General features: G+C 42.2%; 61 protein-coding genes and 2 pseudogenes (2 of these 63 running past the window's edge). 19 read left to right on the top strand and 44 right to left on the bottom strand.

Annotated elements, in window-relative coordinates:
* Positions 1–1374: the 5' portion of a PAS domain-containing sensor histidine kinase gene (locus ABLT31_RS07360; protein ID WP_367750193.1), read on the bottom strand. Its footprint begins 63 nt before the window's first position; 1374 of the gene's 1437 nt are visible here — the first part of the coding sequence; the start codon lies at positions 1372–1374; its stop codon lies beyond the left edge, outside the window.
* Between the two features lie 328 nt (positions 1375–1702).
* On the opposite strand from ABLT31_RS07360, the gene ABLT31_RS07355 reads away from it, so the two are divergent.
* Positions 1703–2569 (top strand): ATP-dependent DNA ligase, encoded by an 867-nt coding sequence (locus tag ABLT31_RS07355; protein ID WP_367750191.1) that lies wholly within the window; start codon positions 1703–1705, stop codon positions 2567–2569.
* Positions 2570–2845: 276 nt separating this feature from the next.
* Here ABLT31_RS07355 and ABLT31_RS07350 read toward each other — a convergent pair whose 3' ends face one another.
* The 3 genes from ABLT31_RS07350 to ABLT31_RS07340 all read right to left on the bottom strand — a co-directional run bounded on the left by ABLT31_RS07350 (position 2846) and on the right by ABLT31_RS07340 (position 5120).
* Positions 2846–3061, bottom strand: a complete 216-nt coding sequence (locus ABLT31_RS07350; RefSeq protein WP_367750189.1) for a hypothetical protein — start codon at positions 3059–3061, stop codon at positions 2846–2848.
* Positions 3062–3067: 6 nt separating this feature from the next.
* A complete protein-coding gene (locus ABLT31_RS07345; RefSeq protein ID WP_367750187.1) occupies positions 3068–3418 on the bottom strand; it encodes a hypothetical protein in 351 nt (116 codons plus the stop codon).
* An 805-nt stretch (positions 3419–4223) separates the two neighbouring features.
* Positions 4224–5120, bottom strand: a complete 897-nt coding sequence (locus ABLT31_RS07340; RefSeq protein WP_367750185.1) for a carboxypeptidase-like regulatory domain-containing protein — start codon at positions 5118–5120, stop codon at positions 4224–4226.
* A gap of 76 nt (positions 5121–5196) precedes the next feature.
* Between ABLT31_RS07340 and ABLT31_RS07335 the strand changes: the two genes are divergently transcribed.
* The 3 genes and pseudogenes from ABLT31_RS07335 to ABLT31_RS07325 form a co-directional block, all read left to right on the top strand.
* Positions 5197–5334, top strand: coding sequence for a hypothetical protein (locus ABLT31_RS07335; protein ID WP_367750183.1), 138 nt, complete (start codon positions 5197–5199; stop codon positions 5332–5334).
* Positions 5335–5523: 189 nt separating this feature from the next.
* A complete protein-coding gene (locus ABLT31_RS07330; protein ID WP_367750181.1) occupies positions 5524–5778 on the top strand; it encodes a hypothetical protein in 255 nt (84 codons plus the stop codon).
* Between the two features lie 709 nt (positions 5779–6487).
* Positions 6488–6640: pseudogene (locus ABLT31_RS07325) on the top strand (aminopeptidase); the annotation flags it as partial.
* Positions 6641–6853: 213 nt separating this feature from the next.
* On the opposite strand, the gene ABLT31_RS07320 reads toward ABLT31_RS07325, so the two are convergent.
* From ABLT31_RS07320 to ABLT31_RS07290, 7 genes are all read right to left on the bottom strand, one after another.
* On the bottom strand, positions 6854–7102 hold the full coding sequence (locus ABLT31_RS07320) for a DUF2512 family protein (RefSeq protein ID WP_367750255.1): 249 nt from the start codon (positions 7100–7102) through the stop codon (positions 6854–6856).
* Between the two features lie 277 nt (positions 7103–7379).
* Positions 7380–8024, bottom strand: coding sequence for a CAP domain-containing protein (locus ABLT31_RS07315; protein WP_367750179.1), 645 nt, complete (start codon positions 8022–8024; stop codon positions 7380–7382).
* A gap of 185 nt (positions 8025–8209) precedes the next feature.
* On the bottom strand, positions 8210–9046 hold the full coding sequence (locus ABLT31_RS07310) for an MBL fold metallo-hydrolase (protein ID WP_367750177.1): 837 nt from the start codon (positions 9044–9046) through the stop codon (positions 8210–8212).
* Between the two features lie 106 nt (positions 9047–9152).
* Positions 9153–9488 (bottom strand): hypothetical protein, encoded by a 336-nt coding sequence (locus ABLT31_RS07305; protein ID WP_367750175.1) that lies wholly within the window; start codon positions 9486–9488, stop codon positions 9153–9155.
* Positions 9489–9593: 105 nt separating this feature from the next.
* Positions 9594–9911, bottom strand: a complete 318-nt coding sequence (locus tag ABLT31_RS07300) for a hypothetical protein (RefSeq protein WP_367750173.1) — start codon at positions 9909–9911, stop codon at positions 9594–9596.
* A 256-nt stretch (positions 9912–10167) separates the two neighbouring features.
* Positions 10168–10557, bottom strand: a complete 390-nt coding sequence (locus ABLT31_RS07295; RefSeq protein ID WP_367750172.1) for a MaoC/PaaZ C-terminal domain-containing protein — start codon at positions 10555–10557, stop codon at positions 10168–10170.
* Between the two features lie 14 nt (positions 10558–10571).
* Complete coding sequence (locus ABLT31_RS07290) at positions 10572–10973, bottom strand: FAS1-like dehydratase domain-containing protein (RefSeq protein WP_367750170.1); 402 nt, start codon at positions 10971–10973, stop codon at positions 10572–10574.
* A 187-nt stretch (positions 10974–11160) separates the two neighbouring features.
* Between ABLT31_RS07290 and ABLT31_RS07285 the strand changes: the two genes are divergently transcribed.
* Together ABLT31_RS07285 and recQ are read left to right on the top strand one after the other, a co-directional pair.
* Entirely contained in the window at positions 11161–11430 is a 270-nt protein-coding gene (locus tag ABLT31_RS07285; RefSeq protein ID WP_367750168.1) for a hypothetical protein, read from the top strand.
* A 75-nt stretch (positions 11431–11505) separates the two neighbouring features.
* Positions 11506–13650, top strand: coding sequence for a DNA helicase RecQ (gene recQ / locus ABLT31_RS07280; protein WP_367750166.1), 2145 nt, complete (start codon positions 11506–11508; stop codon positions 13648–13650).
* Between the two features lie 45 nt (positions 13651–13695).
* Here the strand turns inward: recQ and ABLT31_RS07275 are convergent, their stop codons facing one another.
* On the bottom strand, positions 13696–14340 hold the full coding sequence (locus ABLT31_RS07275; protein ID WP_367750164.1) for a YpjP family protein: 645 nt from the start codon (positions 14338–14340) through the stop codon (positions 13696–13698).
* A gap of 162 nt (positions 14341–14502) precedes the next feature.
* Entirely contained in the window at positions 14503–15624 is a 1122-nt protein-coding gene (locus tag ABLT31_RS07270; protein ID WP_367750162.1) for a conserved virulence factor C family protein, read from the bottom strand.
* Positions 15625–15841: 217 nt separating this feature from the next.
* Here ABLT31_RS07270 and ABLT31_RS07265 point away from each other — a divergent pair.
* Positions 15842–17180, top strand: a pseudogene (locus ABLT31_RS07265) (sodium-dependent transporter).
* Between the two features lie 182 nt (positions 17181–17362).
* Here ABLT31_RS07265 and ABLT31_RS07260 read toward each other — a convergent pair.
* Positions 17363–18340 (bottom strand): MBL fold metallo-hydrolase, encoded by a 978-nt coding sequence (locus ABLT31_RS07260; RefSeq protein WP_367750160.1) that lies wholly within the window; start codon positions 18338–18340, stop codon positions 17363–17365.
* 199 nt (positions 18341–18539) lie between these two features.
* Between ABLT31_RS07260 and ABLT31_RS07255 the strand changes: the two genes are divergently transcribed.
* Complete coding sequence (locus tag ABLT31_RS07255; RefSeq protein ID WP_367750158.1) at positions 18540–19820, top strand: ATP-binding protein; 1281 nt, start codon at positions 18540–18542, stop codon at positions 19818–19820.
* A gap of 73 nt (positions 19821–19893) precedes the next feature.
* Here the strand turns inward: ABLT31_RS07255 and ABLT31_RS07250 are convergent, their stop codons facing one another.
* The 5 genes from ABLT31_RS07250 to ABLT31_RS07230 all read right to left on the bottom strand — a co-directional run bounded on the left by ABLT31_RS07250 (position 19894) and on the right by ABLT31_RS07230 (position 26350).
* Positions 19894–20823 (bottom strand): DMT family transporter, encoded by a 930-nt coding sequence (locus ABLT31_RS07250; protein WP_367750156.1) that lies wholly within the window; start codon positions 20821–20823, stop codon positions 19894–19896.
* Entirely contained in the window at positions 20820–22880 is a 2061-nt protein-coding gene (locus ABLT31_RS07245; protein ID WP_367750154.1) for a molybdopterin-containing oxidoreductase family protein, read from the bottom strand. The genes ABLT31_RS07250 and ABLT31_RS07245 overlap by 4 nt, the downstream gene beginning before the upstream one ends.
* A gap of 33 nt (positions 22881–22913) precedes the next feature.
* Positions 22914–24050 (bottom strand): thiolase family protein, encoded by a 1137-nt coding sequence (locus ABLT31_RS07240; RefSeq protein ID WP_367750152.1) that lies wholly within the window; start codon positions 24048–24050, stop codon positions 22914–22916.
* Positions 24047–25573, bottom strand: a complete 1527-nt coding sequence (locus ABLT31_RS07235; protein WP_367750150.1) for an AMP-binding protein — start codon at positions 25571–25573, stop codon at positions 24047–24049. Before ABLT31_RS07235 ends, ABLT31_RS07240 begins: the two co-directional genes overlap by 4 nt.
* Positions 25574–25789: 216 nt before the next feature.
* Positions 25790–26350, bottom strand: a complete 561-nt coding sequence (locus tag ABLT31_RS07230) for a biotin transporter BioY (protein ID WP_367750148.1) — start codon at positions 26348–26350, stop codon at positions 25790–25792.
* Between the two features lie 173 nt (positions 26351–26523).
* Here ABLT31_RS07230 and ABLT31_RS07225 point away from each other — a divergent pair, with 173 nt between their 5' ends.
* Both ABLT31_RS07225 and ABLT31_RS07220 read left to right on the top strand, forming a co-directional pair.
* Positions 26524–26712 carry a hypothetical protein gene (locus ABLT31_RS07225; protein ID WP_367750146.1) on the top strand — a complete coding sequence of 63 codons (189 nt, stop codon included), beginning with the start codon at positions 26524–26526 and terminating at the stop codon, positions 26710–26712.
* Between the two features lie 222 nt (positions 26713–26934).
* Positions 26935–27111 carry a hypothetical protein gene (locus tag ABLT31_RS07220; RefSeq protein ID WP_367750144.1) on the top strand — a complete coding sequence of 59 codons (177 nt, stop codon included), beginning with the start codon at positions 26935–26937 and terminating at the stop codon, positions 27109–27111.
* 92 nt (positions 27112–27203) lie between these two features.
* Here ABLT31_RS07220 and ABLT31_RS07215 read toward each other — a convergent pair whose 3' ends face one another.
* From ABLT31_RS07215 to mreB, 14 genes are all read right to left on the bottom strand, one after another.
* Positions 27204–27389, bottom strand: coding sequence for a hypothetical protein (locus tag ABLT31_RS07215; RefSeq protein ID WP_367750142.1), 186 nt, complete (start codon positions 27387–27389; stop codon positions 27204–27206).
* Between the two features lie 32 nt (positions 27390–27421).
* Positions 27422–28036: a redoxin domain-containing protein gene (locus ABLT31_RS07210; RefSeq protein WP_367750140.1), complete on the bottom strand. Its 615-nt coding sequence runs from the start codon at positions 28034–28036 to the stop codon at positions 27422–27424.
* A 125-nt stretch (positions 28037–28161) separates the two neighbouring features.
* Complete coding sequence (locus ABLT31_RS07205) at positions 28162–28782, bottom strand: response regulator (RefSeq protein ID WP_367750138.1); 621 nt, start codon at positions 28780–28782, stop codon at positions 28162–28164.
* Positions 28783–28821: 39 nt separating this feature from the next.
* Positions 28822–30192 carry a sensor histidine kinase gene (locus tag ABLT31_RS07200; RefSeq protein ID WP_367750136.1) on the bottom strand — a complete coding sequence of 457 codons (1371 nt, stop codon included), beginning with the start codon at positions 30190–30192 and terminating at the stop codon, positions 28822–28824.
* Positions 30193–30296: 104 nt separating this feature from the next.
* Positions 30297–31373 carry a glycosyltransferase gene (locus ABLT31_RS07195; protein WP_367750134.1) on the bottom strand — a complete coding sequence of 359 codons (1077 nt, stop codon included), beginning with the start codon at positions 31371–31373 and terminating at the stop codon, positions 30297–30299.
* Positions 31374–31388: 15 nt separating this feature from the next.
* Positions 31389–32534, bottom strand: coding sequence for a glycosyltransferase family 4 protein (locus ABLT31_RS07190; protein WP_367750132.1), 1146 nt, complete (start codon positions 32532–32534; stop codon positions 31389–31391).
* A gap of 142 nt (positions 32535–32676) precedes the next feature.
* A complete protein-coding gene (pdaA, locus tag ABLT31_RS07185; RefSeq protein WP_462976474.1) occupies positions 32677–33381 on the bottom strand; it encodes a delta-lactam-biosynthetic de-N-acetylase in 705 nt (234 codons plus the stop codon).
* Between the two features lie 155 nt (positions 33382–33536).
* Positions 33537–34832, bottom strand: coding sequence for an aminotransferase class I/II-fold pyridoxal phosphate-dependent enzyme (locus tag ABLT31_RS07180; protein ID WP_367750128.1), 1296 nt, complete (start codon positions 34830–34832; stop codon positions 33537–33539).
* Between the two features lie 124 nt (positions 34833–34956).
* The gene (gene kynA / locus ABLT31_RS07175) at positions 34957–35811 is read right to left on the bottom strand and encodes a tryptophan 2,3-dioxygenase (protein ID WP_367750126.1); all 855 of its coding nucleotides are present in this window, start codon (positions 35809–35811) and stop codon (positions 34957–34959) included.
* A 103-nt stretch (positions 35812–35914) separates the two neighbouring features.
* On the bottom strand, positions 35915–36625 hold the full coding sequence (locus ABLT31_RS07170; RefSeq protein ID WP_367750124.1) for a sporulation protein: 711 nt from the start codon (positions 36623–36625) through the stop codon (positions 35915–35917).
* Positions 36626–36962: 337 nt separating this feature from the next.
* Positions 36963–38648, bottom strand: a complete 1686-nt coding sequence (locus tag ABLT31_RS07165; protein ID WP_367750122.1) for a formate--tetrahydrofolate ligase — start codon at positions 38646–38648, stop codon at positions 36963–36965.
* 162 nt (positions 38649–38810) lie between these two features.
* A complete protein-coding gene (locus ABLT31_RS07160; protein ID WP_367750120.1) occupies positions 38811–39275 on the bottom strand; it encodes a type II toxin-antitoxin system VapC family toxin in 465 nt (154 codons plus the stop codon).
* Positions 39272–39547: a hypothetical protein gene (locus ABLT31_RS07155; RefSeq protein WP_367750118.1), complete on the bottom strand. Its 276-nt coding sequence runs from the start codon at positions 39545–39547 to the stop codon at positions 39272–39274. Before ABLT31_RS07155 ends, ABLT31_RS07160 begins: the two co-directional genes overlap by 4 nt.
* Complete coding sequence (gene mreB / locus ABLT31_RS07150; protein ID WP_367750116.1) at positions 39519–40610, bottom strand: rod shape-determining protein; 1092 nt, start codon at positions 40608–40610, stop codon at positions 39519–39521. The genes ABLT31_RS07155 and mreB overlap by 29 nt, the downstream gene beginning before the upstream one ends.
* 185 nt (positions 40611–40795) lie before the next feature.
* Here mreB and ABLT31_RS07145 point away from each other — a divergent pair, with 185 nt between their 5' ends.
* A complete protein-coding gene (locus tag ABLT31_RS07145; protein ID WP_367750114.1) occupies positions 40796–41557 on the top strand; it encodes a cell wall hydrolase in 762 nt (253 codons plus the stop codon).
* A gap of 250 nt (positions 41558–41807) precedes the next feature.
* On the opposite strand, the gene ABLT31_RS07140 is transcribed toward ABLT31_RS07145, so the two are convergent.
* Both ABLT31_RS07140 and ABLT31_RS07135 read right to left on the bottom strand, forming a co-directional pair.
* Positions 41808–42803 carry a Gfo/Idh/MocA family protein gene (locus ABLT31_RS07140; protein ID WP_367750112.1) on the bottom strand — a complete coding sequence of 332 codons (996 nt, stop codon included), beginning with the start codon at positions 42801–42803 and terminating at the stop codon, positions 41808–41810.
* 210 nt (positions 42804–43013) lie between these two features.
* On the bottom strand, positions 43014–43310 hold the full coding sequence (locus tag ABLT31_RS07135; RefSeq protein WP_367750253.1) for a hemerythrin domain-containing protein: 297 nt from the start codon (positions 43308–43310) through the stop codon (positions 43014–43016).
* Positions 43311–43423: 113 nt separating this feature from the next.
* Between ABLT31_RS07135 and ABLT31_RS07130 the strand changes: the two genes are divergently transcribed.
* The 3 genes from ABLT31_RS07130 (at position 43424) to ABLT31_RS07120 (ending at position 44762) form a co-directional block, all read left to right on the top strand.
* Complete coding sequence (locus tag ABLT31_RS07130) at positions 43424–43666, top strand: hypothetical protein (RefSeq protein WP_367750110.1); 243 nt, start codon at positions 43424–43426, stop codon at positions 43664–43666.
* A 193-nt stretch (positions 43667–43859) separates the two neighbouring features.
* Complete coding sequence (locus tag ABLT31_RS07125) at positions 43860–44195, top strand: hypothetical protein (protein ID WP_367750108.1); 336 nt, start codon at positions 43860–43862, stop codon at positions 44193–44195.
* A gap of 102 nt (positions 44196–44297) precedes the next feature.
* On the top strand, positions 44298–44762 hold the full coding sequence (locus tag ABLT31_RS07120) for a DUF441 domain-containing protein (RefSeq protein WP_367750106.1): 465 nt from the start codon (positions 44298–44300) through the stop codon (positions 44760–44762).
* A 49-nt stretch (positions 44763–44811) separates the two neighbouring features.
* On the opposite strand, the gene ABLT31_RS07115 is transcribed toward ABLT31_RS07120, so the two are convergent.
* Positions 44812–45582 (bottom strand): GDYXXLXY domain-containing protein, encoded by a 771-nt coding sequence (locus ABLT31_RS07115; protein ID WP_367750104.1) that lies wholly within the window; start codon positions 45580–45582, stop codon positions 44812–44814.
* A gap of 2 nt (positions 45583–45584) precedes the next feature.
* Positions 45585–46781: a DUF2157 domain-containing protein gene (locus tag ABLT31_RS07110; RefSeq protein ID WP_367750102.1), complete on the bottom strand. Its 1197-nt coding sequence runs from the start codon at positions 46779–46781 to the stop codon at positions 45585–45587.
* Between the two features lie 168 nt (positions 46782–46949).
* Here ABLT31_RS07110 and ABLT31_RS07105 point away from each other — a divergent pair, with 168 nt between their 5' ends.
* The 4 genes from ABLT31_RS07105 to ABLT31_RS07090 all read left to right on the top strand — a co-directional run bounded on the left by ABLT31_RS07105 (position 46950) and on the right by ABLT31_RS07090 (position 48819).
* A complete protein-coding gene (locus ABLT31_RS07105) occupies positions 46950–47135 on the top strand; it encodes a hypothetical protein (protein ID WP_367750100.1) in 186 nt (61 codons plus the stop codon).
* 82 nt (positions 47136–47217) lie between these two features.
* Positions 47218–47364, top strand: coding sequence for a hypothetical protein (locus ABLT31_RS07100; RefSeq protein WP_367750098.1), 147 nt, complete (start codon positions 47218–47220; stop codon positions 47362–47364).
* A gap of 537 nt (positions 47365–47901) precedes the next feature.
* Positions 47902–48441: a DUF420 domain-containing protein gene (locus tag ABLT31_RS07095; RefSeq protein ID WP_367750096.1), complete on the top strand. Its 540-nt coding sequence runs from the start codon at positions 47902–47904 to the stop codon at positions 48439–48441.
* A 183-nt stretch (positions 48442–48624) separates the two neighbouring features.
* Positions 48625–48819 (top strand): iron-sulfur cluster biosynthesis family protein, encoded by a 195-nt coding sequence (locus ABLT31_RS07090; protein WP_367750251.1) that lies wholly within the window; start codon positions 48625–48627, stop codon positions 48817–48819.
* A 199-nt stretch (positions 48820–49018) separates the two neighbouring features.
* Here ABLT31_RS07090 and ABLT31_RS07085 read toward each other — a convergent pair whose 3' ends face one another.
* The 6 genes from ABLT31_RS07085 to solA all read right to left on the bottom strand — a co-directional run bounded on the left by ABLT31_RS07085 (position 49019) and on the right by solA (position 56150).
* Complete coding sequence (locus ABLT31_RS07085; RefSeq protein ID WP_367750094.1) at positions 49019–49483, bottom strand: HAD domain-containing protein; 465 nt, start codon at positions 49481–49483, stop codon at positions 49019–49021.
* A gap of 137 nt (positions 49484–49620) precedes the next feature.
* Positions 49621–50421: a formate dehydrogenase accessory sulfurtransferase FdhD gene (fdhD, locus tag ABLT31_RS07080; protein ID WP_367750092.1), complete on the bottom strand. Its 801-nt coding sequence runs from the start codon at positions 50419–50421 to the stop codon at positions 49621–49623.
* A 17-nt stretch (positions 50422–50438) separates the two neighbouring features.
* Positions 50439–52796, bottom strand: coding sequence for an FdhF/YdeP family oxidoreductase (locus ABLT31_RS07075; protein ID WP_367750090.1), 2358 nt, complete (start codon positions 52794–52796; stop codon positions 50439–50441).
* A 132-nt stretch (positions 52797–52928) separates the two neighbouring features.
* Entirely contained in the window at positions 52929–53291 is a 363-nt protein-coding gene (locus tag ABLT31_RS07070) for a Na-translocating system protein MpsC family protein (protein WP_367750088.1), read from the bottom strand.
* 90 nt (positions 53292–53381) lie between these two features.
* Positions 53382–54641 carry an L-lactate MFS transporter gene (locus ABLT31_RS07065; RefSeq protein ID WP_367750086.1) on the bottom strand — a complete coding sequence of 420 codons (1260 nt, stop codon included), beginning with the start codon at positions 54639–54641 and terminating at the stop codon, positions 53382–53384.
* A gap of 285 nt (positions 54642–54926) precedes the next feature.
* The gene (gene solA, locus ABLT31_RS07060; protein ID WP_367750084.1) at positions 54927–56150 is read right to left on the bottom strand and encodes an N-methyl-L-tryptophan oxidase; all 1224 of its coding nucleotides are present in this window, start codon (positions 56148–56150) and stop codon (positions 54927–54929) included.
* 295 nt (positions 56151–56445) lie between these two features.
* Between solA and ABLT31_RS07055 the strand changes: the two genes are divergently transcribed.
* Positions 56446–57351 (top strand): NlpC/P60 family protein, encoded by a 906-nt coding sequence (locus tag ABLT31_RS07055; RefSeq protein ID WP_367750082.1) that lies wholly within the window; start codon positions 56446–56448, stop codon positions 57349–57351.
* Positions 57352–57539: 188 nt separating this feature from the next.
* Here the strand turns inward: ABLT31_RS07055 and ABLT31_RS07050 are convergent, their stop codons facing one another.
* Positions 57540–57671, bottom strand: the end of a protein-coding gene (locus ABLT31_RS07050; protein WP_367750080.1) for an alpha/beta hydrolase. It continues 684 nt past the right edge of the window; the window shows 132 of its 816 coding nt (coding positions 685–816); its start codon lies beyond the right edge, outside the window — the gene reads right to left on this strand; its stop codon occupies positions 57540–57542.

Below are 57671 nucleotides of genomic sequence, written 5' to 3'. Positions count from 1 at the left end.
ACTTTCTATATGCATCGTTCCCTTATGATTTAGGATGATACGTTGGCTAACCATTAACCCTAATCCAGTTCCCGTTTCTTTTGTCGTATAGAATGGTTGCCCAATCTTCAATAATTGATCTTGAGGAATGCCCTCTCCCTGATCTATCACTCGAATACAGATTTTATCATCCATTTTCTTAGCTTGAATGAATATTTTTCCACCATGCGGCATGGATTCCATAGCATTTTTCAAAAGATTAATGAATACTTGCTTGATGCTACTGTTGCAAACCACGAGGGGTAACTCTGAGTCAAATTCCTTTTTAATTTCAACATCCAAAAGATTTGCTTGAGCTTCGAGCAACGTGATAATATCATTCAACATTTCAGTAATGGATCTCAGATTATATTGTTCTTGTGACGGTTTAGCCAGCACCAATAATTCTCCTACAATTTCATTGATTCGATCTATTTCTGATAACATGATTTCATGTCGTAGTCTCTTCACACCCAATGTATCTTCCGATTTGAACAGTTGAATGAAACCACGTAGACTAGTCAATGGATTCCTGATTTCATGGGCAATCCCAGCAGCTAATTCCCCGACTACAGAAAGTTTCTCTGATCGGCGGATTAATTCCTCCGTTTGCCTCCGTTCCGTTATATCGCGGCATATTCCGATAACATGCTGAATCTGCCCCGCATCATTTCGTATTTTTTTGGATAGGGCTTCTTGCCAAACATAATGCCCATTTTTATGACGGATACGATAAACAATTTTTCTGCTGTCTTGATTTTCCTGCTTAACCCAGTTATCTACATCCTCTGGATGCCAAAAGTCATAGGCATTTTTACCGAGAAACTCTTCCGGGTTATAACCAAGTTGATCATGGATAGAATGCGAAACATACGATACGATCCCCTCTGACGTAAGGCAGACAATCATATCTTGTGAGTTTTCAGATATGATTTGGTGAAGCTCTTGAATTTTCCTTAACTCTTCTTCCTTCGCTTTTTGTTCCGTTATATCTACTAATTGAGAAATGAAATATCCAATATTACCTTGGTGGTCTCTTTCTACTGTGACACTTAAAAGCCCCCATATCGTTTTCCCGGATTTATGAATATACCTTTTCTCCATTCGATAGCTATTGATTTCACCTTTTACCGCTTTGGTTCGAAACTCCATATTCAATTCTAAATCGTCTGGGTGGGTGATGGATTGGATGGTATGTTGGATTAATTCATTTTCGCTGTATCCTAGCATATTACATAAAGATGGATTCACTTTTATAAGTCGTCCTTCGGGTGTTACTAAAGCCATTCCAATAGGAGCATGATCAAATACCCTTGAAAATAGATACTGATCTTCCAATTCTGATTTGGTAAACATCGGTTCCTCCGCGTACACAAATATTTATTTTATTAGCCTATTATCACTGACTATTAATCATAACATAGTACTATTCTCATCTCTGTTTATTCTACAATCATTTGAATGGAAACAGAAAGCAAAAAGAACTTCCATCAGTACATCCTGAAGAAAAAGTGTTATTTGGTTAATTGAGTAAGATTAATAAATCCTACCTTGCTTAATTATCCTACAGTTCCACATTAAATAGAACAAAAATGGAATATCATAAAAGCCACTCTTAATAAAGTACTTGCAATTTACCACCAATCTCATATTTCACCTTACCCCCTGTAATGGTAAGCTATCTATGGTGATTAACATGCTAAATAGTCCAATAAAACCAATGCTTCTCCATAAATCAAATAACGTCCCAAATGGTGATTACCTCCATCAATTAAAATGGGACGGTTTCCGTTCTTTACTCCATTACGATAATGGACAAGTAAAACTATTCACCCGAAATCAGAATGAATGTACTCTCCAGTTCCCTGAAATGAAGAACATTGAGTTAAACGTTCAAAATGCCATCCTAGATGGGGAAATGATTGTCTTAGATGAATCCAACAAGCCTTGTTTCGAATCAGTCATGTCACGCTTTCAAGCATCCAATGAGTTATCCATTAAACGTGGGACTAAAACTCTACCAACTCATTTCGTGGCTTATGATATCCTCTTTCTAAATGATCAGGATATAACCAAATTAGCTTTGGAAGATCGTTTAAAACATTTATATAATGTTGTTCATTTCTCTAAAGAAATCTCAGCTTGTGAGTCATTTGAAGATGGAGAGGAACTTTTTCATTCTGTATCAAAGATGGGATTAGAAGGAATTGTGTCCAAGAGGAAGGGAAGCAAATACACACTAGATACCCGCTCTCATGATTGGGTTAAAGTAAAGAATTATCAATTTGAGGAAGTGGAAATAGCAGCCATAAGAAAAGACCAATTCGCTTGGTCTTTGACGAAGAATGGAAAGTATGTAGGAGTAACTGAATTTGTACCACCAGATGAAAAGAAGGCTTTTAATCAAATTTCTAAGCAAATTATTAGAAATGAAGATAAGAATTGGATCTATCTAGAGCCATTGATAAAATGCAAAGTTAAATTTCAATGTTGGACGAAATCAGGATTGATGAGGAGTCCTAGTTTTGTGGAGTTTGTATTAGATGCATGACCTACTCAATGTAAAAGAGTAGGTCTTATTTTTAAAATTTTTTCGGAGGATTTCAGCCATTAAAGCCGACATCCCTTTTACTCTACTTCCTATTGACCAAGTGATTTTTCAAACATCTCCTCTAATTCCGCTTCAATCTCCTCGGGTGTCATTTGATCTACAGGTTTGTATTCTCCTTTAGAATTGTAATCCGCTGGATTGTTTGATACTCCATCGTGTGGGACATATTCACCATTCGAGTTGTAATCTCTTGGATCTTTAGAAGGTGCTAGTGGATCAGACTCTAATTCCTCTCTTGAGTAAGGAACTGTTTGAAGAAGGAGTGTCTACTTTTTTATATGTTGAACTAGGTATCAATTCATCTTTACTTTTTTCAACTTGAGACGAATTGCTTGAATTTTGACCCAATTCGATGATGAATTCCGCCACTGCTTCTTCGTTTCCAGAAACAAGACCGGAAGGCATACCGCCTTTTCCTTCCTGTAAATTCATCCGGTTTTAATCTTCGGCAATCTCCATCGATAACATATAAATAATTGTTCTTGTCTTTCTCTTGGAGTGTCCGCGAGGAGCAACAACACAGAGATTCTTTAATTTACCATCCAACATAAGCTGAAGATGGTCTTCAATTTCTGTGTGAAAGGCTGGAGAGGGACGGTTAAAATACTTGGGGAAGTAACACTTTCCAAAATACTCTTTATTAGCCTCTGCAAGTTTTTTACGTAGTCCATGTGAACCAGTTAATTTATTTTTATATTTTATTAGTAACTCTGTTGCTACTTCTTTGGAGAAAGTTTTCTTTAGATAGTAAACAAGGAGTTTCTTTTGTTGTTTATCAATGGTTATCACCTCAATTAAAAAATCCGCTCTTATTGAGCGGACAAGAATTACATACTACGTTGTCTTCTTCTTTTAAATATCTCGTAGTAATGTTGGACTGTATAACCAATAAGAGTGATGAAATAAAGGACTCCAAATACTGCAAATGTAAACCAAATCCAAAACATTGTACTATCAAGATTACTTGCCATCATTACCTTTGATGTCCACATAACCACAGTTACCACCAGAAAATTTAAACCGATTTTTAGCGAGCTTTCACCAATTTCACGAAACACATCGTTATCGCTAATGCTTATCACTCCCCTTCTTTATTCGATATAAAATACTAGCCAAGCTCTGTAATTATGAAGAATATTTTAAAGGGTAAAAGTGTTCTTCGTTCATCTTCATTCCTCCCTAATTAAGATTTCGGTAATTACCCCCATTCAATCTTAATTACTTTTTCTGTAATTGTCACTTATGGGGATTGATCTAAGGATGAGAAGGAGCATAAAGGACTTTCCGAAAAAACCAAACTAGCAACGGAATTTGTGTAGTGATATAGCCGAATTATTTTTTAGGAAAAGCCGAATTTACATTTCCAATGGCACATGATTCTTTTCGGGTTTTAAAGAAAATTTGCAAAGGATTTCTTGGTTAATTTTGCATAAAATGTGCATAAAAAAGGGTCGCGACTTCTTCGCAACCCTTTTTCCTTGTTTAACTATAGAATCCCGATAGTTCAATAGCTACTCTGCATATATGATAAGGTATTTTAATACTAAATGGCTGTAAGAAAAAGCTTATCAAACTTCTATATATATTGAGTAGTTTATTGACCATATCGCTTAATGTATTCCGATATTATGGAAGGATTCGTTTTTGATACAGACACAATATCATACAAATCAATAATACCATCTCCATTTTGGTCAACAACACCAAATTGTATATTTAAAGTGACAGATTGCCCTTTTTCAACCGTAATGATTTTAAATTGATCATCATAAGAGATAGTGCCAATCTTCATTGTATAGGTGCCTGGTGGTACAGTAACCGAGTAATATCCTTGGCTATCTGTTTGATCGTAATCAATGCTTTGTCCGTTCGATATAAAAGAAATCCATGAATACAGTGGAGAACCTGTTGCATCGGTAACCTGACCGGATATGACACCGTACCTGTCTAAAGATAGGTTCATATTGGATATGGTTGTTCCAAACTCACTGACAACTACATCAGAAATAATATTTTTCACATGGTAGGGAGCAGAGGCAATGATCTTATATGAATAGTCACTGGTGTATACATTAGGAATGGAATAATAACCATATTTATCTGTTGTGATTCCGTATTTATCCAAATTATTATATATGCCATCCAAAGTGATGGATGCTCCTGAAATCGGGCTACCTAAATCGTCAACAACTCTCCCTGTAATGGTTGATAATTTATTTAAAGTTAGGTCTACAGTGGTCGTTAATCCACTTCGTACACTAACCCAGTCATTGCTTCCCCCATTGGAATATCCTTCTGCAGAGACTAAAATAGAATATCCATGAATCGATCCTGATGGAATTACATCTGAAAAATTGTAGGAGCCATCTAATTTTGTTAATACGGTTTCCAATTCATTACTATATTTTTGTAGTTTAACGGAGGCTCCTGATATAGGAGTTCCTACATGATCAACAATTCTCCCTTTTATATCTCCAAGCTTTGAGAGCATCTTTATCAGATTAACTCCTTATAAAACATGACCGACTTTGATATCCGGTAGCTTAGCGAGGGCTACCGGTATTTTATTGTGCCTTCGGATAGATACGGCGCTTGCATCTGGCGCAGACATACGCCCGCTCAAGCGTTTCCTGATCGACCATGAGCCAGCGTCCTTTCTGATCGAGCTTACATTCGCAGAGTGGCTGCAATATGAGCGATTCTAAGCGTGGCACAGGATATATGGAACTGGTTAATACGAATCATATTATCCAACCCAAGATATGATCAGCATGGTAATAGATAGGTTAGATTGGCCATTTCCAATTTATAAAAATATTCATAATTCATTTACATTTCTCTACTCCTCTTTCTGGTATTATGGTATAGGAAGAAAATGTAAGGGAGTGGAAATTATGCTTTATCCCAAAATGTACAGTACCGAATACTTTATTGACTTATTTCAGATTGCTTTGCTCTTCAGTGTCCAGCCTAAATATGACAACTTGGATTATAAACATAAGCTTGACAGAGTCTTCAGGGTATCCGTATCCAACATCTTGAAGCTATGTGATGAAGGAGTAGAGCATAAACTTGAGTATATAGAAAACGCTCATAAAGCCTATGAGATTGTCAAAGAGCAATTTGAATCTGGTTTAGATAGTACATAAACCATGTGAGAAAATCTAACCTCAAACAACACAAAAGAAATTAGCTGGATATACTTATTTTTGTACTTATCAAATTGCACTTACATCCATTTAACCGCTTGTGATTACGGAGCGGTCTTTTTTTTATTCCTGCAGCCAGTTAAACGTCTTTTGTGGGATAAATATAGTCCATATATTTCATATTATGTCCCTGCATGTTATTATGAATATACGGTATTTATGGACTATTCATGGAACTCCAACCTCTGTGGCTCACTAATTAGTGAGCCTTTTTCTTTTTATTGTGCTTCGAGCCAATTGTAGAAGGGGAATGGTTGTAAATTGGAACCTGGGTTCCCATTTGAAGTCATCCGATTGTAGTCACTTACCTGCTGTTTATCAATCAAAAGAGACCGCATATAAGCGCCTAATGACGCGGTAGAGCCACTTTTATAGCGGTCAAGGAAAATACCTTTTGATTGCTTCAGAACATCTACAGTAAACCTACAATTGGTTATATAAGACATTATCCGCTTGCTGCTTGATAGATATTTGTCTTTAACTTCATTGATAAATTTAGTTATAAACCGTACCTTTATCGATAGATTTATCTATGAAAAAGAGGGAAGATTTACAGTGCTATAAGGTTTTTAATGGTCACTAAATGGTCACATCGGTCACGAAAATCACATCAAAATCAATATTAAATCGATCTCCTATCCACTTCAGAAAGAATATGAGCAAGGAAGAGCTGGAAGCTCAGGGACTGAACAGCAGTATTACTCACGTAGATTTTATGGTTGGATCAGATCAAATGAATATTGATGGAGAAACGGCAGACGGAACGCGTGAACCGATTTTCCGCAATGGCAACTGGGCATAAAAATAAAGTCAGACCCGATTCATTTTGGGGTCTGACTTTTTTTATCTACTATTTGGAAAGAATTCTATTTTCTTTTTTCTTCGCTTCCTGATTAGGTAGAATCCGATTCTTAGAGGAACCTTCTTGTTTGGGGTAAGACGTTGCCATGTCTTCCTGTTGCTTCATGATAAAGCCTCCTCAGAACAGTTTAAGCTATTATTCATGTTGTTATGACTAAGCCGTAGCCTTATCCTCATCGTAGCCCAGTTGACGATGGAAAATAAATCCGACCACTCCAAGAGCCAGCGTAATAATGCCAAGTTCTCCCCAAGTTAGAGACCAATTCATCATACTTGCAACTGCCCAAAAGTAAATCCAGGCCAGCCCAGCATCAGCTACCGTGGCAATAATATTGTTGCTTATCCGCAGAATCAATTGATCCCCAATCAAGTAGGCAATCACACTAAGAATTGAAGCGGCAATAAGGCTTGATAACGAGGGTCAATAAGTGGAAAAACGACACTTACATTAAAAAGCAAATTAGATTATGTCTGATTAGTTGGAAAAGCTCCACCTAATTCAGCTCAAGCCTATCTTTCTCATCGTTTTATAACCATTAATTGGCGTTTTTCCACCTATTTGCTTGAAAAAGTAACAGAAAATAGGTTTAATTGGATAATTTCCACTTAATTCAAGACCTCCGCATCTCGGGCCAAACCATCGATCTACTTTAAAGTACAGCTTCCACTTATTCTACCAATTAAGGCTTGATAAATTGTTGTACCCAATACGTTCCATAACTTCCACCCTTTGCAAGTCCAACCCCAATTTCAGTAAAGTTCTTGCTAAGGATATTTGCTTTATGTCCAGGACTGTTCATCCAACTCTTCATGACTTCTTCAGGAGTTTTTTGACCTGCTGCAATATTTTCGCCAGCATAGGAATACTGGATCCCGAATGATTTCATCATATCAAATGGAGATCCATATTGAGGGGAAGTATGGGAGAAATAGTTATTATCCCGCATATCTTCTGCTTTTACCTTCGCAACGTTGGCCAAGGATGTATTGAGTTTCAATGGAGCTAGTCCTGCCTTCGCTCTTTCCGCATTCACCAAATCAACGACTTGTTGAACTTCAGATACCACCGTTTTGTCGGTTGTTGGTGCGGTAGTCGTTGTTGGGACCGTTGTTTGTGTTTGAGTCGGCTGTGTTGTGGTCTGAGTAGGCGTGTTGACTGTCGTCGTTTGGTTGTATACAGGTATTTTAAACTGATATCCATTCCAGGTTATAGTATAATATCTCACCGTATTTTCAGTTGCCGCTTGGCTAGGTGTAGACAAGCCAAAAGCTAGAATGGCTGCAGAGGCCGTAATTGCCATCGTTCTTTTTAAATGCTTTAACATAGTTCTCTCTCCTTTAGTAGAGTCTAGGTGTTACTCCTAAATACTTCGTCCCAATCTATCAATTTGTGAGGGTTGATTTAATTTAGTAGAAGTGAAAGTAGACGCTAAAAGAAAAGGAGAGAAGTCGAAGGAAAAAAGAAAAGTCTTCAATGAGCTCTGATATGCTCATTAAAGACTCGTTCTTTCTAATGTTTTATATATCTGCCGTGCTCAGGAACAGCAAGCTGATCAAAATATTTAGCTAAATGCGATAATTGTTCTTTCAATATTGGTCCAGACATTGGGTGGCCATGACCGGTGAATATAATAGAGGGCTGAAGGTTCTCTAACCGCTTAACCGAGCCCCAAGCTTGTGCCCAGTCCGTCGTAAAATACATGGGTGGGCCGTGAATTTCAGCATCCTGGGTCAGGACTGCCCATACTGATTCTTGTTTTACCGTGATGATTGCATCACCGGCTATTAAGCTTTGATCTCGCTCTCGAAAAAGGGAAATATGACCTGGGGTGTGACCTGGAGTGTGTATCCATTCCCATTCTGGCATATCCGGTATTGTGCCATCTTGCGGGAGAGGGTGAACGCGTTTTCCCAGGTCTATGCCTTTATGAGGAAACATAGGTGATAAGGTGGCCATGAGGCCTCCCCCTACGCTTGGATCAGCAGGCGGGTAATCCGTTTTACCTGTTAGATAAGGAAGCTCTGATTCATGTGCATAAATAGGCACATCCCATCGACTGGTTAACTCGGTTAGAGACCCAACATGGTCAAAGTGGCCATGTGTGAGGATAATGGCTTTTGGATGGCTGTCCGGTCCAAAGCGCTGGGCGGCAGCCTCGATTATACGTTCAGCTGAGTTTCCTAGACCAGCATCAACCAAGACCCAATCAGAACTCCCTGTCTGTGAAGGAGAGCCTACTAAACAAACGTTAACAATCATTAGCCGAAGACAGGATACATCTTCTACATCGACCTGACCCCAAAAGGGTGCTTCTTCTGAACCGGTATAGATTTCTTGATATTCCATAGGTTCACCTCTTATACAGCATTAGTCATGTTAGTTTCACCTTTTCCCTCCCTATCCATTCGATTAAAAAAAGCTGACTCTGTTATGAGTCAGCCTAGCCTATTATTTATTGGCGATACTGGATTGCGGGAACACTCGCAGAGAGCATTTGGGATTGCAGACTATTGGTCATGGATCTGATATCTTGTTCTAGGTGATTGCAAAGATTCAACATGTGCTGGAATTGCTGCAATGCGGTTTGATGTCCCTGTAATGCCATTTGAATGGTTTGCACAGCTTGGCGCTCTCGTTGCGCCAGCTGTTCGCACATCATAGCGTTTTGCTGCTCTTGCTGGAGCATTTGCTGATACATGGCATTGGATTGCTGAGTTTGGCGAATCATGGCTTGGAGACCTTGTCTCACTTGGTTAATTTCCTGCAGGGCGTGTTGATTCATCATCATTATTAAAACCTCCGTAAGTTGTTTTCCTATAGTACCTTCAGTATTTTCGTCGGTTTAAAGGGGAAATATTCCATAAAAAATAAAAAACCGCCATATGACGGTTTTTTACCCTACTTTTTTCCCTTGAAGGACTTTTCCGATATAATTTCCGGAAATTTCTACCTTGTATTTCCTGTTGGGTTGGATTTTCTCATACTCTTTCTTGTCAATCATGAACGTAACGTTCTGAGTGGCTGTAAAACTTGCCCCTTTTGACTTTTGGGAAAATGTAACCCTAGCGGTCACTTGGTAGGTCTTTACTTTGGGGAACTTTAAGTTCGGTCGTATAGGTTGTTTCACCATTTTCTTATGTAGGACGAAGATTTCTCTTACTTCTTTGTGAGCCCGATACATCGCGTCAAACTCATTTTGGCGTTTTTTCATTGATCGGTAAAGAAAATAATAGATAATACCAGTTATTACGATTAGTATTATGGTGTACATCCACCAAGCCATGAATCAAAATCCCCCTTAATAATAAATCACATTCGCCTTGCGAAGACTAAAATCTATTATACATGAAGCGAGCTAAAAGCAACAGTCAGAAAAAGGGTTTATCTGCGGATTTTCAGCTGCTCAATATATAATTTCCTTCATCTTAGTCTTCCCCATTTTTCTTTTTTTATTTGTGGGCCGGTGTTCATAATTTTTTCCTGACTTGAAACTTTGCTAATAATTTTATTTCCCCTTGTTCATTCTTTGCTGCAGCCTCACAAAGCCATGCTGAATCGGTTTCCCCTGCAATATGTCCCGTCACCGCAATTTTTTCTCCCGGTCGAGTCATCGCCTTAAAGCGCACACTATATTTCATCAGATGTTCTATCGGAACCCAAGACCCAATAGCTTGACCTACAAATCCCATGATAAGCATGCCGTGGGCAATTACATCATCAAAACCGGCTTCTTGTTGGGCAAAGGGAACAACGGTATGTATCGGATTAAAGTCACCAGAGGCACCAGCATAGCGGACGAGCTGGGTATGAGTGATTTCCCCTTTTTGAATGGCTGGAAAGTGTAGATCTATATGCATTGCAAAACCCTCCTCTACGGTCTTTCTATAAGCATTGATTTGCCCTTCCAAACCAACTCGCCTAGTTCGTTATGAAAATCCGATTCGATTGTAACGAATTTCATGCCTGCTTTCTGACTCGTTTTGGTAACCACCGAGTTCACGGTGAGGGTGTCACCAGGGCTAACTTTCGCGAAGTATTCATATTCTTGCTCCCCATGCAATACTTTTGGAAGGTTTAACCCAAGTTCATTAATTAATTTAAAGAAATCGACGCCACCCCACATTTCAACAACCGTTGGAAATGTAGGAGGAAGAGCTCCACCTGAAAAATAGGCAGGATTTGGATCACCAATGGCTTGAGCGAATTCTTTAACCTTTCCGAGTTCAACCTTATAGGTATAAGGTTCAAACTGATAACCGACAAGCTCTTTCATGGACATGCCCTCCTTCAGAACGAATTATCAAAGAATCAGTCCTTTTTACTATTCGATCAAGGGTAAAATTTTCCTTTTCGGATGAAAAATTTCACTTAAAATAATATACTTTTCATCTCATAGGTATCTTTTTCCTCATTCTACCGCTATACTGAATAGCAAAAATAACAGAGGTGCAAGGGATAACATGATTCGCGCTTTTCGAGTAGATGTGAACGAAGAAACCATACAAGTCTATGTCTCCAAGATTGACTATGATGTGTACCGCTCCATGCGGCGCCAGAGAGATCATGGATGGCTAGTCTCTATTCCTCAGTGGAATTGGTCCACCTTTGTAAAAGAGGGGACGAAGTCATTAGATGATCCTCGCTTTTGGATCAGTCAATTATCTACGGCTTACACGGATGACGAAGATGGCATCATTCATGTGGCTGAAGCAATTGCAAGGAAATGTTAACACGCAATAGGGGTATCATTTCATCTGAGAAATTGTTAGGATAGATGAGATGAAAATAGTTGAAGGATGATTGGCATGCTCCAAAAGGCACAGCAGGTTTTAGAACAATATTTCGGCTATTCCACCTTTCGCAAAGGACAACAGACGATTATCGAGCATATCCTTGCAGGTAATAATTCTCTCGCTATCATGCCAACAGGCGGGGGAAAGTCTCTTTGCTATCAAATTCCGGGACTCGTGATGGATGGAACGGCACTGATTATTTCACCCTTGATTTCCCTAATGCAGGATCAGGTAGATTCTCTTATATCGCTGGGCATACCTGCAACCTACATCAACAGTACTCTTCCGCCAGCTGAACAGCTATTTCGCTTACAGAAATTGAAAGAGGGCAGCTACCAGTTTATTTATGTCGCACCTGAACGATTGGAATCGATGGATTTTATTCGTGCCATACAGTCTGTGCGGCTCTCCCTCATTGCCTTTGATGAGGCACATTGCATCTCCCAGTGGGGACACGATTTTCGACCGAGCTATCGATCCATAATTCCCAATCTGAAACAGCTTCGGCATCTTCCTGTGACCGTTGCCTTAACTGCAACCGCAACCGACTTTGTGATTCAGGATATCAAGCAACTTTTGCAAATTGAGGATCAGCATACGGTGAATACAGGATTTGCCCGTGACAACTTATCTTTTCATTTGCTGAAAGGGATAGATAAGCATGATTTTATTCTAGAGTATTTGCGCTCCCATGCCAAAGAATCCGGAATTATTTACACACCTACGCGAAAAATCACAGACCAAGTCTATCATTGGTTAAAGGAGAACCATTTTTCAGCGGTTCATTACCATGCAGGTTTAACTGAGCAGGAACGGAAGAGTGCCCAAGAGCAATTTATCCAGGATAAAGCGTCGGTCATGGTAGCAACGAATGCATTCGGTATGGGGATTGACAAATCGAACGTCCGTTTTGTCATCCACTATGCTCTGCCAATGAATATCGAATCCTACTATCAGGAAGCAGGTCGTGCTGGAAGAGATGGGGAACCGAGCGATTGTTACCTTCTTTTTTCCGGCCAAGACATTGAACTTCAGAAATTTTTGATTGAGCAATCATCCCTTTCCGAAGATAAAAAGTCAGCGGAATACAAGAAGCTGCAGGATATGGTCAGCTATGGACATACGCACCGCTGTCTGCAACGGTACATTCTGGACTATTTCGGCGACCCGAATGGCGAAGAGCAGTGCGGTCGATGCAGCAACTGCTGCCAAGAAGGAAACCAGGAGGATATGACCAAGGAAGCTCAAATGGTTCTTTCCTGCGTGAAACGAATGGGTGAACGCTTTGGTGCAACACTTACTGCCAAAGTGCTAAAAGGCTCAAGAAGTCAAAAAGTAATGGAACTGGGCTTTCATAAATTGACTACGTATGGACTTCTTGCCCGTTTTGGTGAAAAGGAAATTATGAATTTCATCTACTATCTTGTCGCTGATGGCTATCTAGTTATGGGGGATGCAAAATATCCAACCCTCAAACTAACACCGGAGGCCTTAAGTGTTCTCAAGGGAGAAACAAAGATTTGGATTAAGACTACAATTTCCAAGAAGAACGACCAAACCGATTTTCATGAGGTTCTGTTTGATGAGCTTCGAAGTATTAGAAAGCAGATGGCTGAAGAAACTCATCTCCCGCCGTACCTCATCTTTTCCGATGCCACCATCAAGGAAATGGCTCGTGTCATCCCGATGAATGAACAGGATATGCTTCTGATCAAAGGAGTAGGGGAAAAGAAATATGTACAATACGGGGAAGCGTTTTTACAGGGCATCCAGCATTTTATCGAAGCGAACGGCCCCATTGAAAAGAAACAGCCGGATTCGTCGTCCTCTCCATTCGCGAAAAAGGAACCTTCGGATACGGTGACTCCAAGCTATCTAATCACGTATGAAGAGTTTCAAAAAGGACGTTCTGTTCAAGATATTGCCAGTGAACGGGAACGGACTCCGGCAACGATTTCGGAACATCTGTTTCAAGCGTACAGAGAAGGACTTCCCATCGATTGGCACTCCATTTTCACAGAAGATATGGAGAGTCTGGTGCTGCAAAAACATAAGGAATTGGATGAGAAAAAATTAAAGCCGCTCAAGGAAAGTCTCCCTGAGCCAATCGATTATCCCACAATTAAAGCCATATTAGTAAAAAACAACTTGCTGTAATAAACTTAATAAAGGCCGAATCCTAAAGGATCGGCCTTTTTTTGTTTACGACACCCACCTAGGGGGAGTGTTCTTATCCCAATAAATCTTTCCAAGCTCATAATGATGCTGAAATTGGTCGTCCTTCTTATGATAATGGAAGCTGAACCAGTACCCATCTTGTGGCGGTTTTTCCCTTCTAACATGATAGCGAACTAGATCTTCGCCTGTTCTTGTATCATAAAGATGAAAGATTTTTTCCCCATGGCCTGCAGCAGGTCGCTGTGTTACCCCTACGTTTCGCAAAAGAGCTTCATCCGCCTCTTGGCTAAAAGAATCCAGTGCTTTTTCAAATTTAGGCAATATTAACAGACGATAGTCCTCTCCTACCCTACTGCTGATTGTTGGTCCAAACTTTTTTTGTACTTGGATATCGGCTTGATAGGCCATATAGGCCGTGAATTGCCGAGATAGCTGATTCTTATCGACGATCGACTGAGAAAGCTCTTCCCATGAGATCTCGTCCCACGAAAGGACGGGGGATGAGCCCCAATCTTCCTTATCCTCTTGCAAATCGGGAAGATCAGGTAGCTTTACTTCAAAAATAGGTTCATTCTGTAGATTTTCGCTATGTAGATACGGAGGGGTCACTAAGCCCAGGGTAAGAACCGTTACTAATATGCTTGTTGCTTTTCTAAGCCACTTTCCCAAAAGGATATCACCTGCAATTCTACGAAAATATGAAAAGTCTTTTTCTACTATACGCAGTTAATAGCAAAAGAGTTTCATAAGTTGAGATCAAAATGTAAAAGAGGGTGCATCAAAGTGTCTGGCACTTTTAATACACCCTCTTGAAATGCATTTTATTCTCCCTTATTTGGGTCTGTTTATATTTTTCATTTGCGTGATCTGCTGCCATACCGTTCCGCTGGCTTCCTCTCCTCGTTCGATGCGTTCCAGCGCCAGTTTAGCCTGTAAGCTGACCTCAAACTCAGAATCATTGAGCGCTTCCTGCAAAGCAGGAATGGCCGAACGATCACCTACTTCAAAAAGAAAGCGAGCGGCACGCCAACGTACTAATTTGTTCGGATCCTGCAGCCTTTCAGCCATTGGACCAATGGCAAGAGGGTCACCTATATCGGATATGGCATCCCCTGCAGTCCGGCGAACGGCTGGGGATTTATCCTTTAATGCTAAAAATAGATGTGGTAATGATTGATTCCCAATCATCCCTAAATATACCGTTGCCAGTCGGCGGATCGACATTTTGGTATCATGAAGGGCTTTTGCCAAGATGGGTATATCCTCTGCAGTTGGATTCATGCGCTCGAGGGCGGCAAATCTCTTTTCCCACTCGGGATGAGTCAGTGCATCCGGCGAGATCGACTCCACGGGAGGCCTGCCTGCGGATCCCTGACCGACGGCCTCTGAAATGATTTCCTGCAATCGCTGTCCATCATAAGCAGCAATCACTTCGGTTACGACTTCTTCACCAACCTCTTTAAAAGTACCATATCGAATACCTTGGTCTACCCACTGTCTTTCTAGGATCAGATTTTGCGATGCGCTTTGCACTGCCATTACGGCATTCCCAAACTGTTCAGGTAATGCCAGACGCATTTCTCCTCCATCTGCGGAAAGCTTCACCTGCATAGGGATTCCCTTAAACATTTGAACGAAAACATGGACTTCACCGAAGGTTGCAGAGGATGAGGGTTTAGAGAGCCCTTCAAAGGACGGGTGACCGAACAGCTTCCCCACGTCCGCAAGAATTTGCTTCCAATCCGCTTTGGGATGCCGTTCAAGCGCAATAAAATCATTAACTTGAAATACCCCTACCACTCCTTCCAGATTCAAGAGCCGGTCAATGATTTCCGGTGCATTCTCTCGTTTTTCTTTTGTAAAGTTTTGAGACACTCCCAATGGAAGAGCCTCATCTACATTTATTTTCATAACGTTTGGACTAGGAGTCGGTTCAATGGATATAATTTGCATTAGTCTTCTCCTTCTTCATTCTTCCACTCATTGCTACTATTGTACCTCATATCGCGTTTTGTTTCATTTTAGAAGATGCTAAAGAAAGGGGAAAAGTTCGTCTGTAGCCCTTCTCTTCCAAAAAAATATTTTAGAGAGGCTTCTAGAAAAAAGGTTGATTTTTAATTAGGGGTATATTAAATTATGTTGATTGATAAACAAAAGGAGTGCTGACATCATGAAATCAACAGACCAGTGGACATCCAGGCTGGGTTTTATCCTAGCTGCTGCCGGTTCTGCGATCGGTTTAGGTGCCATTTGGAAATTTCCTTATGTAGCAGGAACAAATGGCGGGGGAGCTTTCTTTGTTTTATTCCTCATCTTTACGATTCTTCTAGGACTTCCTCTTTTGCTCGGGGAATTTGTGATTGGGAGAAGTACGCAGAAGGAAGCAATAAGCGCCTATCGAACGATTGCCCCTAACTCTGCCTGGCATTGGGTAGGACGACTGGGGGTCATAACAAACTTTATATTACTGTCCTTTTATAGTGTGGTAGGAGGGTGGATTATTTCGTACTTTTTCCGCTCCATTTCGGGTCAATTACTTGGTTCAGAAATCGGATATGACGAGTTGTTTGGACAAATTATCTCCAATCCGATTGAAGCAGTGGCGGCACAGCTAGGATTTATCCTGCTGACGATTATGGTCGTAGCACGCGGGGTGCAGCAAGGCATAGAGAAAGCCAATAACTACATGATGCCCTCCCTCTTCCTGCTGTTCATCATTATCATGATCCGTTCCCTAACATTAGATGGGGCTTGGAAAGGGATTAGCTTTTTCCTTTATCCAGATTTTACAAAGATTACGGCTGAAGCAATCCTATATGCCTTGGGACAGTCTTTTTTCTCTTTAAGTATCGGGGCTTCCGTGATGGTCACATACAGCTCCTATCTCTCAAAGAACGAAAGTCTTTCCCGTTCAGCCTATTCCATCGTAGGATTGAACTTATTTATTTCCCTGCTTGCCGGTTTAGCGATATTTCCAGCTGTGTTTGCTCTAGGGTTGGAGCCCGCTGGCGGTCCAGGGCTACTATTCAGCGTATTGCCTTCTGTTTTCGAAAGAATCCCTTTTGGGGCTTGGTTTATCACGGCTTTCTTAGCGTTATTCTTTTTTGCCACATTGACTTCAGCCTTTTCTATGCTTGAAATTATAGTTGCTTCTATCACCAAAGGAAATCCGCTAAACCGTAGGAAATGGGCTTGGATCACAGGATTCGCTATTTTTATCGCAGGTGTACCTTCTGCCCTTTCATTTGGTCTGCTTAATGAATGGACGATTGCAGGGAAAAATATCTTTGATATGGCGGACTACTTAGTTAGCAATGTCTTCTTGCCTCTTGGGGCGTTTCTTATTTCAATCTTTGTCCCTTTAAAAATAAAGCGAGCCGCCTTGAAAAGCGAAATGAATGCGGGAGGTTCCGTATCACCCTATTTTTTCCATTTGGCTTTCGCTGCTTCGCTACATTGTTCCATTAGCAATCATCATCGTGTTTTTAAACGCGTTAGGTATTATTTAATTATGAAAAATAAGCGGAGTTTTTCTGGTTAAACCTCAAAAATCATGATTTTCTTCCGTGTTTTAGAGAAATAACCGGAATTTCTCGCTTATTTTAGGCGAAAAGCCGCCATCTTTAAAAATAGTCGGACTTTCTCCTGTTATCTGTAACCAGCCTTTTAACTACTTTGAGACGCTCTTATATTACATTGAGGAGTAATACCATACCCCATTTTTTTTCACCTTATGAACCTTATTGTTTGCTTCTAAATAATCTAAGTGGCCAATAATTTCAGACATCACTAAAGCGAATTCGCTTTGATACTTATGTCGGTAGCATAACTGGGCCAAATCACTAGCTGTTGAGGTTCCCTTTTCGATAATTCGAAGAAACTTTTCCGCCTTCTCCTTCATCCGTTGCAGCCTGGAGGCGATTAGATCTTTATAGTCATAAATAAAATCTCCATGACCTGTAAATAAGATCTCCAAATCAAGTTGCGAGCATTGATGCAGAGATTGTGCATAGTCCAGGAGGCTTTTTCCACGGCCTCCATGTCGGTCAGGTTCGATCATGGCGTTGCTGGAAATATGTTGAAGCAAATGGTCGCCGGCAAATAGCCATCTTCGTTTTTTATCGAAAAACACGACATGATCAGGAGAATGTCCTGGTGTTTCCATTACTTGCCAGCCTGAGACTTCCGAAGTATCCAAAAGAGGGATGATTTCCGAGTGAATCGCATTATCCTTATTCTTGGCGACAGCATCCCTTAATCGTTGTACCTGGAGCTTTCCCGCTTCCCCGCAACCCATCTCTTCATATAGCTGGTCAAAAAAATCAACTCTCATGGAGAAAAATTCTTTATCCCTCTTTAGCCTGTAGATGGCTTCCGGATGGGCGTAGATCGGCAAATCCTTGAGTGCGGCAATTCGGTTGATCAAACCTACATGATCATGGTGGTTATGTGTAACTAGAACCTGCGTCAGATCGCTTACGGAAAAACCTTGCTCGTTCAGCGTTTGATTTAGGCTTGTCCAACATTCTTCCGTATCAATGCCCGCATCAATAAGCGTCAATGAATCCCCTTTTTGAACTAAATAAAAATTGAAACTCTTTAGCCCGCTTTGGGTGGGAATCACGATGGGATAAACGGTACAGCCTTCTTTTGTCACTCGATTTGTCATGAAAACAAACTTCCTTTGTTAAAATATGATTTCTTTTATTTTACCATACTCTTTAAAGAGGCTTTAATTCCCAACTCTTAAGGTTATATTTTCTGATTAATCCGTATTTGTCAAATATTATCGACAAAAATATAGTTACAGCATATCCCTAATGTATTAATATAGTAAATAATGACGAATGAAAGAAAGAGGAGTAACAATGAGTGACTTAAAAGACTTATTGCTACAGATTCTGCTTATAACCATCCCTATTTTTATTTATCATAACTTCTTTTTAGAGAACGTTAGAGCAGAAAATAAGTACAAGGATAAACTGATTGTAGTCATGCTAACAGGCATATCTATTATTCTATGTATGTCCTTTCCTATATACTTAAGCAACGATTCCCGCTTTGATCTAAGAGGCATTCCCCTGCTGATGGGTACGCTTTACGGCGGCTACAGGACCGGTTTTTTTCTAGCTTTCCTCATTATGGGATATCGAACATATCTTGGCATAGGACTCGGCTTCTATCATTCAATCTTTACCTTACTTCTGGTACTTCCTGTGATTATGTGGTGTTACCGGTATTTCAAACATGGAGACCGAACGACTAGAAAACATCTTACCATTTTCCTGTCGGTCTACTATGCATTCGTGATATCTGTGCTTTCTCTATCCATCGGATTGGTCCTAGAAAAGGACTTTCTTACACTCCTCATTTTCGATGCCATTTTCGTATTATCCTCCTGCTTTTTGATATATATTAATGAAAACATCAGGGAGAATTACCTCTTGCGCAAGGAGCTGCAAAAAACAGAAAAATTGCGGGTGTTAAGTGACTTGACCAGTGCTTTTGCCCATGAGATCCGAAATCCGATGCAGGTGAATCGAGGGTTCTTGCAGCTGATAAAACAAGAGCCCATCCCTGTTCATGTAAAGAATTATATTGAAATTTGCATGAATGAAATGGATCGGGCCAATGTCATCATTAATGACTATTTATCATTTGCCAAACCACAAACGGAAGATTTGGAAATGATTGACGTTAGCAGCCACATGATGCAGGTAAGAAATATTTTAGCTCCTTACGCCTTGATGCAAAAGGTTGAAATTAGTTGTGACATAAAAGAAAACTGTTTTATCCTAGCTAATCCGCAAAAGATTAACCAATGTTTGATAAATATTGTTAAAAATGGAATTGAAGCGATGACCAAGGGAGGGACCTTGGTTATGACTTGCCATCCCCAACAGGACAGATCTGTCAGAATTCGCATTCAAGATGAAGGCGTTGGTATGAGTGGCGAACAAATGAAAAGGCTTGGCACCCCCTTTTATACGCTTAAGGAAAAAGGAACCGGCCTAGGCTTAATGGTTTCCTACCGGATTATTCAATCGTTTCATGGTTTTATCGAGGTATCTAGTAAACTTGGTAAGGGAACAACCTTTTTAATTACTTTTCCTTCAGTGGATCTCCAACAATATAAGAGCACCTCTTAATTTAAGAGGTGCTTTTTTGTACTGCCGGAATTTATAACTCCGTTACATGTTACGCAGAACTAAAAACCTGGCGTCAGCCAAGTTTTCTAGCTGGACCCTGGCCAGTCAGTTTCCTAGGCTTCATGGTGCTAATATAAACTCCTCCAAGCACCATCATGGCCCCGATAAAATGATACAACTTAAATTGTTCCCCAAGCATCAACACGGATAGGACAACAGCCGAAACCGGCATAACATTGATAAAGATCGAAGCTTTCGATGCTCCTATTTTCTGAATGCCATTGTAATACATAATAAAACTAATGACAGTGACGAATACGGACATATGCATAATCGACAGCCAGGCTGGCATACTGGCTTCAACAATATCTGTCCAGGTCGTTTCCATAACGGTAAACGGCAGCAGAAAAAGCGTCCCAAAAGCACAGGCATATGTCGTAGAGACCACTGAATTGAATTTATTTAATACTACCTTTCCTACGATGCTATAAGCAGCCCAGCTCAGGACAGCCCCTAGCAATATCAGATCAATAAATTCAAACCTTAATCCTAAGATCGTGCCAAGATCTCCTTGGGAGATGATGTATCCTACTCCCAGCAAGGCCATTGCCATACTTATGATATGTCTTTTGGATATCCTTTCTTTCAATAACAACCCGGCTAATATCGTAATAACAACCGGATTAGAGGCAATCAATAACGAGCTTTTGATTACAGGGGCATGTTTGCTGGCCATAAAAAAGCAAATATTATAGATGGCAATGCCAGTCAATCCTAAAGCGGCAAAAAGTCCCCAATCTTTAAGGGTAGGTTTAGGGATATTCTTTTCGCGATATCTCATGTAAGGGAAAAGAATCAACGTCGCTATAAGAAATCTAAGAAAGGCTACCGTGATAGGTTCAAAGCTTTCCACCGCATACTTCCCGGCTATAAAGGCTGTACCCCATAAACTCGTTGAGATAGCTAAGGTGATAAAGGTCAGCCATAGACGATCCTGCTTCATCGTCCATTACCCTTCTCCATTTTTCCCGTAACTTCTACTCTCGTAGAGAAGAAAGTTGCACCGCCGCCCATATCAGATAGCCGGCTTGGAGTAAGAGAATTGACTAGGCGTCTGGTCCCTGGCTGGTCCGACCATAATCCTTGGGTAACTACCGTTCCCTTCACTACTCGATCTGTTACAAGAGCTTCCAGTTCACATTCTCCTCGTTCATTGAAGATCAGAACCTGATCTCCTTCCTGAATTCCGCGTGTCTTTGCATCTTCTGGGTGAATGTTCAAGTAAGGCCCTTTTTCCATGGACTGATGACGTTCATTATGGGAAAACGTAGAGTTCAGAAAGCTTCGATTCGGACCAGAAATGAAAAAGAGAGGGAACGTCTGCTCTTCGCGCAGAGGAATAAACACCGGTAAAGGCGGAAGTCCGTCATTTTTCATTTTTTCCGAGTATAGTTCAATTTTCCCGCTAGGTGTCGGCAGATGGTTAGGGAACCTGAACCCTCTGCTCCGGTCCAGCTTTATAAAAGGCTGTTTTTTTAGCCTTTCAAACGTGATTCCTTCAAGATATGGATTGGTCGAATGGTCTATTGCATCACGAATCATGTCTTCATCGGATTCAAATAATTCGCTTTCCGTAAATCCCATTTCTTGAGCCAGCAGGCGGAAGATATCAGCATTTGATCGGCTATCGCCGTAACGATCAATCACCGGATCTTGCAGCTGGACATAATGATGCCAATAGGATGTAAATATATCCAGGTTTTCGTAAGATGAAGTCGCTGGCAAAACAATATCGGCATATTTCGCTGTTTCCGTCAGAAATAAATCATGAACCACAGTAAACAAGTCTTCCCTGGCAAATCCCTGCTTGACTGTATTCAAATCTGGTGTGACAACTAACGGATTACAGCCGTAGACAAATAACGAGTAGATAGGCGGATTCAACTTGGTGAGCGCATCGCCAATCTGATTCATATTGATGAGTCTTGTAGCTTTTTCCTGCTTTGCTAATGGCATCTCAGAAAATTGGAGGGTGGCAAAATCCCCATTTTCTTTCGTGGCGCCGCCTCCCTTATGCTTCCACTGACCCGTAAGCGCGGGCAGACAGGCTACCGTACGGGCGAACATCCCGCCATTATCATGGTGTTGGGGTCCATTTCCGATGCGAATAAAGGATGGTTCAGCTGCACCGTATAATCGGGCAAGGCGGTAGATATCTTCCACCGGAACTTTCGTAATCCGAGATACCGTTTCAGGCTCATACTCCGCCACATGGGCTTCTAACTCTTCATAGCCAACGGTATATTCTTTGAGAAAGCTTCTGTCTACAAAGCCCTCTGAGAATAGGATATGCATCATGCCCAGTGCAAGAGCTGTATCCGTTCCAGGTTCGACAGGGATAAACCAATCCGCCCACTGACCCGTCCGATTCTGAAACACATCAATCACTACAATTTGAGCACCCTTCTTCCGTGCTTTTTCGGCTAGCATCACTTGGTGCATATTGGTATTGACTGCATCACAGCCCCAGAATAGAAGGAGACTAGAGTCAACCGTATCCTCTGGATCCGTTCCATAGGTTGCCCCCATCGTATATCGATATCCTGTATTTCCTGCTGCATTGCATATCGTCCGATCCAATTGACTGGCACCCAGCCGCTGAAAAAACCGATTCCCCATCCCATACATATTCAAGCGCCCCATGTTTCCAGCGAAGCTATAGGGCAGGATCGCCTCGCCTCCATGTTGTTCTAATAAGGCTCTCCATCTATCGACTATGGTGCGGATCGCCTCTTCCCAGCTAATTCGCTCAAAATGCCCCTCCCCTTTTGGGCCGATACGTTTTAAGGGGTAAGCCAAACGAGCTGGATCGTATAACCGTGCGGGGATATTTCTCACTTTGTTGCAAATAGCCCCCTGTGTAACCGGGTGAGCAGGGTCTCCATCCACCTTTACTATTTTTCCATCCTTTTTATAAACAATAAGACCGCACGTGTCAGGGCAGTCTAAAGAACACACTGAAGGGAATACACCATCTTTTTGAGTGACGTAAGAAGACAAACTCCCCCTCCTCTCTATCTTTATAAAGAGAGTCTATACTCTTTCAAAAAGCGTGGCAAGCCCTATTCCGCCTCCAATTCCTAGGGTTGCGATGCCTATGCGCCCATTTGCCCTCTGCATCTCTCGGCATAATCGGGTAACTAAAATGGCGCCGGATGCTCCGTATGGATGTCCAAGAGCAATGGCTCCGCCTCCCCGATTCACCTTTTCCCAAGGTATCTCGAGCTGTTTTAATGAGGCGACGACTTGAGAAGCAAAGGCTTCATTAAATTCCACGAGATCGATATCGGAAATGCTTAGTTTATTTCGTTCCAATAGCCGCCTAACCGCTGGAACGGGACCAATACCCAAAAACTTGGGGTCCACACCCGTTGCCACGGCATCGATAAAAGCCAACTTAGGCTGTAATCCTAAGCTTCTCGCTTTTTTTTGTGACATCACTAAAGCGATAGAAGCCCCATCATTTAATCCACAGGAATTTCCAGCTGTCACGCTTCCATTCTTTCGAAAAGCGGGTATCATACGTCGGAGGAGTTTTTCATAATTGGTAGACGGACGGGGAGATTCATCAAGATCTACACTGTCAATAGGAACCACTTCTTTACGAAATGCTCCATTTTCGAGAGAAAGAATAGTTTTCCGATAGCTTTCGAGAGCGTAGCAGTCCTGTTCTTCTCTAGTCACTCCATATCGTTCAGCTACATTTTCTGCAGCGTCCCCCATTTCCGGATCTCCCCATTCTTCGGGTGAAAAGCGGGCTCTGCTGTAGATGCGAGGCTCTTGATCCTGATCATGGTTTTCTAGCTTTAACGGAGCTCTTGATGTACTTTCCGTACCTCCGGCTAAATAAAGCTCACCTGCTCCTGACTGGACTAGTCTCGCCGCTATATTTATCGCTTCCAGTCCTGAACCGCATTGGCGATCTATCGTAACACCTGGTACTTCAACAGGAAACCCGGCAACAAGGGAAGACAAACGGGCAAGATTCCCGCCCGGTCCAACCGCATTGCCCAGTATGATGTCATCAATTTGCTCTGGATCAATGGCAGTGTCACGCACTAGTTTCTTCATCACTTCCGCTGCCAGCCGTTCCGGACCAATCCCTCTCAATTTTCCTCCCTTTTTCCCAATAGGGGTGCGGTACGCTTCCACAATCACGGCTTGATTCATTTTACGATTCCCTCATTCATCACCAATTTCTTTAGTTCCATTCTGGCCACTTTTCCGCTTGTTGTATAAGGAAAGTCTTCCACTACACGAATCTCTCGTGGACATTTGTAACCGGCTAAATGCTTGCGGCAATGGGCCTGAATTTCCCTATTTCCGAGCGGCAGGTTAGCAGATTTCAAACGAATGACGGCTAATACCTTTTCCCCCCAGTAGGTATCGGGTATTCCTACTACCACGGCTTCATCAACAGCCGGATGTCCTTTCAGAACCATCTCCACTTCTTCGGGATAGATGTTCAGTCCCCCATGGATAATCATATTTTTCTCGCGTCCGACGAGGTAGATATACCCCTCTTCATCTCTTCGAGCCAGATCATGAACGGTCGCCCAACCATCTTCTTGCAGGACATTCCTTGTTTCTGCTTCATTCCGATAATAGCCCAAAAAAAGCAGCTCACTGCGGACGTAGAGCTTTCCGACTTCTCCTGCCCCCACTTCCCGGCCTAATGAATCTCGAATGGACACTTCAACTTGATGAAAGGGACGCCCAACAGAATCAGGCTTTTCTCTATTTCCATGCGAATCTAAAATCGTTACAAAGCTTAATTCAGAGGCCCCATAGAACTCATAGAGATTTGCCTGCGGAAACCATTGGGCAACCCTTTGCTTCGATAAAGGGCTCCATTTCGCACCTGCTGAAACGATGGCCCGAATTGCGTTTCCTTCTATGCAAACGGCTTTTTCTTCTTTATAGGCACTTATCGCTTCGAACATCGTAGGAACCATATAAATTGCCGTGACCGGAAAGTTTTCAATCGCATCCATCACCTTTCCCGGCGAGAATTTTTCAAGCAAGTAGACCGTCGCGCCTATATAAAGCGCATGAACAGCGGCATAGAGAAAGGTGGAATGGACAAGCGGACCTGGAACGAGTATCATATCTGCCGAGCCAAACCCAAATTCCACCTCGCTGCACTCAAAACTTTTTACCCAGGAGCGGTGAGACCGGAAAAATCCTTTTGGCCTTCCTGTAGTTCCTGAGGTGAATCCCATATAGAATGGATCCCGTTCTGACTGCCCGCTGTCCGGTTCAGCGACCATAGGCAAACCCTCTGAAAGCTCTGGGGCGAATCCGTCTGTCACCGGGATAACGGTCAAGGTTAGAGGGATTTGCGCTAGACGTCCTTCATAGGAGACATCAATGGCCAAAACATGTGGTTCGGTGTCCCTAAGGGCGTGACCTAGCTCACTGCCGCTCCATTTCGGATCAAGCGGGATTGCTACCCAACCGGCTTGAGCAGCTCCGAGAAAAAAGGAGAGGAACTCCACTCGATTTTTCAGCAAGATGGCTAGCTTGTACTCTTCCCTTTCTGGATAGGACTTCTTCCAATTTTGAAGATAACGAGTGACGTGCTGGACTTGTTTGTGAAAATCTTGGTAAGTATAGGACTGATTTTCTGTAATGATGGCGATTTTATCTGGAATACATCTAGCATGGTCAATAATAGGATCAGCGATTAACATGATATCTCCTCCAGTCGATATATCCCGAGAAATCCGGTATGTATGAATCGTTTGTCAATGCATCGAAAAATAAAAAGGAAAAACTCCAGCGATTCTTATGAAACATCGGAAAACTCTTGTTTCACGGGAATCAACGGGAGAAATTCCTTTTTTCACCCTAGTTCAATTTTCTTCACTTTCCGGACAATTCCTCCTATCGGAACTAACGATGTCTGCTTAAGCCGCCACTTTTTTCTCTTTTTGTATCAGAGGTCTCAAATTCTTGATCTTAACGGCTACATAGGCGGCTATAAAAGCTTTAGTCAGATCGCCGGGGATATAGGCAATTGCAGTGATCGCTGCTTTTCCAAGAGAAATGTCGGTGATCATCGCGAGTACAGGCACTCCTGCGCAATAAATCAAGAGAATGCCGCACAGCACATTGATGGCAAATGCTTTCCAGAGGTTTAACCCGTCCCATAAGCGCTCCGTTAAATATCCAATGGCAAAAGCAGCAAGAGGGTAGCTCCATAAATAACCTGCACTCGGTCCGATCAGTACAGAAAACCCTCCTCGTCCTCCTGAAAGCACAGGAGCGCCTACCGCTACAATCATCAGGAAAATAACCAGGCTTAACCCTCCCAAACGGGCGCCTAATACTCCACCAGCTAGCATAACTCCCAGTGTTTGAGCCGTGATAGGTACCGGCGTGAACGGAAGAACAATGGGAGGCAAGAAGCCAAGTGCACACATTATAGCTGCAAACATCGAAACATACATCATGTCTTTCGTCTTCATTACGTATCCCCTCTCTTTTCTTTTACTATAGGGGGACTTATGCCTATATGTCAACCTAAAAATTCAATTTAGTTAACTATATGTTGAATCATTTTCCATATGGAGTATGATTGTTGGCCGGGATATACAAAATAACAAAATGTATCCCTAATAATCGGATTTGAGGTGAAAGCATGCTTGAAAAGCCTAAGCCAGAGGAACAACTGACTGTACCTTGTCAAGAAGAGCTCCAAAGGTTAATTTGCGAAGCAAGAATGATGGAGTATAAAAGGTCGGCTAAGGGATTAGCTTGGTTGGGAGTTATCGTATTCGCGACAAAGGGATTGATCGTCCTCTATGACTTCTTTTCTCGATTTCTGTGACTAAATGCTAAACTCGACATAAGCTGTGAAAGTAGTAGCTTTTGGTTAATACTTTTCAAGCTGGGGAGTTTAGAGATGATCATTTTACTTACTTCCGTATTTTTTGGCCTTTTAGTCACGATTATTATTGGTGTATCCTCTTGCGCAAAGAGACGAAAAATAAAAAGGTAGTAGCAAATGATTTTTAGTTTTACTACATAGAAACCCAAAAGGAGGCAAAAAATGAACCCAAAAGATGCAAATCTGAAAAAGAAAAATATCTTGGATGACATTGACCGTATTACAAATGAGGGCTTGGCAGGCGGCCGCACCGGTGATCCGGAACATAATGGCGAGATTGACAGTGCAGTCGAAATTCCTGAAGAATCTCCACCGACGTTAAATGGAGAGCAATTTTAACTTTTAAGGGTGCCCCCTACTTAGGGGTCCCCATTTCTTATAACCAAAAAGGCTTATTGAGAATCCTCAATAAGCCTTTTATCTATAATTTTTTAGCTATAAGTGGTTTCCACTTCTGTTCCTTGCTCATAAGCTTCATTCATCTGCTCCCATTGCTCCACTTTTTGCTGTTCGCTCAGAACCGGATCATTCAGAATGGACTGGGAAATGATCTTGTAAGTCGTATCGGTGTAGCCGGATTCCTGAAACATTTGCATAAAGAATTCTTTATTAGACATTACCTTCCTACCTCCTGCACGTTCCTAGATCTCTAGTGGATCCCAGGCGACTCCTTGTAAGCTTCAGGATGCCACTGTTTCCAGACTTCTCCTGCTATTCCCATCGAAGGTTTTACGGTAGGATCTCCTTCTTGCCAGCCGCATGGAGTCCCCTCCTTTGTCGCAAGCGAATGCTGGTAGGCCTTAATTTGCCGCAATATTTCATCTGCGTTGCGACCTACCGCTCCATTCATTACCTCCGCGGACTGGACCATCCCTTCGGGATCAATGAGAAAAGTTGCCCGTTTTGTCTTGCCTGTATCCGTTTCGTATACATCATACATTTGCCCGATTTTTCCATTTTGGTCCGAGATCATGGGATAGGGCATGCCTCCCTCGACCATCTTTGACAATTCAGTTTCATTCCATACTTTGTGCGCTAAAATACTATCCACACTGATTGACAGCACCTCACAGTTCAGCTTTTGGAATTCCGCATAACGAACCGCTATGCATGCGCATTCTGTAGGTCAAACGAAGCTGAAGTCAGATGAATAAAAAAAGAGAAAGACCCATTTCCCACGGTAGTCCTGAAGGTTGATTTTGAGCTTTCTCCCCTGGTAACACGCGTCAGCAGAAAATAAGGGAGCTTGGCTTCCTACGATCATACTATCTTCCTTTCTTTTCTAACGAGTATATAGATATTGTTTCCTTCGTGAGCAGACCTATGTAACATAAAAAGCATCTCCGCCTATAAGTAGGAGATGCTGAATTCTTAAGGATAAACCTAAAACTAAAACATTTTTTTGTTTTTGGCAATAGTCGCTGCTTCCTTGCTTGATTTAACTCCCATCTTTTTTAGAATCCGGTTGATATGGTTTTTGATAGTTCGCTTGGAAATGAATAGATTTTTCTCTATTTCCGTTTGCGTCTCTCCATTATGAATGCGTTGAAGAATTTCTTTTTCCGAAGTTGTGAGCACATTTTGATTTTCTTCTCTCTTCAGGCGCAGGAACTCCTGACGCAATACTTGTGCAGCAGAAGGGTGAATGGAAGATTGATTCTGAAAGGCAGCTCGTATAGCTGGCGCAATTTCTTTAAAGTGCAGTTTATTAATGTAGTTGACTGCACCTGCTGAAAACGAGTCGACGATGACCTCTTCCCGGGTCAGCGACGTCATCATGATCACCTTCGCCGTGTCCTCTTTGTCCATAATCTCTAAGGCCACCTCTATACCATCCAAATTGTTTTCAGTTAAATTAATGTCTAGGACAATAACATCTATATCCCCCATTTTAAACCGTTGAAGTGCTTCTTCTTTGGTAGAGGCAGTTTCAACAACGGCCATATCCTCCTGATTATTGATTAAATCCTGAATGCCTGAAAGCCAAACCGGATCATCCTCTACTAACATGACACGTATTTGATGCAAACCAGCACTTCCTTTCCTGCTTTATGAAGACAATATTTTTTCTTTCGGAAAATAAAGAAATACGGTCGTTCCTTGATCTTTTTCACTATGAACCTCTAAAAGCCCCCCATGTTTTCTCATGACGTTGTAGCAATAGGACAATCCCAAACCAAAATTAGTAGAGCTGTTCTTTTTAGTCGAGAAGAATGGATCTAAAATATACGGAAGATTTTCTTTGGATATTCCCGATCCATTATCTTCTATGGAGAAAACGAGATATTTCTTGCTGCGGTAGAAGTCTATCGTGATGACCCCATTTTCTTGCAGGGCCTCGATCGCATTGATTAACAGATTGGTTAGCACTTCGTGTAAATGGACAGCATCACACATCATTCTCAACTGATTGTTTTCTGGTTTAACTACCCGGATATCCTTGGATAAAAGTAAGGGGGTGACTTCCTCTAATACCCGGAATACGATATCCAAAACCTCACAGGGTTCTTCTTGCAGGATAATATCTTTCATTCTGGATTGAATGCGCTGAACCATGTGCAGCAGATGATCCGTGGAGTGCAGAATAACCTGCACATCCTTTTGCAAGGCTTCCTTTTTTGAGGCTTCCGCATAGCTTTCCAAACGATGGGCAAACAACTGAATTTTTCCTACCTCATTTTTGATGGAATGATTCAGGATATCTGCTCCGGAGGTCAGCGCTCGCAGCGTAGTGTCCAATCGATGCCGCTCCACCCTGATCTTCACTCCCAGCACTCCATATTTAAGAGAAAAAATGAGGAATAAAATAAATTGTGCAGCAATAATCCAGATATTATATTTCCATACATCGTAGAGATTCATTGTTCGCAGAATGTAAATTGTCACCATCACAATCAGGAGCGGAACGACACAAAGGACAATGGTAATAAAGTGACTTCTCTTCATTATCGGATCCCGTTCATGCAGAAACAGTTTTATAAGCAAATACGAACCATACAAAATATACGAAACGACCCAGAGAACCATCCAGCGATAATGAAACTGCAGCTCAGGCAAAATGGGAGTAATATACCAAGTCATCAATAAAGGTGTCAGTGCGGTGAATGCAGCTCGCTTTTTCCATAAGGAAGGCCGATGGGGCCAGGAATAGACAGCAAACATTAAATAACAATAGGGCAGCCCTACCTGGCAAATAAAAGATGAAATGTTTCCAAGCGGATCGAGAAATTGTTCCAGAGCCGGGCTATAACTATGGATTTGAATGAGATGCGGGATCCACACCTCGTCAATTACACCAGCGAAAAAACCCATACCTCCTACAAAAGCGGTTGCGCTTGCCCATTTCGTTGATGTTCGTTTCCCATCAGTGAACCAGATAACCCCCCCAAGAATCCAGACGGCCATTAATACGATTTCCATAAATCTATAAAACTCCTATCCTCATTTGTATGTAATTATAAATGATTTTCTGTTGGAAAGGGCTAAAAACATTCCCCCCTTGAAGATAACAAGAGGGGATGGCTTCACTTTGCCACGCGAGTGTAGATTCGCTCCAGTTTTTTTACTTGTTTTTTGATATTGTGTTCTCTTTCAACCAATTTTCTGGCTGCCCGGGATAGCTTCTTCCATCTTTTCTTCTGCTTGATCATTTTAAGCATTTGCTGCGTGAGACTTCGCACACTGCCTTGCTTCGCGAGATACCCTGTTTTCCCATTCTTAAGCACCTCAGGAATCCCCGCATGGGTAGTGGAAATTGCAGGCAAGCCGGATGCCATCGCCTCTACCAAAGAGTTAGGAATTCCTTCCTTGTCTCCGTCTTTTGCTGTTCGGCTAGCTAAAACAAAAACATGCGCTTTCCGAAGTTCTTTCCGAACCCCTTTATGGGACAATTTCCCTTTAAGCTTTACAGAACTACTCAATCCTTCTTTTCGGATCCTTTTTTTGAGCTTAGATCGCATCCTTCCCTCTCCAACAATAACAAGGCGAGTTTTTGGGTATTTTCGATGGACTCTTGCAAAGGCTTCAATTAGAATATCCATTCCTTTTTTAGGAACTAATCGTCCGATGCTTAAGAAAATCACCCTATTGTTAGCCGGCGGCTTTCGCAGCTTAAAAGGAAACTTGCGCAAATCAATGCCTGTTTTGATCACACGGATCTTTCGTTTTGGACATTTCAGGCGAACCAGCTTTCTTTTCATCTCTCTGGATACAACGAGCACTCTAGCGCTATGTCTAAATACGGATCTAAGCTTTCGCTTGTAGCTTTTATCACGCAACCGCGCGGATACATCCTTGCCATGAAAAGAACTGATCAGCGGAATGGAAGTCTTTTTCTTGTAAGGAAGAATTCGTATAGCAGAGGGACCAAAAAAAGCTTGAATGAGCGAGGTTCTTTTCGCTTTCAGGAATCGGGGGACATTCTTTATCTTTCGCAGCTTGTAAATTTTTCGATAAGGGAAGGATTTGCGGTTCTTGATCTTATCAGCCAGAAAGTATCCCTTAAACCTTTTAATATTTTTGATTCGTTCGTAGATGAACGTCTCTGTCGGGTTCAGATAAGTCGTTTTTACAAAAGCAACGACTTTTTTTCGCTTCACCATGAGCCTATCACTCTCCTAGTTCAGGGTTTTGTAAATCCGATCTATTTTCTTTACGACCGAATTCCACGAAAATTTCTTTACTACGAGACGATAACCGGCCATTCCCATTTTCTTGCGGCGGGAAGCATTCTTAAGCAAGCGGTTGATATACTTTGCCATCTTCTTGGAATTTCTCGGGTTTACCAGATAACCGGTCTTCCCGTGTCGAATTGATTCCGGAATTCCCCCTTTATTTGCTGCCACGACGGGCAGCCCAGCGGCCATGGCTTCGATATTCACTCTTCCAAATGGTTCCTGCCAGAGCGAGGGGCACACAAAAACATCGGCAATAGCATAGCATTCAGCCACCATGCGCGGGGACAGGAAACCCGTAAATCGTATCCCGTCCGCACCAAGCTTTTTTTTCCCTATCCGTTCAATTCTTTTAAAAAAGGAGCTTTTGGATTTGATGCCATGATCAGTCCCGCCAACTACCAAAATCACGAGATTCTTATGATGCTTTCTTAGAATCTTTCCCGCCTCGATTAAACTTTCAATTCCCTTTTCTCTATTGATTTTTCCAACAAACAGAACGACGCTTTTGCCCTCTACACGCCATTTTTTTCGAAGTCGCTGGACTTTAGAGGAAGCCTTCCATTTCTGGATAAATTTATGAGGTTCAACGCCCAGGTGCACCGTTTTGATTCTACTGGATTTGATAGAAAAGCGCCGTAATGAATTTTTGCGAGTAAAATGACTATTGGCAATGAAAAAATCGGTTTTCTTTATGCCTAAACGTGTCCCCTTTTTTACCTTTATGAGATTATGAAGGTTTACGATATGTTTGGAGCTTGGGGCTGCACGATGCAGCTTGGGAATGAAGTGAGGACGGTTGAAGGTGTGAATAATGTCGAAGTGAGAATTGCGAATTTTTTTCGCAACCCTAGATAGATATTTTTTCTTTCCTACCTGATAAACCTTGATATTTTTCTTCTTATAAGGATTATGTTTTTTCCTAGCCTTAGGTGTAAATAACGTCACACGATGCTGCTTAGCTATCCTCCGGACAACCTCGTCAATATAGAGTTGAACGGCACCTCCTTTAATCGGAGGAACAGGACGCGTTTCCGGGGCAACCAATGCAATCCTCATCCGCCACTTATCCTTTCTTTCAATAGTCATTCAAGGAGCTCTCCTATTACTCTATTCAAAGAATTACCCGGCGGAATAAAGCGTTTGTCTATATTTCTTAAATATAGACCTATTACTAGACAAATCCCAAAAAAATAAGCTGGAGCCGAAATGTATGCTCCAACTTACCGGGTTAATAATGCTTGATCGTCATTTGGTCCAAACTTTTAAATTCATAGCCTTGTTTCCTTGCATCGTCTATTATTTGTCCCAGTGCCTCCGCGTTATCTTTGGAGACTGAATGCAACAAAATCACTGCACCGGGATGAAGCTGAGACATAACCTTATCGTATGCATAGCGGGAACCCATGTGAATCTTAGTATCCCAATCCTTATAGGCCACAGACCAAAAAACGTTAGTGAATCCTAAGTCCTTGCTCACCGCTAAAGTTCTCTCGCTAAAAATTCCTCTTGGCGTACGCAGGTATTTCATTTCTGGTTGTCCAGTGAGCTCCTTCACTTCGTCCCGGACCCTATTTAATTCTGTCTTCATTTTTTCCGGCGAAATGCGGCTCATATCGGGATGGCTCCAAGAATGATTTCCGATTAAATGTCCTTCATTAACCATTCTCTTGAGGAGGTCAGGTTGATCCTTAATATAATGTCCTGTGACGAAAAATATGGCTGGTACCTGTTTTTCTTTAAGGACATCCAGAATTTTTGAGGTATAACCGTTTTCGTACCCGTTATCAAATGTTAGATAAAGCTCTTTTTTTCCCGTATCGCCTAGAAATATAGCTCCATATTTCTCAACTATGCCCTTAAAGCCTTCCTGATCAATCGATGCCAATTGACCGTTCTTGCTTTTTTTGAAGCCAAAATGGAATGGAGCATCCATTGAGCCTGCTGCAAGACCCGAAGCATTAACTGATAGGAGACAGACTAACGCCCAAACCAGGGAAAAAAGGGCAAATCGCTTTGATTTCATTAAAAATCACCCCTTGATACGATTATGCATCAAGGGTAATATGCCACGAAAATATAAATTTAATTCTAGGCTTCTAAATCTTTAACGCTTTGGAAAATAAGTTCAAAGATCTCTTCAATGTTTTCTTCTTCGACGCAGGAAAAAGCAACGCGCAGATCGGTATCTCCTAGCGCAATGGCTCCAACCCCATATTTTTCAAGCAAATGGACGCGTACTTTCTCGGCCGGGACCGTCTTTAGCTCTAGGCACATGAAATAACCTGAGTTAAATGGATAGTAATCCCAAGCCTCAGCGTATTTTTCATTTTCCAGAACTTGCTTCACCCGATTTGCGCGGCTTTTCATGATTTCATATTTATCCTGTTTTTGCTGTTCATAATCAGGATGCTGAAGCGCATGCAGAACAAACGTTTGAGATGGGTGAGGACCGCTTGAGATTGCGGCGCGGATGATTCCCATAGTTTTTTGTTCAAGGGCAGCTAAAAGAGCCTCGCTCTCCGAAGCATAGGTAACAAAACCAACCCGGAATCCCCAAACATATTCTTCTTTTGTGGCACCGTCCACTTTGATCGGTAAGATCCTTGGATGCAGATTAGCCAACTGGCTAAATAAAGACTCTCGCATGGAATCCTCAAAAAACAAACCATAGTAGGCATCATCCGTCACCGTGACAATATTAATTCCAGCTTCAGCGCCAGCTAATAAAGCAGAGACAATTTCTTGGCCTTCCTCGGCACCTGGGGTATACCCGGTTGGGTTATTTGGGAAATTGAGGAGAACGATGGCTTTTCCTTTATCCTTTTGAGCCAAAATGGCTTCCTTTAAACCTTCGGAGTTAAATTTTCGCTGCTCATTGTATAAGGGATAATAAGCAAGAGTAGCCCCCCGGCGAATGCCAAATGTAAGCTCATAGTTTTCCCAATTCTTATCCGGAATAATGACGACGTCGCCAGTCTCGACGAATAAATCAGCCACCACGCTCAATCCATGAGTAAGGGCGTTTGTAACAATCGGATTTCCTATTTTCTTTCCTTCAAGGGTAGGATTATTATCTAGAATTTTCTTCTTCCATGCGGAACGCAGCTCGGGTTTGCCAGCTGGTGGCGCGTATTCATAGAGATCTTTCGGATTATAGGCGGATAACGTTTCCTGGATTAATTTCAAATGCATCGGCTGCTTGTCTTCTATTGCTATCCCGATCGTTGCATTATACTTCTTGGCTTTTGCTTTGGCTTCAGCGGATTGGCTTAGAATGCCTTCTTTTGGAAAGTAAATGGCTTTTCCTAAAGCTGAAAGCATGTCATACACAACAGGGTTTTCTGCTTGGATAGTTTCATTCAATTGCTGTACTAGCTTATTCATAGATCCACTCTACCTTCTTTGTCAAATTTCCTCATGCTCCTCAATCATTCTATCACAAAATTTTTATGAAGAGCCAATTTTTGAGAAGAAAAAACAGCCCAGTGAAGCAGCTGTTGGCGAAACTTTACAATAATGTGCGAAGGCTCCACAGCTCAGGGAAAAAGCGGTGCTCAAGCCTTTGCTTTAAGTAATGGACACCTGAGGATCCCCCTGTTCCTTGTTTATAACCGATAATGCGTTCTACAGTCTTCATATGGTTATAACGCCATTGCTGCTGACGATCCTCTATATCTAAAAGCTTTTCTGCAAGCTCATAAAGATCCCAATACAGTTCTATATCCCGGTAGACTTCAAGCCATGCGGCTTCGACGCTAGCGTTAGCCTTGTAATCTAGGGACCAATCCCGATCCAAGCACTCCTGGTCAATTGCCAACCCCCTTACTGCAAGAGCTTGGATGGCCACGTCGTAAAGACTAGGTTGTCGGATGGCCTTTTGCAGCAGCGAATAGACCTCGGCCTGGTGACGGAATACCTCCAACAGGTGCTTATTCTTATGGCCCAGAGAGAACTCTATCAGCCTGTTCTGATAAGACTGAAATCCAGATGAGTATCCCAATTTGTTCCGGAACTGCATATATTCCGATGGAGTGAGTGTAGACAGAACATCCCAAGATTGAATTAATTGCTGCTGAATCCTAGAAACTCTGGAAAGCATCTTAAAAGATTGATCCAATTGATTGGTGCGAACACAGGATATCGCTTTGTGGATCTCATGGAGGATAAGTTTCATCCATAATTCGGAGCTTTGGTGTATAATAATGAACAACATTTCATCATGGTGATCCGAAAGCCTATGCTGACTAGTTAACAGCTGATCAAGGTGAAGATACCCCCCGTAGGTCAAATTCCCCTTAAAATCGATATGTATGCCTTTCTCCAGCCCGGACGGAAACTGTTGATTCTGCTCAGACAAATTCATTCCCCTTCCATGGTCAGATCTAAAGTTCGCACCACTTTATTCATATTCTCACTTTTATATACTCATGCTTTTTAGGTGCATAAAAGAGAAACAGGCAGCTCCCTTAGGTTGCTGCCTGTATCCATTGCTCCAGGATCTGAAATTGCTTTTTTCTTTCATTTTCATCTGTTCTCGAGAAGCAAAATGGGGTTTGATCTTGGATCTTAAGTATAATAACGTCTTCTTCAAAGGAAAAATGGAATTTCCACTCCAAAAATTCATTTCCTACCCATTTATGGAGTATGAAAGATTGTTCGAAGGGTATATTTTCAGACCCAGGTGCTTGGTATCGGGACATCCCGCTGCCCACAGCCAAAAGGTATCCATTTTTTGCGAAAAGGTAGAAGCAGGTTTCAACTACACGATCCAGAATAGAGATTGGCTGGATCTCTTGCGGATCTGGAGCAAATGGAATATGGACCGAAGTTCGAAGTGAGATCTCTTGGTTCGCATTCGTCAAAGGTGAGTGCAAAGGGATTTCAATCTCGAATGGAAAGATCTTTTCCTCGTTTGCCTTAATGGAGTCCAGTCCCTGAATTTGAGCTCGTCCCAGTACATACTCGATATAATGATTCTCGGAGTCTTCCTCATCTTTATAGTATTCGAAAATCACTTCTACATCTACGCCATGGATTTCTTGTTCCACTCCTCCGCCATACAGATGAACTTCCCCTTTCAAGGTTTGTCCAGGTTTAATCATTCTTTGCAAAATGACGGTATGGACTTTGGCGGAACCGATCCCGATTGTAGATAGAATTTTTCTGAACGTAAGCATGATTTCCCCCCTCCAACGCTATTATACACTGCATTTTCATCCCTGTGTTGCCTGATTTCAAATTGCTTTTTTAGTATTTCCAGAAATGGATCCTCATAACAGCTGGCTTATCCATCAGTCGCACATTCTATAACTCGCCTAACTAAATAATTTTTTAATAAAAGAACTGATTCCGGTTGGTTGGTGGGGAGGCTCCTGTTTTTCTTCACTTCGTGGATCCTTTACATAGATGTCCTCTAGATCAACAGCATGGTCATAGGCTAATACACTTCCTGTTAAAGAGAAAAAACGGCAGAGCTCCTCATCTAAGGCTTGCCGTTTCCTTGTTTTGCTTTCTTCAGAACAATCCTTTAACCTTACCGTCTACATCAATATCCATCTGCAATGCCGCAGGCTGTTTTGGCAATCCTGGCATTGTCAATATGGTGCCTGTAAGAGCCACAAGAAAACCTGCGCCAAGGGCGGCTTTAAACTCACGTACCATGATCTGGAAACCTAATGGTCTGCCCACCCGTTTCGGGTCATCTGATAAAGAGTACTGGGTTTTAGCCATGCAAATCGGGAGCTCGCTCCAGCCGTGCAGCTTGAACTCTTTGATTTGGCCTTTGGCTTTCTCACTGAAGATTACGCCATCGGCACCATACACATGCCTAGCGATGGATGTCACTTTTTCTTCGATGGTCTCTGTGGGCTGGTAAAGGAAATGAAATGAGTCCGAATTTTGAGTTTCCGCAATTTCTACTACTTTTTTCGCTAAATCCGTACCCCCTGAGCCGCCTTGTTGCCAGACTCGAGTCAGGCTGACAGGAAACTTTGCTTGAGCGCAAAGCTGAAGAAGCTTCTCCACTTCATGCTCAGTATCCATCGGGAATTCATTTATTGCCACGATAAACGGCAATCCAAACCGCTGAATGGTTTCTATATGCTTGACTAGGTTTTGAAATCCTGCAGCTAGCGTCTCCAGGTTTTCAGCGCTTAATTGGTCTTTCGCCGTTCCGCCGTGTAATTTAAGGGCCCGGATCGTTGCTACGATCACAACAACGGATGGTCTCAAATTCCCTTTTCGAGCTTTGATATGAAGAAATTTTTCGGCTCCAAGATCTGCACCGAACCCTGCCTCAGTCACAGCAAAATCTCCCAATTTTAATGCCATCTTGGTAGCAAGTAAGCTGTTGCAGCCATGTGCAATATTGGCAAAGGGTCCTCCATGCAATAGGGCCGGGGTGTTTTCCAATGTCTGTACCAGATTAGGCTTTATGGCTTCTTTTAACAGTACTGCAAGGGCTCCCTCAGCTTTCAGATCTTTGACATATATGGGTTTTTGGTCGTAGGTGTAGGCGATTAGCATCCGGGAGATCGCTTCTTTTAATTCTGCAATACTTTCTACAAGACATAAGATGGCCATAATTTCCGATGCCACCGTGATGTCAAACCCATCCTCCCGAGGGACACCGTTCGCTTTTCCGCCTAGTCCAATAACAATTTCACGCAGCGACCGGTCGTTCATGTCCAGTACTCTTTTCCAAAGGATGCGTCGCGGGTCTATTCCAAGAGCATTGCCTTGTTGGATATGGTTATCGATAAGAGCAGCCAACAGATTATGAGCGGAGGTAATCGCATGGAAATCGCCCGTAAAATGCAGGTTAATATCTTCCATAGGAACCACCTGGGAATAGCCGCCCCCCGCAGCTCCTCCCTTCATGCCAAAAACCGGTCCTAATGATGGTTCCCTTAAAGCAATAACTGAATTTTTACCAATCTGACGGAGGGCTTGACCTAACCCAACCGTAACGGTCGTTTTCCCTTCTCCAGCGGCTGTCGGGTTTATCGCGGTTACAAGGATCAAATGCCCATCTCGCTGATCCTTAAGGCGATGGAGAAGTTCGAGGTCGAGCTTGGCTTTATACTTCCCGTAGGGATCCCATTCATTTTCCTGTAATCTTAGTTCGCGAGCCATCTCTGAAATCGGTTTCATTTTGGCTGTCGAGGAAATCTCAATATCTGAAGGGATGGACTTTGACATAACTTCTCCTCCTGTTTCTTTCTGAGGTGTACCTTAACCAGATTATACACTATTTTTCATTTGATATATAATAAGTCAAGTTCGCAAGAAGTTTCATGTTTTCGGAAAAGAAGGTGTCTCCTAATAGCAGCTGCGGTCAATTAGGAGACAGGGAAAGTAAAATTATGTAGGAACGATTTGCACTTCAGGCCAAGCCTGCGCTATTCGTTTGACATTGGGGTCTAAAGAGAAAATGCGATAAACCCCCAGTTCATGTATTACAGTGAATGTACATGCCTCGAGATAGGTAAACTCATATTCCGGGTGCTCGAGCATGAGATTCAGCGCTTCCTGTTCAATGGCATCATCAATGGGGATGATGGTTAGTACCTTAGCTTGCTCCGCTCTCTTGATTACGTTCAGAAAAAAATGAGCTTGCTGAAACCCCACTTGGTTCCGAAGCCATTCATGCATTTCATATATCGTAAGATTAAGTGTAATGAGCGGTTGCTGTAAATCATCCAATCCAAAGAAGAAGTGAACCGCCTTCTGATGTAAAGGATGTGTAGAATCCATAAAAGCCGCTAAGGCAGATCGATCAAGAAAAACCGATTTCTCTTCTCGTGTTGCCTGTTCCTTTACTATCACGAATGATCCCCCCTGCACAAGCCCTCCAAACGAAGAAGAGGGTTTCTTTCTTTCCTTTCCTCGCTGATTTTGACGTGATTCCCGTAGTTGCTATGCTGTTCACAATATAACTTAATAGCTTCATGGAGCGCTTTGGATATTGGTATTTTCTTGATATCAGCCAACTCCTGAATCTTTTCCATGTCTTTTTCCTCTATCGGAGGCAAGGGCTGGCTATCCGCAGCATTCAGTCGTTCCCGCATTTTATCCAACATTCTCTCCCATGTTCGCAATGCTTTCCCCCCCTTCCTTTCCTTTAAAGATCTTATGACTATGACCGAATAGCTTTTTTGCTGGCTCTGCATCGAGAATTTTTCCCGTACCCAAGACCACGCATCGCTCGGCTTGTTCAGCTATGCGGACTGGAATACTTAAATCCTTTTGCAGACGTTGTTCCAGCCCTCCAATCAAGGCACCGCCTCCGCAAAGGACAATTCCGCGCTCTATCACGTCGCCAGCAAGCTCCGGAGGACATTTCTCGATAGTTAACCGGATGGCTTCGGTGATTGAAAAAATGAAGTCATTAAACAAAGGATGAAGATCAAGGCTAGTAAAAGCGATCGATCTCGGAAGACCATTTACAAGATTTCGACCCTTCACTTCCACCTGTTCTTCTTTTTCCGTCATGACCGCCAGGCCCAGATCTTTTTTCAATTCTTCCGCTGTAGGAAGCCCTACGGCCAAGTTATGCTTTTTCTTTATCATTTCCATAATGGCTCGGTCAACCGTCATTCCGCCTTTTCTAATCGTGTGGCTGATCACAATCCCTCCGAGGGATATAATGGCAGCTTGAATGGTCGATCCGCCGATGTTCACGACAAGATGCCCGCATGGCTGGTTAACAGGCAGTTCAGCTCCCATTGCTGCAGCAAGAGGTTCTTCTATGATCAAAGTTTTGCTCGCTCCCGCTTGCTGAACTGCATCTTGAACCGCTCTTCTTTTTACATCCGTAATATCTGAAGGAACTGAAATGGCCACATGGGATCGTTTAAGCCATCTATAGCCATTCGATATTTTCCCAAGCAAGTGTTGAAGCATGACTGTCGTCATATCAAAATTTGCAATCACGCCGTCTTCAATGGGTTGAATAATCTCTAGGTTCTCAGGGGTACGACCAATCATTGCCTTCGCTTCTTTCCCGACTGCTTCAACTGCTCCTGTATCCTTTCGAATCGCCAGGACTGACGGCTCCTGAAGGACGATTCCTTTTCCTTTTTGATAGATCAATGTATTTGATGTACCCAAGTCGATACCAAGTTTGTGGTCGAGCCAATTGAACATAATATTCTCCTTCATTCATGTTTTCCTTCCACTATTCGACATTATATATGGAAAATATGTTCTTTTTATGACCAGGCTGTGATCCAGATAAGAACATATTCGCTCATAAATAAATCTTAGAAGGGTCATAGTTTGGTCACAAATCATCTTTATACTGTAAGGGCGTACATAATTAGAGCAACCGAAAGGAGCACCCTACAATGTTAAAGAGAATACTTAGTCTAACCCTCTTGTGTTCACTGATGTTTACTGCTACTAACTCTTTGGCCAGTGAAAAAGATACGCCTATCCTAGTTGATGGACAACCTATCCAAACGGCTTCTCTGAATTCTGAGGGGAGAGTGATGGTCCCCCCTGCTTTCTTCCAACGGATTGGAGTTTCCGTAGGTTGGAATGCACAAAAGAATTCGTACATATTAAATAAGCAGGATATCCATTTGGCACTAAGGGAGAGTGAAGGGAAAACCAGCTTTATCCCGCTGCGGTATGCAGCCGAAAATCTGGGGATGGAGGTGTCGTATGATGCCTTAAGCTCTACCGTGAATATAGACACAAAGCTTGCCGACGATGCGCAGGCCAAGCGTAACGAGGAAATCTACTGGCTCTATCAATTGACAGAGGCTGAAGCAGGAGGAGAAAGCTATGAAGGAAAAGTCGCTGTTGCTTCCGCTGTCTTGAATCGGGTAGATAGTCCGGACTATCCGGGTTCGATCAAGGAAGTTATCTTTCAAGTGACTAGAAACCGTGGCGTAGACCACTATCAATTTTCTCCTGTAAAGGACCAGAGAATTCATACGGTTATACCCGGAAAAGAAACCATAGAGGCCGTAAATGCTGCCTTGAAGGGAAGTGATCCTACTAGTGGATCTGTCGTATTTTACAATCCCCAAAAGACGAATAACCAGTGGGTCAGAAGCCAGACGGTTACGGCTACCATAGGCAATCATGTATTTGCAAAATAAAAGTAAAAGCAGAGTCAAACCTACTTTGGGTTGACTCTGCTTTTTATATAATCCAGGAAGGGTGAAAGAATCATTTCAATATACTAGCCTAGCGTTTGGCAACCAGCGTCCCCTCTCATCATCACTGGGGGCCTTCGTAAGTACTTTCAAGTCATCTGTATCTTCCTCCTATGGCACTTTGAAGAATTTTTCCATCAGCAATAACCAGTCCAGAGGGCTTTTCCCCATACCCCACCCAGTAGGTTTGACGTTAAATGGATTCCTGAAGGTCTGCAGGAAACACGAGCCCGATTTGCTTGCGTGCTTCTTCCAAAATGGCCATAGCGGTCAGTGAGTTCTCGTGTGAGTTTGTTTTCGATTCCAGCTGACCGCCCTCCAATAGCTCTATAAATTCCTTTACCTCATAGTACATATCACGATGATCCATGGGCTGTGTCAGATCCTCTATTCGACCATCCCGATAACGAATTTCCACCTTTTCTGGTTGATTGATTTTATCTATAATCATGCATCCCTCCTCACCTTGAATCTCGGCAGGCAAGTAAGAGTCGGAGATTTTGGAATACATTGCGATCGCCTCCATTACTCCGTAATTCATCATAAGACTCCCCGAACCGTCTACTCCTGAACTGAGCATGACGGCGTTTGCCTGAATATGTACAGGCTTTCCGAACAATACAACCATCGGATAGATACAGTAAATCCCAATGTCCATTAAGGAGCCATTTGAAAACTCGGGTTTAAAGGCATTGAGGATTTGCCCCTCTTTAAAAGCATCATACCGGGATGAATATTGGCAATAGCTAGCAAAAGTGCGGCGAATTTTTCCGATCTTATGTAAATTTTCACGAATGGCGATGAAGCCAGGAAGAAAGCTCGACTTCAAGGCTTCCATTAATAAAACTTGGTTTTGCCGGGCTGTCTGTATCATATGATGTAATTCCCTTGTATTGGAAGCTATCGGCTTCTCACACAATACATGCTTGCCGTGCTTCATGAAGGTGACAGCTTGTGAGGCATGAAATGAATTAGGGCTGGCAATGTACACCGCATCAAGGCTGGAGGACTGGGCCATTTCCTCCAAATTAGTAAAAATGTCCGTTACTTTGTATCTATCGGCAAACGCTCTCGCACGTTCTTCTGTACGAGAATAAACAGCGGTCAAAGAAAAACTCTTATGATCTTTTGCTGCCTGTATGAAACGATCGCTTATCCAGTTGGTTCCAACAACACCAAATCGTACCATTGCATGTATCCTTTCTTTATATAAGAATTATGTTCTGTATGCTCCAAATCCTAACATATTGAAAAAGAGAGAGCCACTAAGGACACTCTCTTTGAGGCAATATTCTTCAATTGTTTAGCACGCGCGGGAATAATATATAATTTTCCAAGTGTACATGCTTAAAGGTATCGGCTTCCAATTCTTCCAGCTTTTTAAATGCAAGATGATATGTCATGCATGCGCCTTCTGAGGTGTGTAGTCATTCGTAATCTCACGCATTCGAAAAAGAATATCCCCTGCCCCTTCATGCTCGCCTTCCAATTCAAGAAGTTCCTTGTGCAGCTGGGCTAAGCTATCCGGTGTTGGAGCTTGTTCATATTGAAGAATAGCGGGAAATACCTTCTGCTCTTCCTTCGTCGTATGCACCTCTAGTTCTTGCTTCAGCTTGTGGAACAACTCGTGAAGCTCTGCCAATTCCGGATGGTCTGTTCCATGAACACGCAATATTTTCGTGACATAGGCGCTGATTTGGTATAATCTGATAGGGACAAATTAAGTCCATACTTGCATTGTCAGTCCCGGTGGTGTAAAATAAAATTAAATTTGAAATATATAAAAATCTCCTGATTGGGGGGAAACGAATGAACCACGAAGAAGAGTATTATGAAGTCGAATACTTCGATGATGAAGAATATGAAGAGGCCCGACGTGAGGAATCTGCAAGGCTTAATCGAAATACGGTGATTAATTTAGAGAATCGTTACGGCTGTACCTTGCCGCAATTCATTTTGAAAGCTCAGTCTTCAGATGAACGCGCTGATCTTCTAGTTTGGTCATGGGCCATTCGATATTTAGTACGGAATGAAGAGAAAATTTACACATAGATGATAGGGGCTGATCACCAGCCCCTATTTTAATTGTTCTGAAACCTGAAACCCTTAGCTATAGGTTGAAACTATAAAGGTTATAGGAAACTCCTATTAGAAATAATGAAGGAATTTTATTACTATTTAAATAATAACTTTACTACATAACCGCGTTAATGCAATTAAAAAACATGTTCGGGGGGAATAAAACATGTCTAATGCTCTTCATACTCATGATGATTTTTACAGGATTACATGGGAAAAAATTTCCGATCGGGACTTCCGCGTCCTTCTTTTTCCCAATAGCAGCTACGTTAATTGCGGAATCGCATTGCAAACATTCCCAACGGAACAACAAGCCCAATCTGCTGCCCGGACCTATAGGGATGCGCTTGAAATCGGTCTAGAGAATGGATACACCTTAAGACAGACGGGAGATTTCATGAAAGACGGATCATTGATTCATCACAAGGATCTGCTCGATCGCGGATCCGCTGCATGGAAGGAATTGCTCCAATATAAGGCTAGAAGTATGGTCGTAGGTTAAGGCTGCACAAAGCTGTGCAGCCTTTTCTTATAATTCATGATGATAATTTGTCCATCCTCTCATAAGATTTAGTAATAGACTTCTTTAATATAAAGGGGATATATGAACGGAGAACTATTGCTTGTCTTATTGATTATTACTGGGCTGTTTTCTAAGTCTAGTATCATTGCCATTGCTGCCAGCAGCTTGCTTGTGATGAAGCTATGCTCATTAGAGCGTTTTTTTCCTGCAGTAGAAAGAAGAGGATTAGAGTTAGGGATCTTGTTTTTGACATTAGTCATCTTGGTTCCTTTTGCTAATGGTAAAATCAACATGTCAGAAATCTATCCTTTATTTTTGACCTCGTATGGCTGGTTCGCCTTTATAGGAGGAGCCCTCGCTGTCTATTTAAATCGCTATGGGTTAAAGATCCTGCAAACCCAACCGGAATTTTTAGTCGGTTTGGTCATTGGCTGTATATTTGGCATTGTTTTTTTGGGAGGAATTCCCGTAGGCCCCTTAACAGCAGCAGGAATCACCGCCATCCTTAGTTTTATCTATCGGTTAGGTACAGGTCAAAGGTTTTAGCAGAAACAAAAAAAACGATGAACAGACACGTCCGTGCCCGTTCATCGTTTTATTTCTTTCTCTCTTCCAGAATTTCCCCTGTTAAGGCATCTACAACGACAACGTAGGAATCTGATTCTTTTTCATTGGCCTTATCCGGATACAATACTATATCAACCAGCCATACGGGACGTTCTTGATTTTGGTATTGGCCTGTCAATTGCGAGCGAAGGATATGAATTCCTTTCGGATTTTCTCTATAATGTTCCGATACATACTCCTGTGCTTCCCACTGGGTAATGACGCCATTGGCGATAAATTTGATATCCGAGAGCTGCTGTCCCCATGGAGACACCTTTACGATAACGTCAAATTGCCCGCGTTTATCTTCCAGTTCCTTTCCTGTTCCTTCCGGTACATAATATCTTTCGAAACCGTAAATGACACGAACCGTAAGAATCTGATCAGTTTCACCCTGCTGTGGATCCCAGTCACGTATTACATAGTCCACCTTCCCTTGTAGTACTTGTTCGTCGGTTGCGGGTGTAGGCCTATCCGGGTGGGCGGAAACGATTTCGTAATAGTCTCCTTCCTTTTTAACAAGAATATAAAGGGTATCCCCTGCTTCAGGTTGTTGATTCCCTTTAAATTTTGAAATGTCGATTTCACTAATCTCATAATTGAGTATGACATAATCGCCATAGAAAAGATCTCTCGGATCGACAGGAGCCGTCTTCAATCTTACATCTTCACCATACCATTGGACTGCGTAATGCGAACCTGCCATAAAAGTCAAAACAAATACCTGCAGAAACACGAATATAATAAATTTTTTCAACATCGCTACTCTCCCCCTTTGGCCGTCCAACGGCTTCGTTTCCGCAGCGCCCAATGGATGGCAAACAGCATCAGTCCGCCGATAAGGAAAAATAGTGATTTATCTAGGAAGTCCCATGCTAACTGAATATACCCGACAAAACTGCTAAACATGAACAAGAAAACGCCCATCTTTGACTTCCACGGCTCATTCTCCTGGTCTCCTAAGAAAATTAAGGAGGCCGCATACATAAACATGGCGATCAGGTAAGCGATATCCCCATGGGATAAGAGAAACAGCGGAGCAAACAAGAAAAATGGCAGCCACTTGCTTTTCTTTCCCCCACTTTTCCAGATGGTTAATAGGGACAGGATGATAAAGGAAACTAGGTAGGCTAAAGGGTTAGCTAAGAAATCAGAGTTTTTATACACCTCTTGATGAATAAAGACCATCAGAGCAGCAAAGGTAAAACTAATGGCAGGCGCCCCTATTAGGAACCCTTGGGACATGGGTCTGTGCTCTAAAGCTAAGCCAACAAGATACATTCCTAGGGGAACTAGGGTAATCCAGGACCAAGCTACGTCTAAGCCAACAAAAATCAAGATCGTTTGCAAGCCAATCAGAAACGCAAGTACCCACCCTACAAAAGGATGCTTTGCCCGATAAGTGAAACTGCCTAACCCGATAAGGGTCAGAACAAACAGCATCCAACTCGCCTCACCAAAAGAGGACAAGGCATAAATCTGACCAGCGGCCAGTAAAACACTAGACAGAAGAAAAAACAAATGATGGCGATAGAGATACAATGTCCCCAATCCAGCTAAACTCCAAAACACAAACAATCGGGCATCATACGCCACCAGATGAAACATCTGTCCGACCAGAATCATACCCGCGCCAAAAGTGACAACACCAAGACTTAACAGCCCTTGGCCGACCCAATGGTGACCCTGTCTATAAAGAGCGAAACCTGAACTGTAGAAGCCCACCATAGTTAAGGAAAGGATAATCAGTCTAGCTAAGTGAGACATTTCCTCCCAATTGGAAGCTACAAAAGTAAGCAAGCTTAAACCCACCAATACAGACGCTAAAATGGGCAGGATTTGAGAAATGCGACGAGGGGGATCCGGATACAGCTTTTGAATTTCTTCGTACTGTTCATGAGTGATAATTTGTTTTTCAACCCACAGCGGTCCTTCACGCCGAAGCCATTTGTGTGACACCAGTATCCACAACCTTCCTTTGAGGTTCTTACTTCTATTCTACTGGCTTTTGGCAATATAAAAAGTACCAACTTTTTTTGGTACCCAGGAATATGCCTATTGATTGATATTCTCGGCTTCTAAGGGTATTATATAGGAACATATGTTCTTATATCAAGAGGTGATCGAATGAAAGATGAACACATCCAGAAGGAACTATTAAGGATTGCTGATGAGTTAAAGGAACTATTTGAACTTACACAGGAAGATTTTACACTAGATAAAAGCAGATATAATATCGGAGTTATGGTTGGCCTGGAATATGCGAGAACCGAGCTGCATAAAATACTTGACTTCATCAAAAATCATCCTTAGGTAAAGCTTTGCCTCCCTTGTTTCCCTTTTTGTTTTCCTATATGATGAATCTTAGCTTAATGATGCAGGGAGGTTCCGAAAGGTGACAGGAACAGCACATCAACGAGAGATCCTAGGCGATGATTGGATCTACATTGGGGTCGAAAACGGGCTTGAGGTTTATATCCACCGCGACCATAACTGGATTAATTTATTTAACCCCAAAACCAATGAAATGCTGGAAGACTAGTAACAGTTGATTGGTAAAGATTACCTTAAGATTATAGTGGCGTTTCATTGAATTTGATGGTATAATGAAATCCTGAGCCGACTTATATGCGCTACGTCTGTTGCAACCGGGTTGTGGAGCCTGAACAGACGTATAGGAAAAAAAGGATCCTTAATAGGATCTTTTTTTTTTGCTTTTCATCGTTAAGAATTTACATACTACGCGGATTTTTCTCTTAAATGGTACGGGCCAGCAGATTTTTGAATACGATATTACGAAAATAGTGAAAGGGGGGAATAGGATGTACAAAATTTCTGGTGTTGGACGTCGGGTTACTAGCTGTGCCCGGTTTTGCCGAAATGTGTGTCGCACTGTATTTGGAGGTAGCCGTCAGTGCGTTAGGGACTGCTTAAGATGTGGCCGACGCTAATCGATTGATCGATTGACAAAGAGTCTGGATTGTATCCAGGCTCTTTGTTTTTTTCATCTTCTGTTCATTGAAAATCCATATTAAATCAATTAAAATGATGGGACGTTCATCTAGAAAGGAGTTAAGCAATGGGATTTGAAAATGTTAAGCAGCGCAATTATACACCGATCATCGTTTTACTTACGATTCTCATTAATACACTCGTAGCAATCTTATATTTCATGCCAGCCTATCAGGGGGTAGAAGATGTAGACCTTACTTTTTTGCCTTTCTTTAATGCCGTCATGAATAGTTTTACGTTTGTCTTTTTATTGTCCGCTCTCATCTCGATTAAGAAACAAAATGTCAGAGCGCATCGGAATTATATTTTTGGGGCTTTTACCACTACGACACTTTTTTTAATTTCCTACGTAACCTACCATGCCTTTGCCCCTTCGACTGCCTATGGCGGCGACGGACTGCTTAGATACTTTTATTATTTTATCTTACTGACTCATATCGTATTGTCGGCTATTATCGTCCCCTTGGTCCTTGTCACCACGGCAAGAGGATTAAATGGAAATGCCGAGAAGCATCGCAAAATCGCCCGCTGGACGATGCCCCTATGGCTTTATGTAAGCTTTACCGGAGTTTTGGTTTACATTTTAATTTCCCCTTATTATGCTTAAGGGGATAATAACTTGCCCATGAATCAGCTATTCATTGCAAAAAGGAGGAAGTTTATGCATGTAATCCTAAGAGAGGCGGCCCTTAAAAGACTAAAGGGAAAAGTCGCAAAAAAAGATCAGGCAGTGCGCCTAACCGCAGTATTTTCTCATGGATGAGGGGGAGGGCTTCGGCTTTCCTTAGCTCTGGATGAGCTAAACCCTCGGGATGTGGTATACAGCAGCGAAGGCGTTACGGTTCTTATAGACGAATTGTCTCAGCGGGAGTTAGGAGACAAACTAACGATAGATCTGACAAGCTATGGATTTAAGCTTTCGACGCCAAATGAGATCCTTTCCTATAATTTGAAATTGGATGAGAGAGTGCAGCCAATAGAATAACGGGAAAATCTCCACTTACAATAAAACTTTATGACATTTCATAAGAAATAGCTGGAAATTGTACCTGCTAATCACGATAATAACTCCGTTTTGGATCGTTTTATCGATGATAAGTGGACTTTTTCCAACTATTCGCTCATTATTTTTTTGAATTTTTAAAATAAATTGAGTTTTTTCATTAAGTCTCCGTATGGACCAGCTATTGGGACAACCTTTTAGTTGCTTGAAGCATATGGATAGCCTTATTTTTGGCCTCATCGTCCAAACCGGAAAACCAATCGGTCTGTACGAGAAATGGCCTTAGCTCTCCCATGTCATCATGATCATCCAGGATTACAAATTTGTCCACAGTTCGTGATGGGTCCAATTTAGACTCCTCTATATATTGTAAGATCTCTTCTCCGCGAGTGCTATAGTTTGAGATAGGAGTCTGCCCCACCAATCCTTCTTTGATTCCATTCGCTTCAAGCATTTGTTTTAAGCGCGTAAATCCTGCTTTTCTCCAGGTAGAACTGACAACGATATAGGCGCCGGTCCGGGCCATAATTTCCTTTAAATTTTCAACACAGGTAGGGTGAAATTGGTATCCATCGTAAGCTGGACTTAGCTTGCGATATGAACCCGTGATCATCACCCCATCAATATCCAAAAAAATCACGTTCATTTTTATTCCCCTTCCTTTTGTCCAAGCTTCCCTCCATTGTATTATAGAATTCGTCCTGATAAAACCAAAACAGCTAATAGTTAACATAATAAACGTTATGTACTATTTGAGTTATCTGTATTCGAAAAAAAGCTCTTTCATTCCGAAAGAGCCTCCACAATACGATGAGGGTGGGTATAAATATTTAAAGCCGAATTCCGTATAAATCCTACCGTTGTGATGCCTAGATCGTGTGCCAATTCTAAAGCCAAAGTGGTGGGTGCTGATTTCGACAACATGATCCCTGCCCCAATTTTTGCGACTTTCAAAAGTACTTCCGAAGAAATGCGCCCACTAAAAGCAATCACCTTATCCTTGGGGGAAATCCGGTGCTGGAGGCAGTACCCATAAATCTTATCCAGTGCATTATGTCTCCCGATGTCGGAACGCTCAATAATCATTTCTTCTGGAGTACATAGGGCAGCATTATGCACGCCGCCTGTTGCCTGAAAATCGATGGATCTTTCCTGCATTTGCTTCATCAGGTTAAAACACTGCTGTACTGTAATTGGGGTTTGAGTCATGACGGTTTTTGCCGTTCTTGCATCATTATGAAGATAAAACTGGCGACTTTTTCCGCAGCAAGAACCGATAAAGCGTTTGGAGTAAAAATCCTTGCTGATTGTCTTTTTATTTTTCAATTCAACATGAGCAAAGCCTCGTTTCTCATCAATAGACAACGACAAAATCTCTTCTGTAAAACGAATGAGCCCTTCTGAGGCTAAAAAACCGATGACCAAATCCTCCAGTTGGGAAGGAGTGCATACCATGGTCGCCAGCTCCTCCCCATCCACTACAATGGTCATTGGGAATTCCACAGCAATCTCGTCCTCAATTTCATGCAGATTCTCATTATAAAAACGGATGATTTTTTGCTGATTCACTATAGGCGCTCCCATGGTATGCCATCCCTTCCTTAGCTTACTTCTTGCTCTAAATCCTCTACCCGTTTCTCAAGATAATTCACGTCTTTTCTTGCTACGTATCGTTCAGCCTTCTCAACATGACAAGCTATGTTGTAATCAGGAATACCGGCATATTTTTCATAGCGGCCCTTCGGAAGAAGAAAATTCCCTTCAGGAAAGAATATTCCAAGGTTCCCTCTCGCGATATCTACAAATTTCGCCCTACCTTGGAAAACACCAAATTGGTTGTACACCACAATGCCTTCCCCTTCTTGAATGCTCAGATCATTTGCGTCTTCTTTGTTCATTAACACATCATATCTTTCTGCTCCGTTGAACGGGTCCGTTTCATTATAGACCATGGAGTTAAACTGCTTGCCTCGTCTAGAAGTAAGATAAAATGCCCCAGGCGCTTTATTTAGATCCGGAATATCAACAGGAACTAAATTTCCTTTTCCGTCGGAAGTAGGACAAACGCCATCTTCGCACAACCAGGCCCCACCCCATTGGAAGACGTCTCCTTGCTTTTTCAAGTGTTGAATTCCATCGTAGTTAGGATTTGCTTTTGCGATCTCATCACGTATGGCTTGCCCGTCCTTAAAATCAACCAAGTGAGCTGTTTCAGGTTTTACACGCTTAGCCAGATCGATATAGATTTTCCATTCGGAGCGTGCTTCTTCAATTATATTTTTGTTTCCCTCAATTTCAGGAGAGAAATATACCATTCTCTCTGTTGAGGTTGATGTTCCGCCACCTTCTTGTTCATACCTTGTTTTCGCGGGTAAAACAATGACCGCTTCTTTTGCATCCACAAGTGTTGATGTATTTAAGATGATGTCTTGATGGACACGAATTTCTAATTCTGATAATGCCTTTTCCACGAAATCAGGTTCTGGCATGGTTTCTAAGAAATTTCCGCCTGATAAATAATATAACTTTATCTTGCGTTCGTGCTCTTTCGGCAGGAGAATATTTTCAAGTGTAACCCCAACGATGTCACCCTGCCATTTAGGCAGTTCAAAGCCCCAAAGCTTTTCAATGCGTTTAATATTTTCGCCGTAGAAATCGCCACCGGGCAACACAAATGGGTCAGCTCCCATTTCCCCGCTTCCTTGAACGGAGGAATGACCGCGGAATGGCATCAATCCATTATGCTTACGCCCTAAGAAACCACGTAAAAGAGCGAGATTAGCTACTTGTGAAACGTTATCTGTGGCAAAAGAGTGCATAGTTAAACCTAACGCCCAAGCGAAAACCGCATTATTGCTTTTCGCTAATACTTCTGCTAACTCCACGATTCTTTCCTTTGTTATTCCAGACGATTTTACTATAGCATCCCAAGATTGCTCTTGTACTTTTGCTTTTAATTCCTCATATCCGTTAACATGTTTTTGAACAAATTCGTGATTAATTGCTGAACCGTGTTCTTTTTCTTCCATTTCGAACCAGTGTTTCATAATACCATGCATAAAGGCAATATCCCCTCCGATATTTACCTGATAGAAGTCATCAGCTACTTTTGTTCCAAAGAGAGCGGATTCCACATTAGAAGGAATCCAATATTTATCCATAGCTGGCTCTTTATAAGGATTTACCACAATAATCTTGGTACCCTTTTTCTTTGCTTCCAACATGTATTTGGTAGAGACGGGCGAACTATTAGAAGCAACACTGCCCCAGAATAGAAGAATATCTGTTCCAATCCAATCTTGATAATTTGCACTTGAAGCACCGATTCCCACTGAACGCTTCAAACCCGTTTTACTAGGGGAGTGGCAAATGCGTGACGCATTGTCAATATTATTGGTTCCCAAGAATCGTGCAGCCTTTCCAGCGACGTAATAGGACTCGTTTGTGATCCCTCTTGATGTTAAGTAAAAGGCATATTGTTTCGGATCCAATTGCTTCATTTTAGTAGCGATCGTGTCCATCGCTTCATCCCAAGTGATGCGAGAAAATTTCCTTTCCCCTTTTCTGCGGATCATTGGATAAGGGATGCGGCCTAATTTACGAAGTTCCGTACTTGAATATTTTCTTAGTTCATCAATATCAGCATGAAGAATGTCATGTTTAATCGCAGGCATCGTGTTTAAGCGAAGTACATTTAATCTTGTTGTACAAATGTGTGGTCCGGTTAAAGTTTGGTCATAAAGTCCAGCAACTCCTAGTGCACAGCCATCACAAACCCCTTTAGTAAGGATGTTCGCGGCATATCCTAAGTTATCTTTATTTTCCCAAAAAATCTTAACGGAGTCACGAATGTGTTTCGGCTTTACTTTCCCAAGACCAAAGGGAATAGGGCTTACCCAATGTTTAGGTGACGGTAATTTAGACTTTTTTATAGGGCCTTGATGTAGCGTTTTTCCCATTTCTTCCACTCCTTCTCCATTTTTATGCAAACAAAAAAACCGCTCATATCCCTCGTTTCACGAAGGTTATGGCGGTTAGTCTCCAACAGGATCGCTGTTAAGTGCCAACCTCTTATTTATCAGGGCCAGGATTTACTTCCCTTTCCCAAATTTTTCTTCTAAATTCTGATCAAATACGAAGATGGAAATGCCATAATCTTTTTCGATATCAATATCGACATATAAATCCAGAAACTTAGCGCCCAATAGTTCTTCCATCTCTATAGGGGGGTGTTTGCGGTACATCTCCTTCACCATTTCCGTCCGTGCTGACTTCAGCATTTGCCTTCCCTCATCTGCCGTGGCAATGAATTTTTCAACTGGGGATAGATTTCCTTCCATTTCACAGATCGCCCAGTTTTTGCAAAACGTCGTACGGACCTGGCTAGGACCTTTGCCCATGTGGCGCTTACGAAACGCGCGCACGACATTACTAAATTCCGCTTCATAATTCATTGAGTTACCTCTTTACCCGTAGTTCTTATGTCCGAAATATTACCATGATAAAGAGAATTTTTCAATGGTTTACTATACCCCAGCCTTTCTTTATGCCACCTTATTTTCTTCTGTTTGCTGTTTTCGTTTCTTATTGATATCCATTCGAATCAGGAAAGAAACCACTAGGGCAACTGCAAGCAGGGATGTGAAAATATGGAAGGTGACCACATAGCTTCCGGTTGCTTCCTTAATTTGTGCTACGGCTATTGGACCAACCACCCCAGCCATCGACCAAGCAGTTAATAAATAGCCATGGATTGCTCCTAATTGTTTTGTTCCGAACATGTCACCAATGAAGGCAGGCAAAGCTGCAAACCCTCCACCATAGCAAGTCATTATAACTAAAATAAGGGCTTGGAACATCAGTGCATTCGTTACATTCGGAATAATCATGAACGCAGCTATTTGAATAGCGAAGAAAGCCGTGAACACAGCGGGACGTCCAATATAGTCCGAGATTCCAGCCCAGCCAATTCGGCCCAATCCATTAAAGATACCCATGATCCCAACCATAGCTGCCGCAGCGGCTACATTTAACCCCACCATTTCCTGCGCCATTGGGGAGGCTACAGAGATAATCATAATTCCTGAGCTAATATTTATGAAGATCATTAACCAGAGCATCCAGAAACGTTTTGTTTTAAAAGCTTCATTGGCAGATAATTGAGCCAAATCCTGTTTGTATTCGCGAGTACCTGCTTGGATTTCCTTTTTCATTCCTTCCGGCATCCAACCCTCAGGAGGCCTTGCAATATAAGATGCACCAAGCATCATCATGACAAAATAACTCAGGCCAAGGATATAAAACGTTGCTGAAATCCCAACAGCCTCGATTAATTGAGCAGCAATCGGACTAGCAAGCAGGGAGCCCGCACCAAATCCGAATACTGCCATACCGGTGGCAAGCCCGCGACGATCAGGAAACCATTTCACCAAGGTCGACACGGGTGAAATATAACCAATCCCCAGACCAATCCCGCCAATCACTCCATACATCACAAGGAATAAAGGGAGAGATTCAATGGAGACCGCAAAACCCGCTCCAATTTGCCCTGTACTGAAAAAGAGCGCAGAGACCATAGCTGATTTGCTTGGCCCATTCTTTTCGACAAAACGACCGAATGCTGCAGCAGATAATCCTAAAAAGAAAATGGCGATAGTAAACGCCCATGCGATATCTGTCCCAGACCATCCCATTTCGTTTCCAAGCGGTTTCTTAAATACACTGTACGCGTAAGCAGAACCGATGGATAGGTGAATCGAGATAGCGGACAGAGCGACTAGCCAACGATTTTTTAATTTTCCCATATGCTCCCTCTCTTTTGTTTTCTAATGAATGAACGAAAAAACCGCCACTCCTCTTCCACCGCAATACGAATACGGTTAAAAGAGATGTGACGGTAGTTTAACCACAGGACCGCTGCTTAAAACCACTGACTCATTCATTCATAATTCCAATCTATCTAACGGGCGACAGGTTCGCTGTCCCGCATTAAACTTAATATGGAATTTCACATTTTAGACATATTTACTAGTATAGTATCATGAGAACGCCTACATCTCAATAGTAATTTTAAAAAGTTAGGAATGATGTTAAACGAACCTTGCCAAGGAAAAAAGGGATAAATCGATGTTCGCCTTTCCATCGATCAAAATCTCACTCAAGGCCTCTCCTATGGCACTTGCAAACTTAAATCCGTGGCCAGAAAAACCTGCAGCAATGAAAACATGCTGATATTCCGGATGTTGATCGATAACAAAGTGCTCGTCAGGGGTCACAGTATAAAGACAAGTAGATCCCTTTGCAAGTGGACCAGATGCTGCAGGCATGTAGGCATTCAGACATTGGCGAAGGTCTTGCTCATCTTCCGGATAACTTCCAAAAGGTAAAATACTTTCGCCAGTCCGTATCCGCTGCCCGCCATCATGGCGACCAATCTTTAGTCCCCCACCGTCAAAATCCGGAAAACCGTAATAATCGGTTTTCCCTTTCGTAATCACAAATCCCGGGAAAGCCGGATGGCGAAATTCCATCCCTTTCGTGTGAAACCAGCCTACGGTTTTTCGGACCACGCGCAAGGGAAGGGATAGATTCTTTAGCAGGTGGGCATTGCCAGCACCGGAACTCAACAAAAGCTTATCAGCAAAAAAGGTCTGATCCTTGGTATGGACTTCTACACCATGAGAACCGTAGATTATTTTTTCGGCAGGAGTATGCGTAAACAAGGCTGCTCCTTCTCGCTTGGCTAACATGCGATAGCCGTGTATCGCTTTTTCGGGTGCAAGGATCCCTGCATTGACTTCGAGTATCGCTTTCGCCGATTCCGGCAAAACAAATCCTGGCCATCGCCGAAGAATCTCATCTCTGGAGAAACATTCAACGGGCAAGGAATGTTCCTGTGCTGCTTTCACTTTAGCTTCCAATGAAGCATGATCGTCTATCGAAACACTTAATACACCCGTTGGATTCAATATCTGGTGGGCTGTTTCCGCCTCTAGTTCCTTCCATAGGCCCAAAGATCGAAGGGCTAGGGGAACATAAGGAATTTGATCCTGGTAAGCGTAACGGAATAAACGAGTTTCACCATGATGACTTCCCTGAACATGAGGAGGGTCATTTGAATCCACCAAGATCGTTTGAATTCCCCTTTTAGCTAAGAAATATCCAGCTGCCATCCCCATCGACCCTGCGCCGATGATTAAGACCTCGCAATGGTGTGTAGACAATAAAATCAGCTCCTTGTCAAATAACAGATGGTACCACTCGGCAAAGTAGTACTTTGTGCTCTTTCTGCCAGTCCTTTCCTTCGGTACCATTTACTATAACCCGCTATTCTTCTCTAAACAAGAGAGTTTCAAAAAGATAGCTTCCTTTGATCCCCTACCCAACGAAAAATTTAATAGTTTTAGTAAATCATGGAAGTTGTTCATATTTATTGAACAATTGTTACTTCTCTGCTAAACTATTAAACAAATAGAAATAAAGTAAAAATCTAGGAATTATGTAAGATCTCTTACATTTTTCTAGTATTTACGTTTGGTTAGTTGCTAAAGTTGGACATGCCAAGGGACAAGGAAATCTACTAAATTTTACATCCAAGGAGTGACAACTATGAAAAAGTCAAAAATTCTAAGTCTATTGCTAGCAGGGGGGATTGTTTTCTCATCTTTCACCCCAACTTATGCTGCTACATCGAATCAAATTGCTGAATCTGCTCAGAAATACATAGGATATTCCCTGAAATACTATACGGCCGGTGATTTTATTCAATATACGCTAAAGGGTGTCGGCATTTCTGCTTCCGATAACTTGTCTACGCTTTATAGTCAAGGAACGCCCGTCTCGCTATCTAATTTAAAAAAGGGTGACGTTGCTTTTTTTGGGTCTAGCAGCTCCAATTTAATTGCTTCCGGCGTATATCTTGGAAACAGTCAAATTGCAGTAGCTTATAAACCTTTCGGGAGTGTAAAGGTCCTCTCTACGAATGATTCCATTGTTAAAAATAACTTCGTCGGGCTTAGAAGCTTTGCGTCTAGTGTAGAATCTTCCCCAGCACCAAAGCAGCCTACCGACTCTAGCGTCCAGGACGCACTTATCAAGGCTGGTTTAAAGTATTTAGGAACACCGTATGAATATGGATCTAGCCGCAGTAATACCAATACTTTTGACTGCTCCGATTTTGTTCGCCAAGTATACCTTGACGGTGTAGGTCTAGATATAGGACGAGGTGGTGCTACCTCTCATTATAAGTATCTGAAGAGTATGGGAGCGGAAATCAAAACGGATTGGCGTGATTTAGAAGTTGGGGATATTATGTTCTTCATGCCTTATAAGGGGACTTCCAAATCGAACTATACGAGTGACCGGGATAGCATCGGACACAATGGAATCTACATGGGAGATGGAAAAGTACTACATACCTATTCCAAAGATTCTGGCGGGGTAAGAATCGATTCTATCGTCAACCGCCACTGGGAGTTCCGCTTTATTGGCGGAGGCAGCCCTTTGAAACAATAGATTTTTGGTAAAAATAAGAGGGTGTCCCAAAACTAATTTTTGGGGGCACCCTCTCCTTTTAATTTCTACCGATCCTACCAAGTAGACCACAACCGAATCTAATCCTTCCGCCAAAGGGCCAACGCAAAAAAAGGCTGATCCGTCAAACTCGCTTTTATTGACCATTGGGACAGCCTCCTCACCTTTTGTTAAATTGCTTCTACACTTCTTTTCTCCATGGTATAGGTGTTCTTCAATAGCCATTGCAGCGATAGCTTATATAAGGCCTTCGATCCTTCTAAAGAGCTGAAAGTATGATCAGCACCTGGGATCAACTCTTT

This window comes from Ammoniphilus soli (assembly GCF_040813775.1).
This window is presented reverse-complemented; position numbering and strand designations above follow the sequence as displayed.

Coding starts and splice junctions, on each gene's coding strand:
- ABLT31_RS07295 (WP_367750172.1), bottom strand. CDS start 10,557: ATGCATATAGATCTACACTTTCCAGCCATTCAAAAAGGGGAAATCACT.
- ABLT31_RS07195 (WP_367750134.1), bottom strand. CDS start 31,373: ATGGTGAAGCGAAAAAAAGTCGTTGCTTTTGTAAAAACGACTTATCTG.
- ABLT31_RS07305 (WP_367750175.1), bottom strand. CDS start 9,488: ATGATGATGAATCAACACGCCCTGCAGGAAATTAACCAAGTGAGACAA.
- ABLT31_RS07130 (WP_367750110.1), top strand. CDS start 43,424: ATGAACCACGAAGAAGAGTATTATGAAGTCGAATACTTCGATGATGAA.
- ABLT31_RS07105 (WP_367750100.1), top strand. CDS start 46,950: ATGAAAGATGAACACATCCAGAAGGAACTATTAAGGATTGCTGATGAG.
- ABLT31_RS07285 (WP_367750168.1), top strand. CDS start 11,161: ATGATTCGCGCTTTTCGAGTAGATGTGAACGAAGAAACCATACAAGTC.
- solA (WP_367750084.1), bottom strand. CDS start 56,150: ATGGTACCGAAGGAAAGGACTGGCAGAAAGAGCACAAAGTACTACTTT.
- fdhD (WP_367750092.1), bottom strand. CDS start 50,421: ATGGGAGCGCCTATAGTGAATCAGCAAAAAATCATCCGTTTTTATAAT.
- ABLT31_RS07220 (WP_367750144.1), top strand. CDS start 26,935: ATGAACCCAAAAGATGCAAATCTGAAAAAGAAAAATATCTTGGATGAC.
- ABLT31_RS07290 (WP_367750170.1), bottom strand. CDS start 10,973: ATGAAAGAGCTTGTCGGTTATCAGTTTGAACCTTATACCTATAAGGTT.
- ABLT31_RS07125 (WP_367750108.1), top strand. CDS start 43,860: ATGTCTAATGCTCTTCATACTCATGATGATTTTTACAGGATTACATGG.
- ABLT31_RS07260 (WP_367750160.1), bottom strand. CDS start 18,340: ATGACAAATCGAGTGACAAAAGAAGGCTGTACCGTTTATCCCATCGTG.
- ABLT31_RS07205 (WP_367750138.1), bottom strand. CDS start 28,782: ATGTTAGTAGAGGATGATCCGGTTTGGCTTTCAGGCATTCAGGATTTA.
- kynA (WP_367750126.1), bottom strand. CDS start 35,811: ATGAATTTGTCTGAGCAGAATCAACAGTTTCCGTCCGGGCTGGAGAAA.
- ABLT31_RS07070 (WP_367750088.1), bottom strand. CDS start 53,291: ATGAATTATGAAGCGGAATTTAGTAATGTCGTGCGCGCGTTTCGTAAG.
- ABLT31_RS07315 (WP_367750179.1), bottom strand. CDS start 8,024: ATGTTAAAGCATTTAAAAAGAACGATGGCAATTACGGCCTCTGCAGCC.
- ABLT31_RS07355 (WP_367750191.1), top strand. CDS start 1,703: ATGGTGATTAACATGCTAAATAGTCCAATAAAACCAATGCTTCTCCAT.
- ABLT31_RS07120 (WP_367750106.1), top strand. CDS start 44,298: ATGAACGGAGAACTATTGCTTGTCTTATTGATTATTACTGGGCTGTTT.
- ABLT31_RS07225 (WP_367750146.1), top strand. CDS start 26,524: ATGCTTGAAAAGCCTAAGCCAGAGGAACAACTGACTGTACCTTGTCAA.
- ABLT31_RS07330 (WP_367750181.1), top strand. CDS start 5,524: ATGCTTTATCCCAAAATGTACAGTACCGAATACTTTATTGACTTATTT.
- ABLT31_RS07300 (WP_367750173.1), bottom strand. CDS start 9,911: ATGAAAAAACGCCAAAATGAGTTTGACGCGATGTATCGGGCTCACAAA.
- ABLT31_RS07075 (WP_367750090.1), bottom strand. CDS start 52,796: ATGGGAAAAACGCTACATCAAGGCCCTATAAAAAAGTCTAAATTACCG.
- ABLT31_RS07170 (WP_367750124.1), bottom strand. CDS start 36,625: ATGCTTACGTTCAGAAAAATTCTATCTACAATCGGGATCGGTTCCGCC.
- ABLT31_RS07165 (WP_367750122.1), bottom strand. CDS start 38,648: ATGTCAAAGTCCATCCCTTCAGATATTGAGATTTCCTCGACAGCCAAA.
- ABLT31_RS07215 (WP_367750142.1), bottom strand. CDS start 27,389: ATGTCTAATAAAGAATTCTTTATGCAAATGTTTCAGGAATCCGGCTAC.
- ABLT31_RS07065 (WP_367750086.1), bottom strand. CDS start 54,641: ATGGGAAAATTAAAAAATCGTTGGCTAGTCGCTCTGTCCGCTATCTCG.
- ABLT31_RS07310 (WP_367750177.1), bottom strand. CDS start 9,046: ATGGAATATCAAGAAATCTATACCGGTTCAGAAGAAGCACCCTTTTGG.
- ABLT31_RS07230 (WP_367750148.1), bottom strand. CDS start 26,350: ATGAAGACGAAAGACATGATGTATGTTTCGATGTTTGCAGCTATAATG.
- ABLT31_RS07240 (WP_367750152.1), bottom strand. CDS start 24,050: ATGAATCAAGCCGTGATTGTGGAAGCGTACCGCACCCCTATTGGGAAA.
- ABLT31_RS07350 (WP_367750189.1), bottom strand. CDS start 3,061: ATGAATTTACAGGAAGGAAAAGGCGGTATGCCTTCCGGTCTTGTTTCT.
- ABLT31_RS07270 (WP_367750162.1), bottom strand. CDS start 15,624: ATGCAAATTATATCCATTGAACCGACTCCTAGTCCAAACGTTATGAAA.
- ABLT31_RS07085 (WP_367750094.1), bottom strand. CDS start 49,483: ATGAACGTGATTTTTTTGGATATTGATGGGGTGATGATCACGGGTTCA.
- ABLT31_RS07255 (WP_367750158.1), top strand. CDS start 18,540: ATGAGTGACTTAAAAGACTTATTGCTACAGATTCTGCTTATAACCATC.
- ABLT31_RS07115 (WP_367750104.1), bottom strand. CDS start 45,582: ATGTTGAAAAAATTTATTATATTCGTGTTTCTGCAGGTATTTGTTTTG.
- pdaA (WP_462976474.1), bottom strand. CDS start 33,381: ATGGATGCTCCATTCCATTTTGGCTTCAAAAAAAGCAAGAACGGTCAA.
- mreB (WP_367750116.1), bottom strand. CDS start 40,610: ATGAAGGAGAATATTATGTTCAATTGGCTCGACCACAAACTTGGTATC.
- ABLT31_RS07095 (WP_367750096.1), top strand. CDS start 47,902: ATGGGATTTGAAAATGTTAAGCAGCGCAATTATACACCGATCATCGTT.
- ABLT31_RS07190 (WP_367750132.1), bottom strand. CDS start 32,534: ATGACTATTGAAAGAAAGGATAAGTGGCGGATGAGGATTGCATTGGTT.
- ABLT31_RS07250 (WP_367750156.1), bottom strand. CDS start 20,823: ATGAAGCAGGATCGTCTATGGCTGACCTTTATCACCTTAGCTATCTCA.
- recQ (WP_367750166.1), top strand. CDS start 11,506: ATGCTCCAAAAGGCACAGCAGGTTTTAGAACAATATTTCGGCTATTCC.
- ABLT31_RS07200 (WP_367750136.1), bottom strand. CDS start 30,192: ATGGAAATCGTATTAATGGCCGTCTGGATTCTTGGGGGGGTTATCTGG.
- ABLT31_RS07235 (WP_367750150.1), bottom strand. CDS start 25,573: ATGTTAATCGCTGATCCTATTATTGACCATGCTAGATGTATTCCAGAT.
- ABLT31_RS07340 (WP_367750185.1), bottom strand. CDS start 5,120: ATGCTCTCAAAGCTTGGAGATATAAAAGGGAGAATTGTTGATCATGTA.
- ABLT31_RS07180 (WP_367750128.1), bottom strand. CDS start 34,832: ATGAATAAGCTAGTACAGCAATTGAATGAAACTATCCAAGCAGAAAAC.
- ABLT31_RS07140 (WP_367750112.1), bottom strand. CDS start 42,803: ATGGTACGATTTGGTGTTGTTGGAACCAACTGGATAAGCGATCGTTTC.
- ABLT31_RS07055 (WP_367750082.1), top strand. CDS start 56,446: ATGAAAAAGTCAAAAATTCTAAGTCTATTGCTAGCAGGGGGGATTGTT.
- ABLT31_RS07145 (WP_367750114.1), top strand. CDS start 40,796: ATGTTAAAGAGAATACTTAGTCTAACCCTCTTGTGTTCACTGATGTTT.